The organism is Halegenticoccus soli (assembly GCF_002844195.1).
Taxonomy (GTDB): domain Archaea; phylum Halobacteriota; class Halobacteria; order Halobacteriales; family Haloferacaceae; genus Halegenticoccus; species Halegenticoccus soli.
On record NZ_PEND01000012.1, the window covers coordinates 1 to 57,671 of the forward strand.

At 67.8% G+C, this 57,671-nt stretch carries 48 protein-coding genes and 1 tRNA gene; 24 read left to right on the top strand and 25 right to left on the bottom strand.

Features of this window, described 5'->3' with window-relative positions; genetic code table 11:
- The coding region (locus CNO20_RS21795; RefSeq protein WP_101298321.1) for a pectate lyase family protein at positions 1-1,614 on the bottom strand (1,614 nt) is incomplete at its 3' end.
- A gap of 125 nt (positions 1,615-1,739) precedes the next feature.
- Between CNO20_RS21795 and CNO20_RS21800 the strand changes: the two genes are divergently transcribed.
- The 7 genes from CNO20_RS21800 to CNO20_RS21830 all read left to right on the top strand — a co-directional run bounded on the left by CNO20_RS21800 (position 1,740) and on the right by CNO20_RS21830 (position 10,890).
- Positions 1,740-2,438 carry a polysaccharide deacetylase family protein gene (locus tag CNO20_RS21800; protein WP_143423325.1) on the top strand — a complete coding sequence of 233 codons (699 nt, stop codon included), beginning with the start codon at positions 1,740-1,742 and terminating at the stop codon, positions 2,436-2,438.
- A gap of 29 nt (positions 2,439-2,467) precedes the next feature.
- The gene (locus tag CNO20_RS21805) at positions 2,468-4,306 is read left to right on the top strand and encodes a hypothetical protein (RefSeq protein ID WP_143423326.1); all 1,839 of its coding nucleotides are present in this window, start codon (positions 2,468-2,470) and stop codon (positions 4,304-4,306) included.
- A gap of 36 nt (positions 4,307-4,342) precedes the next feature.
- On the top strand, positions 4,343-5,932 hold the full coding sequence (locus CNO20_RS21810) for an alkaline phosphatase family protein (protein WP_101298324.1): 1,590 nt from the start codon (positions 4,343-4,345) through the stop codon (positions 5,930-5,932).
- A gap of 94 nt (positions 5,933-6,026) precedes the next feature.
- Positions 6,027-7,220 carry a DegT/DnrJ/EryC1/StrS family aminotransferase gene (locus CNO20_RS21815; RefSeq protein ID WP_101298325.1) on the top strand — a complete coding sequence of 398 codons (1,194 nt, stop codon included), beginning with the start codon at positions 6,027-6,029 and terminating at the stop codon, positions 7,218-7,220.
- A gap of 45 nt (positions 7,221-7,265) precedes the next feature.
- Positions 7,266-9,107 (top strand): asparagine synthase-related protein, encoded by a 1,842-nt coding sequence (locus tag CNO20_RS21820; RefSeq protein ID WP_101298326.1) that lies wholly within the window; start codon positions 7,266-7,268, stop codon positions 9,105-9,107.
- Positions 9,104-9,985 (top strand): formyltransferase family protein, encoded by an 882-nt coding sequence (locus CNO20_RS21825; protein ID WP_101298327.1) that lies wholly within the window; start codon positions 9,104-9,106, stop codon positions 9,983-9,985. The genes CNO20_RS21820 and CNO20_RS21825 overlap by 4 nt, the downstream gene beginning before the upstream one ends.
- Before the next feature lie 62 nt (positions 9,986-10,047).
- Positions 10,048-10,890, top strand: coding sequence for a DapH/DapD/GlmU-related protein (locus CNO20_RS21830; RefSeq protein WP_158237469.1), 843 nt, complete (start codon positions 10,048-10,050; stop codon positions 10,888-10,890).
- Positions 10,891-10,990: 100 nt separating this feature from the next.
- Here CNO20_RS21830 and CNO20_RS21835 read toward each other — a convergent pair whose 3' ends face one another.
- On the bottom strand, positions 10,991-12,793 hold the full coding sequence (locus CNO20_RS21835) for an asparagine synthase-related protein (protein WP_101298329.1): 1,803 nt from the start codon (positions 12,791-12,793) through the stop codon (positions 10,991-10,993).
- Positions 12,794-12,932: 139 nt separating this feature from the next.
- Here CNO20_RS21835 and CNO20_RS21840 point away from each other — a divergent pair.
- Positions 12,933-13,016: transfer RNA gene (locus CNO20_RS21840), tRNA-OTHER, on the top strand.
- Here CNO20_RS21840 and CNO20_RS21845 read toward each other — a convergent pair.
- Positions 12,982-13,953, bottom strand: a complete 972-nt coding sequence (locus CNO20_RS21845; RefSeq protein WP_101298330.1) for a glycosyltransferase — start codon at positions 13,951-13,953, stop codon at positions 12,982-12,984. The two genes, CNO20_RS21840 and CNO20_RS21845, sit on opposite strands and share 35 nt — an antisense overlap.
- Positions 13,954-14,153: 200 nt before the next feature.
- On the opposite strand from CNO20_RS21845, the gene CNO20_RS21850 reads away from it, so the two are divergent.
- Positions 14,154-15,251 carry a DUF354 domain-containing protein gene (locus CNO20_RS21850; RefSeq protein ID WP_101298331.1) on the top strand — a complete coding sequence of 366 codons (1,098 nt, stop codon included), beginning with the start codon at positions 14,154-14,156 and terminating at the stop codon, positions 15,249-15,251.
- Between the two features lies 1 nt (position 15,252).
- A complete protein-coding gene (locus tag CNO20_RS21855) occupies positions 15,253-16,254 on the top strand; it encodes a glycosyltransferase family 2 protein (protein WP_101298332.1) in 1,002 nt (333 codons plus the stop codon).
- Between the two features lie 283 nt (positions 16,255-16,537).
- On the opposite strand, the gene CNO20_RS21860 is transcribed toward CNO20_RS21855, so the two are convergent.
- The 8 genes from CNO20_RS21860 to CNO20_RS21895 form a co-directional block, all read right to left on the bottom strand.
- Entirely contained in the window at positions 16,538-18,085 is a 1,548-nt protein-coding gene (locus tag CNO20_RS21860; RefSeq protein ID WP_101298333.1) for a flippase, read from the bottom strand.
- The gene (locus CNO20_RS21865; protein WP_101298334.1) at positions 18,085-19,713 is read right to left on the bottom strand and encodes an alkaline phosphatase family protein; all 1,629 of its coding nucleotides are present in this window, start codon (positions 19,711-19,713) and stop codon (positions 18,085-18,087) included. The genes CNO20_RS21860 and CNO20_RS21865 overlap by 1 nt, the downstream gene beginning before the upstream one ends.
- The gene (locus CNO20_RS21870; RefSeq protein WP_101298335.1) at positions 19,713-20,726 is read right to left on the bottom strand and encodes a GNAT family N-acetyltransferase; all 1,014 of its coding nucleotides are present in this window, start codon (positions 20,724-20,726) and stop codon (positions 19,713-19,715) included. The genes CNO20_RS21865 and CNO20_RS21870 overlap by 1 nt, the downstream gene beginning before the upstream one ends.
- A 141-nt stretch (positions 20,727-20,867) precedes the next feature.
- The gene (locus CNO20_RS21875; protein WP_199174965.1) at positions 20,868-21,803 is read right to left on the bottom strand and encodes a polysaccharide deacetylase family protein; all 936 of its coding nucleotides are present in this window, start codon (positions 21,801-21,803) and stop codon (positions 20,868-20,870) included.
- Positions 21,790-23,163 (bottom strand): nucleotide sugar dehydrogenase, encoded by a 1,374-nt coding sequence (locus CNO20_RS21880; RefSeq protein ID WP_101298336.1) that lies wholly within the window; start codon positions 23,161-23,163, stop codon positions 21,790-21,792. The genes CNO20_RS21875 and CNO20_RS21880 overlap by 14 nt, the downstream gene beginning before the upstream one ends.
- Complete coding sequence (locus CNO20_RS21885; RefSeq protein WP_101298337.1) at positions 23,160-24,134, bottom strand: Gfo/Idh/MocA family protein; 975 nt, start codon at positions 24,132-24,134, stop codon at positions 23,160-23,162. Before CNO20_RS21885 ends, CNO20_RS21880 begins: the two co-directional genes overlap by 4 nt.
- Positions 24,131-25,222, bottom strand: a complete 1,092-nt coding sequence (locus CNO20_RS21890; protein ID WP_101298338.1) for a DegT/DnrJ/EryC1/StrS family aminotransferase — start codon at positions 25,220-25,222, stop codon at positions 24,131-24,133. Before CNO20_RS21890 ends, CNO20_RS21885 begins: the two co-directional genes overlap by 4 nt.
- Positions 25,219-25,803, bottom strand: a complete 585-nt coding sequence (locus CNO20_RS21895) for an acyltransferase (protein ID WP_101298339.1) — start codon at positions 25,801-25,803, stop codon at positions 25,219-25,221. Before CNO20_RS21895 ends, CNO20_RS21890 begins: the two co-directional genes overlap by 4 nt.
- 355 nt (positions 25,804-26,158) lie before the next feature.
- On the opposite strand from CNO20_RS21895, the gene CNO20_RS21900 reads away from it, so the two are divergent.
- On the top strand, positions 26,159-26,680 hold the full coding sequence (locus tag CNO20_RS21900; protein WP_101298340.1) for a DUF7344 domain-containing protein: 522 nt from the start codon (positions 26,159-26,161) through the stop codon (positions 26,678-26,680).
- Positions 26,681-27,084: 404 nt separating this feature from the next.
- Here the strand turns inward: CNO20_RS21900 and CNO20_RS21905 are convergent, their stop codons facing one another.
- From CNO20_RS21905 to CNO20_RS21915, 3 genes are all read right to left on the bottom strand, one after another.
- Entirely contained in the window at positions 27,085-28,080 is a 996-nt protein-coding gene (locus CNO20_RS21905) for a DUF1616 domain-containing protein (protein WP_101298341.1), read from the bottom strand.
- A 190-nt stretch (positions 28,081-28,270) separates the two neighbouring features.
- A complete protein-coding gene (locus CNO20_RS21910) occupies positions 28,271-28,549 on the bottom strand; it encodes a PadR family transcriptional regulator (RefSeq protein ID WP_101298342.1) in 279 nt (92 codons plus the stop codon).
- A 60-nt stretch (positions 28,550-28,609) separates the two neighbouring features.
- The gene (locus tag CNO20_RS21915; RefSeq protein WP_101298343.1) at positions 28,610-29,095 is read right to left on the bottom strand and encodes a winged helix-turn-helix domain-containing protein; all 486 of its coding nucleotides are present in this window, start codon (positions 29,093-29,095) and stop codon (positions 28,610-28,612) included.
- Between the two features lie 570 nt (positions 29,096-29,665).
- Between CNO20_RS21915 and CNO20_RS21920 the strand changes: the two genes are divergently transcribed.
- From CNO20_RS21920 to CNO20_RS21935, 4 genes are all read left to right on the top strand, one after another.
- Positions 29,666-29,917: a hypothetical protein gene (locus CNO20_RS21920; protein WP_101298344.1), complete on the top strand. Its 252-nt coding sequence runs from the start codon at positions 29,666-29,668 to the stop codon at positions 29,915-29,917.
- The gene (locus tag CNO20_RS21925) at positions 29,910-30,104 is read left to right on the top strand and encodes a DUF7563 family protein (protein WP_101298345.1); all 195 of its coding nucleotides are present in this window, start codon (positions 29,910-29,912) and stop codon (positions 30,102-30,104) included. Before CNO20_RS21920 ends, CNO20_RS21925 begins: the two co-directional genes overlap by 8 nt.
- A 155-nt stretch (positions 30,105-30,259) precedes the next feature.
- On the top strand, positions 30,260-30,727 hold the full coding sequence (locus CNO20_RS21930; RefSeq protein WP_101298346.1) for a hypothetical protein: 468 nt from the start codon (positions 30,260-30,262) through the stop codon (positions 30,725-30,727).
- Between the two features lie 221 nt (positions 30,728-30,948).
- Complete coding sequence (locus CNO20_RS21935; RefSeq protein ID WP_143423327.1) at positions 30,949-31,452, top strand: DUF7344 domain-containing protein; 504 nt, start codon at positions 30,949-30,951, stop codon at positions 31,450-31,452.
- Between the two features lie 16 nt (positions 31,453-31,468).
- Here CNO20_RS21935 and CNO20_RS21940 read toward each other — a convergent pair whose 3' ends face one another.
- The 3 genes from CNO20_RS21940 to CNO20_RS21950 form a co-directional block, all read right to left on the bottom strand.
- Positions 31,469-31,696 carry a hypothetical protein gene (locus CNO20_RS21940; protein ID WP_101298348.1) on the bottom strand — a complete coding sequence of 76 codons (228 nt, stop codon included), beginning with the start codon at positions 31,694-31,696 and terminating at the stop codon, positions 31,469-31,471.
- 84 nt (positions 31,697-31,780) lie between these two features.
- Positions 31,781-32,614: a helix-turn-helix transcriptional regulator gene (locus tag CNO20_RS23595; RefSeq protein WP_199174966.1), complete on the bottom strand. Its 834-nt coding sequence runs from the start codon at positions 32,612-32,614 to the stop codon at positions 31,781-31,783.
- Positions 32,615-33,189: 575 nt separating this feature from the next.
- The gene (locus CNO20_RS21950) at positions 33,190-34,101 is read right to left on the bottom strand and encodes an NAD-dependent epimerase/dehydratase family protein (protein ID WP_101298349.1); all 912 of its coding nucleotides are present in this window, start codon (positions 34,099-34,101) and stop codon (positions 33,190-33,192) included.
- A gap of 307 nt (positions 34,102-34,408) precedes the next feature.
- On the opposite strand from CNO20_RS21950, the gene rdfA reads away from it, so the two are divergent.
- The 3 genes from rdfA to CNO20_RS21965 all read left to right on the top strand — a co-directional run bounded on the left by rdfA (position 34,409) and on the right by CNO20_RS21965 (position 36,848).
- A complete protein-coding gene (gene rdfA, locus CNO20_RS21955; protein WP_101298350.1) occupies positions 34,409-35,050 on the top strand; it encodes a rod-determining factor RdfA in 642 nt (213 codons plus the stop codon).
- A 115-nt stretch (positions 35,051-35,165) separates the two neighbouring features.
- Positions 35,166-35,717 carry a DUF7344 domain-containing protein gene (locus CNO20_RS21960; RefSeq protein ID WP_101298351.1) on the top strand — a complete coding sequence of 184 codons (552 nt, stop codon included), beginning with the start codon at positions 35,166-35,168 and terminating at the stop codon, positions 35,715-35,717.
- Between the two features lie 276 nt (positions 35,718-35,993).
- Complete coding sequence (locus tag CNO20_RS21965) at positions 35,994-36,848, top strand: polyprenol monophosphomannose synthase (RefSeq protein ID WP_233204287.1); 855 nt, start codon at positions 35,994-35,996, stop codon at positions 36,846-36,848.
- A gap of 55 nt (positions 36,849-36,903) precedes the next feature.
- Here CNO20_RS21965 and CNO20_RS21970 read toward each other — a convergent pair whose 3' ends face one another.
- The 5 genes from CNO20_RS21970 to CNO20_RS21990 form a co-directional block, all read right to left on the bottom strand.
- Complete coding sequence (locus tag CNO20_RS21970; protein ID WP_101298353.1) at positions 36,904-38,259, bottom strand: sulfatase; 1,356 nt, start codon at positions 38,257-38,259, stop codon at positions 36,904-36,906.
- Positions 38,256-40,142, bottom strand: coding sequence for a DUF2079 domain-containing protein (locus CNO20_RS21975; protein WP_199174967.1), 1,887 nt, complete (start codon positions 40,140-40,142; stop codon positions 38,256-38,258). Before CNO20_RS21975 ends, CNO20_RS21970 begins: the two co-directional genes overlap by 4 nt.
- Positions 40,139-42,775 carry a GtrA family protein gene (locus tag CNO20_RS21980; RefSeq protein ID WP_101298354.1) on the bottom strand — a complete coding sequence of 879 codons (2,637 nt, stop codon included), beginning with the start codon at positions 42,773-42,775 and terminating at the stop codon, positions 40,139-40,141. Before CNO20_RS21980 ends, CNO20_RS21975 begins: the two co-directional genes overlap by 4 nt.
- Positions 42,772-43,791: a glycosyltransferase family 4 protein gene (locus tag CNO20_RS21985; protein WP_101298355.1), complete on the bottom strand. Its 1,020-nt coding sequence runs from the start codon at positions 43,789-43,791 to the stop codon at positions 42,772-42,774. Before CNO20_RS21985 ends, CNO20_RS21980 begins: the two co-directional genes overlap by 4 nt.
- Positions 43,792-43,959: 168 nt before the next feature.
- The gene (locus CNO20_RS21990) at positions 43,960-45,354 is read right to left on the bottom strand and encodes a tyrosine-type recombinase/integrase (protein WP_101298356.1); all 1,395 of its coding nucleotides are present in this window, start codon (positions 45,352-45,354) and stop codon (positions 43,960-43,962) included.
- Between the two features lie 542 nt (positions 45,355-45,896).
- Between CNO20_RS21990 and CNO20_RS21995 the strand changes: the two genes are divergently transcribed.
- Both CNO20_RS21995 and CNO20_RS22000 read left to right on the top strand, forming a co-directional pair.
- Positions 45,897-46,664, top strand: a complete 768-nt coding sequence (locus CNO20_RS21995) for a mechanosensitive ion channel family protein (RefSeq protein WP_101298357.1) — start codon at positions 45,897-45,899, stop codon at positions 46,662-46,664.
- A gap of 235 nt (positions 46,665-46,899) precedes the next feature.
- Positions 46,900-49,494 carry an alkaline phosphatase D family protein gene (locus tag CNO20_RS22000; RefSeq protein WP_101298358.1) on the top strand — a complete coding sequence of 865 codons (2,595 nt, stop codon included), beginning with the start codon at positions 46,900-46,902 and terminating at the stop codon, positions 49,492-49,494.
- Between the two features lie 46 nt (positions 49,495-49,540).
- Here CNO20_RS22000 and CNO20_RS22005 read toward each other — a convergent pair whose 3' ends face one another.
- Complete coding sequence (locus CNO20_RS22005) at positions 49,541-49,942, bottom strand: DUF5518 domain-containing protein (protein WP_101298359.1); 402 nt, start codon at positions 49,940-49,942, stop codon at positions 49,541-49,543.
- 236 nt (positions 49,943-50,178) lie between these two features.
- Between CNO20_RS22005 and CNO20_RS22010 the strand changes: the two genes are divergently transcribed.
- A complete protein-coding gene (locus tag CNO20_RS22010; protein WP_394337281.1) occupies positions 50,179-52,029 on the top strand; it encodes an SLC13 family permease in 1,851 nt (616 codons plus the stop codon).
- A 39-nt stretch (positions 52,030-52,068) separates the two neighbouring features.
- Here CNO20_RS22010 and CNO20_RS22015 read toward each other — a convergent pair whose 3' ends face one another.
- On the bottom strand, positions 52,069-52,500 hold the full coding sequence (locus CNO20_RS22015; RefSeq protein ID WP_101298360.1) for a type II toxin-antitoxin system VapC family toxin: 432 nt from the start codon (positions 52,498-52,500) through the stop codon (positions 52,069-52,071).
- A 31-nt stretch (positions 52,501-52,531) separates the two neighbouring features.
- The gene (locus CNO20_RS22020) at positions 52,532-52,780 is read right to left on the bottom strand and encodes an AbrB/MazE/SpoVT family DNA-binding domain-containing protein (RefSeq protein ID WP_101298361.1); all 249 of its coding nucleotides are present in this window, start codon (positions 52,778-52,780) and stop codon (positions 52,532-52,534) included.
- Positions 52,781-53,836: 1,056 nt separating this feature from the next.
- Between CNO20_RS22020 and CNO20_RS22025 the strand changes: the two genes are divergently transcribed.
- From CNO20_RS22025 to CNO20_RS22035, 3 genes are all read left to right on the top strand, one after another.
- Positions 53,837-54,628, top strand: coding sequence for a ParA family protein (locus CNO20_RS22025; RefSeq protein ID WP_101298362.1), 792 nt, complete (start codon positions 53,837-53,839; stop codon positions 54,626-54,628).
- A gap of 221 nt (positions 54,629-54,849) precedes the next feature.
- Entirely contained in the window at positions 54,850-55,200 is a 351-nt protein-coding gene (locus CNO20_RS24000; RefSeq protein ID WP_233204290.1) for a DUF8160 family protein, read from the top strand.
- A gap of 799 nt (positions 55,201-55,999) precedes the next feature.
- Positions 56,000-57,298 carry an orc1/cdc6 family replication initiation protein gene (locus tag CNO20_RS22035; RefSeq protein WP_101298364.1) on the top strand — a complete coding sequence of 433 codons (1,299 nt, stop codon included), beginning with the start codon at positions 56,000-56,002 and terminating at the stop codon, positions 57,296-57,298.
- Positions 57,299-57,671: the final 373 nt, after the last annotated feature.

The following is a 57,671-nucleotide window of genomic DNA, read 5'->3' on the forward strand; positions in this document are numbered from 1 at the left end:
CCCTTCCGACTGCGCCCGCTCCGCCTCGGTCCCGTCCAGGACGACCTCCCCCTGGAGCCCCGCTTCCGTCACGCCGGTGATCGCGATGGCGGCCGAACCGTTGAGGTCGCCGAGCAGGTTGCTGTCGAGGCAGAACGGCGGACTCGCGCCGGGCAGAAACGGTCGAAGCTCCTTCACGTCGTAGGTCGTCGACAGCGATTCGACCTTCCCGAGGTGGACAACGCACTCGTCCTGCTTCGACCGCACGCCGACGAGCAGCGGGTAGCGGCCTACCGACGCGGCCAGCCCCTTGATGGTCGTGCCGAGCGAATCGGCGACCGTGACACCGTCGCGTCCGGCTCCCGGCTGCCGGATCTCCACGTTCCGGAGGGTGCTCTCGGGCCGACCGATCAGCTCGATCGCCGCGGTGCCGGGCGCGCGCCCGACGATCCGCAGGTTCTCCGCCGAGACGGACCACTTCTCGGGCGGACGGGCGAGGCTGGGCGCGTAGAAGTTTCCCGCCTTCGGCCGGCGCAGCTTGATTCCGTACGTCGGGGCGTCGATCCTGAGGGTCGTGTCGCGGATCGCCGTGCGGCCGTGTTCGCGGCCGACGACGATCCCGCCCGAACTCGTCGTCCCGCCGAGGTCGGCGACGCGCACCTCGCAGTTCTCGATGAGAGTCTCGTCGCCCTCCTTCAGCCAGATGCCGCGCATGTTCGCCATCCCCGGTCGCGGGTCGTCGACGCGAACCAGGACGTCCTTGACGATCGCCCGCGTGCCGCCGTTGCCCCCGCCGACGCGGATCTGCGCGAGCCCGTTGTTCGCGTACTCGCCGCCGACGACGCGGATCGGACCCCCGTGAGCCGAGGCGTACAGCCCCTGCGTCCCCCAACCCGCGATCCGGCAGTCGCGGAACGTGAGCGACCCGGGGCGGTCGGTCGGGTGGACGAACACCGCCGTCCCGTCCGCCGCGCCGGCCGACATGTCGACGCTCTCCAGCGACAGGTGGGTGTCGGCCCCCGACACGCGCAGGACGAACGCGTGCGTCGTCGTCCCCGTCACGTCCTGTCGCCCCGCGACGACGACGTTCCGGACGACGTTTCGGCCGCCGTCGCAGAGGAGCTGCACCAGCCCGGCGGTTCGTCTCGCGGTGTTGTCGAGGACGAATCCCTCGAACTGAAACGAGCTGACGGCGTCGACGACGATCCAAGCGCCGGCGTACCCCGGGGGGACTTCGAGCACCGCGCCGTCGCCGACCATCCCCACGTTCCTGTAGCCCTGTATCGTCCAGGATCCGTCGATTCGGTACCTCCCTTCGGGGAAGTACAGGAGCGTGTCGTCGGCGACGAGCGAGTCGAGCGTCCCGTTGATCGCCGCCTCGCCCGTCCGGTCGGCTCCGGCGGCCGCGACGTCGACGACGGCGTCGTAGCGGTCCGCGTACGGGATCGCTCCGTCGACCGGCTCCATCGCCGGGCCCGGACGCCCGTCTTCCCTGCGAGCGGCCGGCAGGTCGGACGCGCCTACCCGCCCCGGATCGCCGCCGCAACCGGCCAGGACGGCGCTTCCGAGCGCCGATCCGAGCGCTTTCAGGTACGGCCGCCTCCCCAGCCCCCGGTCGAACCTCTCCTCGGACACGCGTTACTCTCCGTCCGTCCGCGGTTTTGTTATGCTACGATTACCGGCGTCAACGCCGCCGTGTCGCTCGGTGCGTACTGTTAGCACCCGCATTCCAAAGGCCGATGCCCGCCGACTCGTCCACAATGGAGTTCACATTCGAGCGGTACGGCGCGCTCCTCGACGAGCTCACCTCCGCCGGTTACGCCTTCACCGGTTACGAACGGTCCCTCGCCGACGGCGAAGCGATCCTCCGACACGACGTCGACTGGTCGCCGGAGAAGGCGTGTCGGATGGCGGAGATAGAGGCCGACCGCGGCGTGACCGCGACGTACTTCGTCCTCGTCACGAGCCCGTTTTACAACGTCCACTTCGGGGAGATCCGCGACTGCCTCCACAGGATCGAGTCGCTCGGTCACACCGTCGCGCTCCACTTCAGTACGCACCAGTACTGGGACGCGGAGCCGCCCGGCGAGGAGCTCAGACGGCGGGTCGACGAGGAGCAGTCGGTCCTCGGCACCGTCACCCGCGAGATGGGCGACGCCGTCGCCTTTCACATCCCGCCGAGCTGGACGCTCGACCGCTCGTTCGACGGGATCACGAGCGCGTACGAGCCGCGATTTTTCAGCGAGATCGCCTACCGCGCCGACTCCGGCCAGCGCTGGCGCGACGAGCACCCGTTCGACGGGGGCATCCCGGACCGGCTGCAGCTCCTGACGCACCCCGGCCTGTGGGGCGAGACCGACGCCTCGTTCGAAGCGCGTCTGCGGGAGCAGGAGGGCCAGCGCTTCGACGCGACGCGCGAATTCCTGGCCTCGGAGTTCCTCGGGGAAGGTAGCGCATAACAATACTGCGAGGGACTCTCCCGCCATTCATGCGCGTTTCCCGAGCGAGACGGCCCCCGTCGGACGCGACGGAGCTGGCGCTGGCAGGTGTATTGGCGGTCGGATTCTTCGCCCTCGCGGGCGCGACGCTGTTCGCCCACCGCGCGCCGGCCACCGGGTACGAACTATCGATCTACGCGGGAACGCCGACCGCGGTGTGGCTCGGCATCGGCGTCGCGATGGCGGTCGCGACGGTCGGGGCGTTCTTCTCGTCGCCCGGTCTGCTCCGCCGGTCCGCGCTCCTCCTCGGCGGCGGCGGCGTCACCGCGATCGTCGCCATGCCGCTGCTCCGCGGGTACGCCTTCGTCGGCGCGGGCGACTCGCTCAGCCACCTCGGGTGGGCGCGGTCCGTCGTCTCGAACGCCGTCAACCCGGCGAACCTGTTTTATCCCAGCGTCCACACGCTCGCCGCGGCGCTCAGCATCGTCACCGGGAGCGAGCTCTCCCGGATGCTGCTTTTCGTCATCGTGTGCGCGATCGTGGCGTTTCTCGTGTTCGTCCCGCTCTTGCTCCGCGCGGTGACCGACGACGACCGCGTCGTGGTGCTGGGCACCGTCTCGGCGTGGCTCCTGCTCCCGCTCAACCACGTCGCGGTTCACATGATGCCGCACCCGAGCACGCAGGCGATATTCGTCGCCGCGGTCCCCGTCTTCGCCCTCGTTCTGTACCTCAGGCGGGCCGACGACGGGTCCGGCGCCCTGTTCTCCTCGTACGGCGCGCTGTTGCTCCTTGCGAGCGCCGCCCTCGTCCTGTACCACCCGATGCAGGCGGTGAACCTGGTGCTGCTGTTCGGCGCCGTCTCGGCCGTCCAGTTTGCGGTCCGCCGCTGGGACGTCGACTCCGCCGTCGCGGAACACCGGTCGATGTTCGGACAGACGCTGGCCCTCGGCGCGATTCTCGCGGCCTGGCTCGTCCACCGCGAGCGCTTCCAGCGCGCCGTCGTCGGCGTCATCTTCGACCTGTTCGTGCCCGGCGGCGGGTCGTCGACGCAGGTCCAGCAGGTGACGCCCTCGCTGGCGGCGCTCGGCGGCAGCATCGAGACGCTCTTTTCGAAGCTGTTCCTCGTCGGCGCGCTGTACTTCGCGCTCGCCGCGGTGGCGCTCCTCCTGGCCTTCCTGGGCTCCGAGGACGAGTCCCCCGACGCCCGCGCGCTGACCGTCTACTTCGGCGCGGCGCTCGTCCCGCTTTTCGTCCTGTTCGGGCTCTACTTCCTGGGCTCGCCGACGCTCGCGTTCCGCCAGCTCGGGTTCCTCTTCGTCGTCGTGACGCCGCTCGGGGCCCTCGGTTTCCGGCGACTCCTCGACGCCGTCGGCGGCGTCGCCACGCCGGGCGTCGCCCGCGCCGCGGCGGTCGTCGTGCTCGTCTGTCTGCTCGCGCTGTCGCTCGTCGTCGTGTTCCCCTCGCCGTACATCCACAAGACCACCCAGCACGTCTCCGAACAGCAGCTCGCCGGCTATCAGACGGCCTTCGAGCACCGCATGGGGGACACGCCGTACGCGGGGGTCGACAGCGGCACCGACAGGTACGCCGACGCGGTGTACGGCTTCGACGGTCAGCGCACGCTGGCCGGCCCGCCGACGAACACGGAGGTCGTCACGCCGGGTAACTTCTCGAACGCAACGGTCGCGCGCCAGTTCGACTCGGATCGCTACCTCGTGGTCACCCAGTCCGGCGTCGAGCGGGAGGCCACGCTCTACAAGGAACAGCGGTACTCCGTCGCCGGCTTCCAGTCGCTCGAAACCCAGCGCCGGCTCGACAAGGTGCAGTCGAACGACGAGTTCACCCTCTACTTCGTCGACGCGCGGGCGGGCGCTGAAAGCGGCGCATAACAAAACCCTCGACAGTCGTCGGCTGCTGATAGCAGCATGCAGTCGACCTCTACCGCAGACCGCGCGTTCGTGCTGGGATTCGACGGCGTCCCGTGGGACATGCTCCGGGGGTGGGCCGAGGACGGGTACCTCCCGAACTTCAACCGCCTGCTCTCGGAGGGGGCCGCGGGGCCGCTCGGGAGCACGCGACCCGCGTCGACCCCCCTGGCGTGGCCCTCCATCGCAACCGGCGTGTGGCCCGACAAACACGGCGTCTACGGGTTCCAGCGGCTCACCGCCGAGCACCGGCGCGAGCTCTACACGAGCGAGGACGTGTCGCGTCCGCCGCTGTGGGAGATGCTCTCGCCCGCGGTCGTGGGGAACGTCCCGCTGACCTACCCCGCGAGCGAGATCGACGGGACGATGGTGACGGGGATGCTCACGCCGGAGTTCAACGAGCGGTTCACGTACCCCCCGTCGTTCCGCGAGACCGTCCGCGAGGAGATCCCCGGCTACGTCACCGGCCTGTACTACGAGGAGTACCACGACCGCAAGGACGAGTTCCTCGACGCCCTCGAATCCATGGTCGAAAAGCACCGGAAGCTGCTGTCGCTTCTCATGCGCGAGGACGACTGGCGGCTGTTCTTCTTCGTGTTCACGGCCCCGGATCGGCTACAGCACCTCATCTGGGACGAGTCACAGCTCCGGGCGCACTACCGCCTCCTCGACGCGATTCTCGGCGACGTGATGCGGTACGTCGAAGAGCGCGGGGCGACGCTGTACGTCGTCTCGGACCACGGGTTCGGCCCCATCGACAAGCACGCCTGCGCGAACACGCTGCTCGAGGAGCACGGCCTGCTCGTCCGAAAGTCGGCGGGCGGCGGCACCCGCGGCGTGCTCGACCGGGCCGGGTTGACGAAGGAGCGGTTCGTCCGCGCGTTCGACCAGTTCGATCTCGACCTCGGCGCCATCACGAAGCGGCTGCCCCGGGGCCTCGTCGACTCCGTCGCCGAGCAGGTGCCCGGGGACCACGCGCTCTACGACGTCGACTTCTCCCGGACCGCGGCGTTCGTCCACGGCGAGGGGCTCGTCTACGTCAACGACACCGAGCGCTTCGAGAACGGGGCGGTCGCGCCCGATCGGGTCCCGGGGCTCAGAAAGCGCATCGCGAGGGCGTTCGAGGAGTACGTCGACCCCGAGACCGGCGAGCCGGCGTTCGAGGTGTTCGACGGGCCGGAGACGTACCCGAACGATCCGGACGCGCCGGATCTGATCGTCGAGGGCAGACCGGGGTACGAGATCAAGGTCGGCCTGACCGACCGGGTGTGCGTCCCGTCGGACGTCCTGGAGGCGTCTCACCGCCCCGAGGGGATCTTCCTCGCGTGGGGTCCGGACGTCGCGCCCGGCGTCGAACTCGACGGCGCGACCGTCGTCGACGTCGCGCCGACGGTGCTGCACGCGGCGGGCGAGCCGATCCCCGAGGACGCCGACGGTCGCGTGCTGACGGAGCTTTTCGGCCCGGACACCGGGCCCGCACGGGCATCGATCCGGACGGAAGCCTACCGGCGGTCGGCGGGGGGCGAATCTACGGGCGATGACTTCGAGGGCGTCGAGGACCGGCTCCGCGGGCTCGGCTACATGGAATGAGCCGGACCGCGGACGACCCCGGGCGGCCGGAGCGCGGACGGAAGCGCCCCGGACGAACCGTCACACGGACGGTCGGCGAACGGGGAGGGGACTGATGTACGTCCACCACGCCCCGTACTTCCGGCCGACGTGGTTCAGCGCGCGGGAGGTCGGCATCCCCGAGTGGCTGACCGACGGGCGGTGGGTTCCGCCGGGAGAATTCGGTTTGTACACGCACGCGCGCACGGGACTCGCGGCGGCGCTCTCCGACCGCGGCGTCGGCGACGGCGTCGCCCTGGTCCCGTCGTACGCGCCGCCGTCGGTCGTCGGACTGCTCCACCGCGAGTTCGGCCTCCGCGTCGAGTACTTCCCCGTGCGCGGGGACCTGACGGTGCCGACGGACGCGGCCGTCGATCTGATCCGCCGTCGGGAGCCGGCGGTCGTCGTGCTCATCCACTACCTCGGGTTCGAGACGGGCGACGTCGACGACGTCGCCGCCGCGGCCGACGCGGTCGGTGCCGTCCTCGTCGAGGACTGCGCGCGCGGGCTGTTCAGCCGCCGCGCGGACGGCTCCCTGCTCGGATCGGTCGGCGACGTCGCCACGTTCAGCCTCCGGAAGACGCTTCCCGTGCCGAACGGCGGACTCGTCGTCGCGCCGGGAACGCGCCTGCCGTCGCCGGACGCGGAGGCGCGCGAGGCGTCCGCCCTCGTTCGATCGCTGTTCGTCGCGGCGCAGGAACGCCTCGACTCGCCCGCGCCGTCGATCCCCCTGCGGAAGCCGATCGCCGCGACGACGAAGCACGCGACCGCGCTCTGGCAGCTGACGAGCACTTCGCGGACGGGGGCGGGTCCGGGCCCGGCGAGCCGCGCCGATTCGACGGCGGACCACCGCGTCCCGGCGAGGCGACCGGGGCGCGTCTCGCGCCTCGGGCTGCTCCGCTGTCGCCCGGCGGAGATCGTCGCGGCCCGGCGGGCGCGCTACCGCGACCTCCGCGAGCGGCTCGAATCGCTCGACTGTCTCTCCGTCCTCACCCCGCCGCTCGCCGACGGCACCTGCCCGTACGGCGTCGGGGTCCGCCCCCTCGGAGCCGTCTCCGCCGACGCGCTCTGGACCGCGCTCAGGGAGCGCGGCCTGCCCGCCGAGATGCTCGGCTGGGCCCTCGGACCGGACGTTCCGCGCCCGGACTGCCTGGGCGCTGCCGCGCTCCGGCGATCCCTGCTGGTGTTGCCGACGCACCAGCAGCTTCCGCCCGCGTCGGCCCCGCGGACGGCCGAGGCGATCCGCCGAATCGTCGCCGAACGGCGCTGAGCGGCGCGGAAGGGACCGGGTACGGTCGGAAGGGGCTGAATAACAATGGCTCGACGGGACGAGTTCGACGGTAAGATGCCCGGAATCGCTGGGAGTTCATCGGACGACGGCGACGTTTCCGCCATGCTGGAGTCGCTGACGCACGAGCCGTGGTACGAGACGGAGCGAGTTTCGGTCGGAGACGCCGGACTCGGCCTGGCTCACCACGGCGAGCGGGACGCCGCGAGCGACCTGTGGTGGGAGGGCGATGGGATCGTCGGCGTCCTCCACGGCATCGTCTCCTCGGCCCCCCGATCGATATCGGACCCGGGGGAGTTCTTCGCCGCGGTGCTCGATCGCCCCGCCGACGCGCTCGCGGAGATCGACGGCCTCTTCAGCCTCGCCTGCGCGGACCGATCGGGGCGGATCGTTCTCGCGACCGACAAGCTCGGAACCCGGCCGTGTTACTACCGCGACGTGGACGGCCGATCCGGCGCGCCCTTCTCCTTCTCGTCCGAGCTGTCGGCGCTCGCTCCGCGCCTCGACGACCCCGAGCTCGATCCGCGGGCGCTGAGCGACATGGTCTTCCTCGGGTACCCCTGGGGCGAGACGACGCTGCTCGCGGGCGTGTCGGAGCTCCGACCGGCGCGAGTGCTGACGCACGAGAACGGCGAGACGACTGTCGAACGGTACTGGCGGCCGGCGTTCGGCGACGGAACCGGCGACGAGGACGAGTACCCGCGGCGGCTCCTGCGGGCGTACCGTAACTCGGTCCGCGAGGCGGCGGCCACGGTCGACGGTCGGACCGGCCTCTGGCTCTCCGGCGGCCTCGACAGCCGGATGATGGCGTCCGCCCTCCGCGACGAGTTCGACTCGTTCCTGACCATGACGTACGACATCCCCGGCGAGGACGAGTCCGGACCGGCGCGCCGCGTCGCGGAGACCCTCGGCGTCGAGAACGAGCGGATCGAACTCGGCCCGCCGTCCGCGTTCACGAACGTCCTGGACAGGGCGATCCGGCTGACCGACGGGATGCTCGCCTGGTCGTATCTGATCAACACCGCCTACATGCTCGACGGCCGCCTGCGCGGCGCGGCGGACGTCGTCTTCGAGGCCGCGCCGCAGGAGATCTACCTGGGCGAGGATCTCTGGTCGCACCGCCGGCGGACGATCCGCCGGGGGGACGTCGCCGGCGCGCTGGCCGGGAGACACGCGGCGGTCGACGCCGACGCGGCCGCCGCCGTGGTGAACGGCGCGGTCGATCCGATGGACTCGATCCGCGAGGAGGTCGCGATCAACGCGGGGCCGACCCGGGAGGCGACCTTCCGCGACGTCGTCTGGCAGCGGGCGGCCTACTCGCACTTCCGCAGCAGCCGGATTCCGCGCAGTCAGGTCGGAACCAGGGTGCCCTTCGCGGCCAGCGGGTTCCTCGATCTGGCCGCGGATCGGCCGCCGCGGTACCACAAGCAGACCGTGCCGTACACCGGCGGGCGGGTCTCCCTCGCGACGACGCGGCTGAAGCTCGAAATGACGCGGATGATGAGCGGCGGCCTCGATCGGATTCCGTACCAGCGGACGGGGTTCCCGCCGACCGCCCCGCAGTGGCTTCACACCGTCGGGATGGCGGGCAAACGCATCCGCAAGCGGCTGCGCGGACCGAAGCTGTACGCCGAGTGGTACCGGACGGACCCGACGCTGCGGGCGTACCTCGACGGTCTCCTCGACGACGCGGCCGACCGGTCGCACTTCGACGCGGGGGAGATCGAGCGGCTCCGGTCGGAGCACCTGGACGGCGCGCACAACCACATCAAGACCATCGCCGCGATCACGTCGGTCGAACGGTGGACCCAACAGCACCTCGGTCGGACGGCGGAGGTGGCGGCGCCCCCGTTGACCGGTTCGTCATGAGGTGGGTCGTCACGCTCCTGTCGCGGCTCGCGACGCTGACGAGCAGCACCGTCGAACGGGCGGTGCCGGATTGGGGGCCCGCTCCGGCGAACCCCGGCCCGGAGGAGCGGCCGGTACGGGACGTCTGCCTCCTCCTCGGGACGCGGTGGGTGCCGATGCACTTCCACCGGGCCCTCGTCGAGATGGTGACGGAGACGGAGGCCGAACTCGTCTCGATCGTGCTCGCCGGCGAGGAGAATCCGCCCGCGGACGACTCCGCCGGCGGCCTCCTCGGGCGGATCGCGTCCCTCCGGACGCCGGACACGGAGTACGTCGACGTCCTCGCGCAGCCGTACGCCCCGGAGACGGTCGTCAGGACCGAGACCGTCCCCGCGGGCGCCGGGGTGGACCTCCCGGAGGAGGTCATCGACCGGGTCGTCGCCGACGCCGACGTGGCCGTGCAGTACGGGATGGGGATCCTCGGGGGCCGGGTCCTCGACGCGCCGGCCCGCGGCGTCCTGAGTTTCCACCACGGCGACGTTCGGGAGTACCGCGGCGGGGGGTTCGGCTTCTGGGAGTTTCTCAACGGCGAACCCGAGGCGGGTGTCACGCTGCAGATCCTCTCCGACGGGCTGGACACCGGGAAGGTCGTCGCAATCCGCCGGATCGACCTCGACGGGGCCGGCACCCTCGCGGAGGTTCGCCGCCGACTGATGGCCGCGGAGCGGCCCCTCCTGGCGATCGGCGTCCGCCGCCTCAACGACCCGGCGTTCGTCCCCCGCGAGTTCGACGAGGACGACCTCGGGGAGCTGTATCTGTACTCCGACGTCACGACCGCGGTGAAAGTCCGATACGTCCTGACGGAGCTGATCAGGCGGTTCCGGCCGATTCGGGGGTGACGGCCGGGCGGTCCGTCGACAGTCTGCGCATAACAATGGCGATCGGACGCCACCTCGGAGGTATGACGGCCGAGCTTCGAGCCGCCCACGTGGCCTGGTTCCTCGGGAAACCGCTCGCCGGGCGGGGCGGAACCGACGTGTGGCTCACCGGCGTCGACTCCCTCGACGGGGCGACGAGAACGGACCTCGCCTTCTCCGTGTACGACGATCCGGAGCGCATCGAGGCGTCCGACGCCGGGCTGATCATCTGCCCCGAGACGACGCCGGACGTCCCCGGCCGTCCCCTCATCCGAACGGCGGACCCGAAACTCGCGTTCGTCCGCGTCGCCCGGGAGTTCTTCGCGCGATCGATCGACGAGACGGAGATCCACCCGACCGCCGTCGTCGAGGACGGCGCGGAGGTGGGCGAGCGGTGTCGGATCGGCGCGCACGTCTACGTCGGCGACGCCGTCACGATCGGGGACGACTGCCGGATCCACGCCGGGACCGTCGTCGGCGAGGCCGGGTTCGGATTCGCCCGCGATCGGACCGGTCGGCCGCTGCGACAGGTCCACGACGGCGAGGTCGTCATCGAGGACGGGGTCGAGATCGGGGCGAACTGCTCGATCGACCGGGCGGTGTTCGGCGAGACGGTCGTCGGCGAGGGGTCCGTTCTGAGCGGGGGGATCCACATCGCCCACCAGGTGAAAATCGGAGAGAACGTCTCGATAGCGTACGGCTCCGGCGTCTCCGGGAGCACGGAGATCGGCGACGGGGTCGTCGTCCACCCGCACGTCTCGGTCGCGGGGCACCTCACCGTCGGCGACGGCGCCGAACTCGGCATCGGCTCGACCGTGCTCGACGACGTGCCGCCGGACACGACGGTCGTCGGCACGCCGGCCCGTCCGATCTCCGAGCGGCGCTGATCCCGTTCGATTTCGGAGTCGAGCCCGTCCGATCGTCGGCCGATCCCGCATTCGATCGCCGTTCCGACCCGCCCTTTTCGCCCGGCGCACGCGGCCGGTCTCAGTAGACGAGTTCGCCGGTCGAGAGCGCGACGACGGTGTACAGGCGGGCGAGCTCCGCGTCGCTGTACGACGCCTCGCTATCGAGAACCGCCTCGACCCCGTCCGGGTCGAGCGACGTTTCCTCGGCGGAAAGGAGCGATCTCACCGACTCCGGATCCCGCAGCTCGTCGCGCCGCCCGCTCCGGCGGCGTCTGAGCTGCGACACCACCGTGCGCTTGACCGAGGGAAACCGGGACAGCCCGTCGTAGAGCCGGTGTTTGAGCCGGTACTCCACCGACGAGAGCGACGCGCCGAAGTTCGCGTACTCGATGTCCGCCACCGCCGGCGACAGCGCCCCGAGGAACTCGCGGTACAACCCCCGGCGCGCCTTCTGCTCCGGCGGGCAGTTCATCGCGTACTCGAACACCGGCCGGGCGTAGAACGGCGAGAGGCTGGGGAAGTAGTACCGGTTCCGGTCCTCCCCGTGCGTGAGCCAGTTCATCCCCCGCTCGCGGATCAGGAAGTGGACGTGTTTCGCGTCGAGGTCGTCCTCGGGGTACGAGCCGATCCGCTCGCGGACCGACTCCACGAGCCGTTTCTCGTCGATTCCGGCGACGCGGGCGGCGTCCTCCGGCGGGAAGATGCCGTTCGTCTCCACGATGTGCCGGACCAGCGTCCGCTCGGTCGAGAGCGGTCGGCCCGCGGTGAGGTCGGCGAGCACCTTGTCGCCGCCGTCGCCGGTGAGGTACGTGACGCATCCGTAGTCCGCTCGAACCCGCTCGAAGAAGTCGAGGATGAACGCCATCTCCAGGTAGTTCGTCCCCTGCTTCATGTCCAAGAGCAGCGCACGCGCCTCGGGCGAGTCGGACACCGCGTACCGCCGCCACGGGATGTCGAGCGCCCGGGCGACCGACGCGGCGATCGCCGCGTCGTCGTCCAGCCCGACCGCGGCCGACCCCCCGTCCGCGGCCGCTGTCGCCTCGTCGCCGGTCACCCGCTGGAAGGTGGCGGCGACCGCCGGAAGTTCGGCCCGAGCGAACCCCGCCGCGACCGCGCGCGAGTCGAGGCCGCCGCTGAGCGAGATGACGTTCGGCCCCGCGACCTCGGAGCGTCGTCGGCACGCGTCGACGAAGCGCGACGCGAGCGCCTCGGCGTTCTCCGCGGGCGTCCGATCGGCGTGTTCGTTCCCCTCGAAGCGGTGCCGGTGGAGCCAAGTCGCTTCCGCGCCGTCGCGGAGGTCGACCCGCGCGCCCGGCGGCACCTGCTCTACGCCCTCGAACGGCGTCCGCGTCCCGAGGGAGTAGCCGAACAGCAACTGCTGGCCTATCGCGACGCGGTCCAGTTCGAGCGGCGCTCCGAGGCGGTCTGCGAGGTGCCGGACGAACTTCAGCTCGCGGGAGACGATCGTCGTCCCGCCGACGGTCGCACAGTACGCCGGGAACCGCCCCAGCGCGTCGGAGAGGACGGTCACGTCGCCCGTGTCGCCGTCGACGACGGCCAGGAGGAACTCCCTGTCGCCCGTTCGGAGCCACTCGCGGACGGCCGCGTCGTCGCCTGCCCGGAGCGATCGGACGACCGATCGGATCTCCCCTTCGACGTCCGCGGCGTCGTGGAGATACCCCTCGAGAAACGCCGCCCACCCGTCTCCGTCGACGCGCCTGATCGGGTACGAATCGTACCCCGTGTGTGCGACCACCGTGCCCGACGCCCGGAGGTGGTCGTAGGCGCTGTATACGTCAGTGAACCGAACGGCGTCGAGCGATTCGGAAATTCCGCCCGCACCGACGGTATCGGCTCCCTGAACGATGCTGAGGCCAGGCATAACCGGGAGTTTGTTACGGACTACTAAAGTTAATCAGCGCGTTCAGATCGCTCCGGCGACTAGTCTGCGCCTTCCGCGGCGGCGCAGTCTGACCATAACAATGGCTCGACCGCTCCGACTGTCGGGTGCGGTCGCTGGAGGAAGGGTCGCTCAGTGGCAGAGCACCATCGGTTCTCCGGTGGGGGCCGTCAGGCCTCGCGTGGTTCGAATCCCGCCCCTTCCGCTTCGCTCCGTTCGCCCTTCGAGAGGACTCGTTCGTACACGGAATAGATCCCCTCGCCCATCCGTTCGAGGCTCAGTTCGCGCATCGCGGCGCGGCCGTCGGACCGCCCGCCGCGGCGGAGAACGTTCGCCAGGCCCTCGATCAGCTCGTCGTCGCTCCGGCAGACGGCGGTCCCCTCGACGCCGTCGAGGCGCTCCCGGACGTCGCCGACGTCCGTCGAGACGACCGGCACGTTGCAGGCCAGCGCCTCCTTGACCGCGTTCGGCGAGCCCTCCCGCTTCGAGGTGAGAAGGAGCGCCCCGGCGGCGTTCATGTACACCGGCATCCGCGAGTGGGGCAGTCCGCTCACCGTGTGGAGCTCGACGGGCGCGTCGAGCGTCGCGTCGACGGCGTCGACGACCCGCTTCGCCCGCGGGTAGTCCTTGACGCTCCGATCCGTGTCATAGGGGAACAGCACGTGGTACGCCGACTCGTCCCAGCCGAGCTCCGCCCTGGCTTCGTCCCGCGGCATCGGCCGGAACAGCTCCAGGTCGACGCCGTGCGGGATGACGGTGCAGTCGCGGCCGAGCTCGTCCCGCATCGGCTCCGACATGACGATCACCTCGTCGAAAAAGCGCGCGCAGGCCCTGCTCAGCGCGCCGTACCGCCCGTGCAGGTCCGAGCCCCAGAGGGTGAGCACGATCGGCCGCGTCGGCTGGGCGAGCGCCATCGGCGCGGTCAAGCCGTAGTTCGCGTGGACGATGTCGTACGAGCCGAGCGACCGCCCGAGCACCCGGGGGAAGAACCGGAGGTAGTCCGCCGCCGACCGGGTCGCGCCGTTCATCGCCGACCCCGGAACCGACAGCGTGGTGCAGGTGACGCCGCGCGATTCGAGGGCGCGGACCTGGAGTTTGAAGAATCGGGCCTCCGCGTTCGTGGTGAGGTTGAGAACGTGCATGCTGGTTCTGTCCACCCTCCGGGCGGATGCGGTGGTATCCACGGCTTGTCGGGCGTCTCTCTTTGTTATCCTCACCCTGAATCGCCCCCGCGTCGTGCGATCGGCGGGGCCGCCCCGTCCCTCGATTTCGTCCCGTCGAGGCGCGCTTTTCGGGTAGCGACGGCATAACAAAGACCGGATGACCGGTACACTCGGGTAGAATGCGGTACCTGATATTCACGAACACCCCGGCGCACGTCCACGTCTACAAAAACGTCGTGCGGAAATTACAGGAGCGCGGCCACACCGTCCACATTCTCGCCCGCAATTACACCTGCACGGTGCCGCTGCTCGAACACTACGACCTCCCGCACGGCATGTACGGCCGGCACGACGCGACGGCGTACTCGACGCTCGACTTCGGGCGCGAGCTCGCGTGGCACCTGATCAAGGTGCCCGTCGAGGCGCGCAGCTTCGACCCCGACGTCGTGTTCGGCTGCGGGGCGTACGCCGCGTACGCCGGCACCGCGACCGGCGCGCGGACGATCCTCCTCCGCGACTCCGCGCCCGGGACGTTCCTGCCGAAGCTGTCGAGCAAGTTCGCCGACCTCGTGCTGACGCCGGACGTCTACGGGCTGGACCTCGGGCCGAACCACTACACCTTCGCCGGGCTCAAAGAATGCGCGTACCTCCACCCCGACGTGTTCGAGCCCGACCCCGAGGTCAGAGAGCACCTCGGCGTCGGACCGGACGAGCGGTACGCCATCCTCCGGTTCAACGCGTTCGACGCGATGCACGACGCCGGCAAGGCGGGGTTCACCCCGGCGCAGCGGCGCGCGCTCGTAGAGCGGCTGAGCGAACACGTCCGGGTGTTCGTCTCCGACGAGGGCGGGCGGATGCGCTTCGACGACCTGCCCGCCGAACCGTACGACATCCCCCCGGCGCTCATCCACGACGCGCTCGCGGAGGCGTCGCTGCTCGTCGCGGACACCGGGACGATGGTCACGGAGGCGGCGCTCGTCGGGACGCCGGCGATCCGGTCGAGCGCGTTCATCGACCAGGAGTTCGGCGAGTTCTCCGAGCTCGAACGGTGGGGGCTCATCGAGAACATCACCGACTACGACGCCGTCGTCGAGCGGTCCGAGGAGCTGCTCGCTGACGGCGACGCGGGGGAGCGCTGGGCGGAAAAGCGGGCGGCGTACATGGAGGACCGGCTCAACCTCACCGACCTCCTGGTGGACGTCGCGACCGACCCGACGGCCGTCGACCGTCTCGACACCGTCTCGAAGCGCGCGCCGGCGAAAACGTCTCCGATCTGAAATGTACCGGGGCGCGACGGTCGGGGCGGTCGTCCCGGCGTACAACGAGGGGGGGTTCATCGGCGAGGTCATCGACACGCTCCCGGAGTTCGTCGACCGGGCGTACGTCGTCGACGACGGGTCGACCGACGGGACGTGGGGGGAGATCGTCCGCCACGCCGAGCGCGCGAACGAGCGGTGGCGCGCCGAGGCGCCGCGCACCGACGGCGGCGTCGGCTTCGACCGCCGAGTCGTCCCGGTCCGCCACGAGCGGAACCGGGGCGTCGGCGGCGCGATCAAGACCGGGTACGGGCGGGCGCTCGAGGACGGGGTCGACGTGACGACGGTGATAAGCGGCGACGGGCAGACGGAGCCCGACATCGTCGAGCGGATCATCCGCCCGGTGGCGGACGGCCGAGCGGACTACGCCAAGGGGAACCGCCTCCGCGGCCGGGACCGGGACTCGATGCCGCCGTTCAGGCAGTTCGGCAACTTCGTCCTCTCGCTCCTGACGAAGATCGCCAGCGGCTACTGGAAGGTCGCCGACCCGCAGAACGGCTCGACTGCGATCTCCCACGAGGCGCTGGTCGAGCTGGACCTCGACTCGCTGTACGAGGACTACGGCTTCGCGAACGATCTCCTCGTCCGGCTCAACGTCCACGGAATGCGCGTCGCGGACGTGTCCCGCCGGGCGGTGTACAAGGACGAGACGAGCCACATCCGCTACAAGACGTTCGTCCCGCGGCTCTCGAAGCTCCTCCTCCGGGACTTCCTCTGGCGGCTCCGCGCGAAGTACCTGACCGACGACTTCCACCCGCTCCCGTTCTTCTACTACTTCGGCGCCTTCGCCGCGTCGGTCGGGCTGCTGTCGCTGTTCCGCCGGATCGCCCGGCGCGACGGCGACGCGCTCGACGCGCTGACCCTGTTTCTCCTCGGGTGGCTGTTCATGCTCTTCGCCATGGTGTTCGATCTTCGGCAGAACGAGGACCTGCAGGTCCTCGTCTACGACCACCCCGACGACTGATAGGGAGTATCGGAGCCAACCGGCGGTTCCGAAGCCCGTCCGTGGACGGCGTCTCTCGGCTCTTCGCCGAGAATCTCTGAACTCCTCCGATACTCCCTCTGAGTCCCCGCTCCCGTCCCGTCTCTCCCCGGTACCGGCCGTTTCTCCCCGTTCGGCCCGTTCGATGCACTCCCGCCGTCGGACGCGGTCCCCGCTTCCGATCGTTCCCTCCGAACCGGCGTCGAACCGTTCCTTTCGAAACGAGTCGCGCCCGCCCGCTTCGCAGGGGCGGTTGCTCGGGCCGTCAGTCCCCGCCGGTCGACTGACTACCGGTCGGTGTCGGGAGGTACCGCCGGACCAGCGGGATCCGCACGCCGATCCGCTCTTCGACGACCTCGATCACGACGCGGTCTTCCGACTGGAGGCCGCCCCCCGCGGCGACGACGCCGATTGCGGCCAGCCCGACGGCGACGAGGAACGGGAGGAGCGTCAGGGCCGAAAGCGAGACGTACCGCGCGAACAGCGCCGCCGGCGGCAGCAGGCAGACGGGCAGCAGCGCGAACGTCCGGACGTTCGCGGGCGAGATCGGCGAGATGTCGAAGTACACCTTCAGAACGCCGTTGACGATGCCGTGGACGATGACGACGGACAGCGCGGACGTGATCGCCGCGCCGATGAAGCCGTACATCGGGATCAACACGAGGTTCAGGAGGAAGTTGAAGACGAACCCGGACAGGTTCGCGACGAGGATGAACTTGGTGTAGCCGACCGCCGAAAGCGCCTCGCGGTTCCGCCCGACCGCCGCGTTCAGGAAGAAGCCGACCGCGAGGATCGGCAGCGCGGCCGCGGCCGCCTCGTACCCCTCGCCGAAGGTGATCCGCATGACGTCCTCCGGAAAGAGGAGAAACGTCAGGAACGCCGGGAAGGTGACGATGTATACCCACTTGGTGGTCGTCCGGTAGATCCGGTTGAGCTCCTCGTGTTCGCCGTCCGCGTCGAGCCGCGAGGCGATGGGCAGGAACATGAACCCGAACGCCGAGAGGACGACGAGCATCCCGGCGGCGATGGAGTACGACGCGTCGTACAGCCCGGCCTGGGTGGACGACTTGAAGTAGCTCACCATGACGGTGTCCGTCTTCGTGAGCAGCAGCGACATCATAGTCGACACGATGAGCGGCGCGGAGAACACGAGCATCTCGCGGACGTGGGTCCGGTACGGCCCCCGGAGCGGCATCAGCCGCCGCAGGAGGTAGTGGCCGAACGCGAACGAGAGCGCCGCCGCGACGAGGTACGCGTACCCGGCGGCGAGGACGTCCATGCCGAGCAGCAGCAGCCCGACGATGAGGCCGATCCGGCCGATCGGGTAGAGCAGGTCCTGCACGTACATCCGGTACAGGGTGTTCTCGAAGCCCCGGATGGTGTTCACCACGACCTGCTGGCCGACGACGAACGGGACCGCGAGCGCGAACACCCTGACGAGCGCGACCGCCTCCGGCCTGTCGAACAGCGCGGCCGCGATGAGATCCGCCTTCAGGAAGATCGCCCCGGCGAGGACGAGGCTGATCGCGCCCGTGAAGACGAGCCCGCCGAGCCAGACGCCGCGCCTGTCCGCCGACTCGTCGTACCGCGACAGGTAGCGGGGGATGCCCTGGGAGAACCCGACGAGCGCGAACGTCGTCGCGAAGGTCAACACCGCTATCGCGACGGCCACCTCGCCGTACTTGCTCGGCGAGAGCAGCCGGCCGATGACGATGCGCTCGACCAGCGTCCCCCCCGAACTGATGAGCCCGCCGACGATGACGAGACTGGCACTCGACAGCAGCGTCTTGAGATCCTCTCCGGAGTCGGCCATCAGAGGTACCCGAGGTCCTCCAGTCGTTCGGTCACCTCCCCGTCGTCGGTTCCCTTTCGCTCCGCCGTGCCGAACTCGACGTCGGGGTACTCGCGGGTTCGAACCGGCACGGAGAGCAGGTCGGGCGGGACGCGTCCGGTCATGCGCGTCGGCACCGGCTTGCCGAGCAGGGACATGCAGATCGGCGCGACGTCGGTGAGCGACAGCGTCTCCGGCGCGGCGCCTCCGAAGTCCGGACCGGCGCCGACGAAGACGCCCTCGCGCTTGTGGTCGTGGGTGTCGACGGAGAGGAACCGCCTGCCGTACAGCGAGATCGCGATCTGGTTGTCCATCCCCCGCGGGAGGAACAGCACGTCGTCGGCGTCCTCGAGGTACGGGCCGTCGTACACCTCCTCGCGCCGCTTCACGAACTCGAACGCCGGTTTCCCGTCCGGCGTTTCGAGTCCCGACAGGAGCTCGATGATCTCGTCGCGGACCGCCTCATACTCGGACTGGGGAACGACGCCGTGCGGTTCGCGCCCCTCGAGGTTCACCCGGACGCCGAGCCGGGCGCTGCTTCGGCAGTAAGCCCTCGACTTGCGCCAGTCCACGCTCTCGCCGGTCGCGCCGCGGACGGCGGCCGGCGTCACGGCCAGGAGCGCGTCCTCGACGCCGAACCGGCGGGCGGTCGCGTACACGTCGGCCGGGGAGACGCCGATCCGATCGAGCGCCATCCCGGCGCGCGTCAGCGCCCGCGACAGCGCGCTGTCGCCGTCCCGTTTCCCGTCCGACGTCAGGTCGGACTTCACGGCGTCGAGCGTCGGGCGCGATCCCTCGCTCGTCGTCTCCACGTAGCCGCGGCGCTTCAGCACCTCGTTGACGTAGATCCGGTGTCCCCGCGTCGGGCCGATCCCGTGGTCGGAGCAGACGACGACGTTGGCGTCCTCTCCGACCGCGTCGCGGACGTCTCCGACGAGCTCGTCCGCGGCGGCGTACACCTTCCGGAACGCCTCGGCTTTGCCGAAGTTGTGAAACACCGCGTCCGTCTTCTGCACCTGGACGAACGCGAACTCCCAGTCGGCCGATTCGAGGAGCGCGAGCGCCGCGCGTCGACGCGCGTCGATGAGCTCGAGGTAGCCGGCGAGCTTTTCCTTCTTGTCGGCGGACGTTTCCGCCCGCGAGTAGATGCGGTACTCCTCGCCGATCGCTTCGGAGAGCTGCTCCCGGATCCCCTCGGGATAGCCGGGCGTGTCCTCGGTCGCGAGGTAGCCGGGCACCAGCGCGCCGTCGACCGGCTCCGCCGGGTGCGTCACCGGGACGTTCATCACCGCGACCCGCGATCCCTCGGCGTTCAAGTAGTTCCAGATCGCGGGGGCGTCGACGTCGTTCCGAGACACGACGCGCCCCTCGTCGGGGTAGTACTCGTAGTCGAAGAAGCTGTACACGCCGTGGTAGCTCGGATCGACCCCCGTGTACATCGAGGGCCAGGCGCTCCCGGTCCAGGGGGGAAACGTGGACCGGAGCGGCGCTTCGACGCCCGCTTCGCGGAGCGCCTGGAGGTTCGGCGTCGAGTCGGCGAACTGATCGAGGTAGCGGAAGTCGAGCGCGTCGAACCCGAGTACGACCGTCCGGTGGGTTTCGTCCGTCATCAGTGGTTGAGAAGGCTGTACGCTCTCTTCGCCACGTCCATGCCCCGACCGCCGGACTCGACGACGTAGTACGGGACGAGCTCGGCGCCGAACTTCGCCTTGTAGCGGCAGAGCCGCTCGGTGTTCGCGCCCATGAGGTCGTAGGCATGGACGGAGTCGATCGGCGGGTCGTCGACGATGTCTTCGATGATACGCCAGTGGACCAGACTGTTGACGCTCGTCCCGTCGTACGTCGCCCTGGTGCCGCCCTGCCAGAAGTAGGCCACGTCGTTCGAGTAGAGGACGGTGATGCCGCTCAGGTGCTCTCCGTCCGGCGTCCGGGCGAGGTAGACGCGGCAGCGGTCCTCCTCGGCGAGCGACGCGGTGAGGTCGCGGACGTACGGCCACTGGAGGCGGTACTGCTCGCCCTGTTCTTCGTACCGCGACTTCGCGTCGTCGTACACCACCCGCGCGCCCTCCTCGGGCGAGACGCGTTCGACGACGACGTCGGTCTCCCGCGCGTCCCTGATCTCCCGGCGCAGGCTCTTGCTGAAGGACGAGAGGAGGGCGTCGGGGGACGTCTCCGAGAGCGACAGCGCGTACGTGAAGAACGGATCGACGTCGAGATCCTGCCAGACGTAGGGACGGGGGTCGTCGTACGCCGTGCCGCACACCATCCGGAGGAGGCTGAGAGAGGAGTCGACCGCGAGCTCTTCGAGAACCAGCTCCGTGAACTCGCGGTTGACGCGCTCTCGCTTCCGCCGCTTGGGGCTCGGCGACATCAGAACGGGGCCGAGGCGCGGAACGCCCATCGCGGGCGGCGGCGACAGCACGGCGGTTCCGACGGACTGCCGTCGCAAAACCACGGGGAGGAGGGCAATCGGCTGCTCCCCCTTGAACCCGCCGTACAGTCGGAGCTGCCCGGACGTGTACTCGTCGAGTACGTCCAGCGCCGCGGGCGTGTGAAACACCTCGAAACCGGACGACGGCAAGGCGTCTCCCCACGCTGCCAGATCAAGCTGCTCGACTCTCATTAGCGCACGTCTCAACAGGCGGTCGCCACTTTGTTATCCACCCCTTACCCCCGAAATCCGCCCGACGAGGCCGTCTTCGGCTCGAATCGGCGAATCGGAAGCCGAGCGACGCGGAGACCGCACGGCGGTTCGGACGGGCGGTCACTCGGGGTGGTCGAGCGACTCGTACACCGCTTCGAGGGGGCCGACCCAGCCGCCCAGCTCCTGTGCGCGTTCGATCAGCCGCCGGTACAGGGCCCGGTACTCGGGCCGACGCTCCGGATCGAGGTACGTCGGGTGCCACAGGACCGTCATCACGGCGCCGTTGTCGCTCGCCTCCCGGAGGAGATTTTCGCACTCCAGCCACGCGCCCTCCGGGTCCGAGCGGACCTTCGGCAGCGTCCGCTCCATGAGCGTCAGCGGAAACACGACGAACTCGTCGTCGAACGGTCGGAGCGGGCAGTACCCGTGGTGGAACCCGTACGTCGAACTGGAGCCGAGCGTCGAATCGTACCGCAGGCCGACGTCGGCGTGGTACCGCCACGTGTCGGGCGCGTCGAGGTTCAGACAGTGCTGGCGCCCGCCGATCACCTCCCTGCCGAGCACGGATTCGAGGAGCGCCTTCTCCGTTCGCAGCCGCTCGGGATCGTCGTACGAACTGTACGAACCGTGCAAACCGATCTCCCACCTGCCTTCGTCGAGTCGCCGGATGAGCCGCGCGACGTCCGGGTCCGCGACGTCGTACCGCCCGAGGTGTTCGATCCAGTAGCGCGGTTCGAGCCACTCGCGCGGGGGGCGCTCCGTCATCGACTTCTCGCGCAGGAAGTAGAACGACGAGCGGACGCCGAGTTCCTCTTCGAGCGATACGATGTCGTCGAACAGCCAGTAGGGGTTCGACCACGGGGCGAGCCCGCGAAGCTGTTCCGGATCCCGGTCCCGGTACGCGTAGAACAGCGCGTGCGCGGCCCGCTTGTACGGCCGATCGACGTCGTGCGTCAGCGCGAGCGTGAACTCGTAGCCCGGCACTCCGCACGTCTCCTCCGCGCCGTTCGACCGCGTCCGCGCGCCGATCGCGCGGGGCAGGTCACTCAGTCCCATGGTTGCGCGTCCCGCTGCCTATCGTGTAGACGCGGTGGTCCGTGCCGCCGAGGTCGAGCGCCTGCCGCCCGTCGACCACGGCCATCGGCTCGAGTTCGCCCCAGTCGATCGCCTCGAACTCGTCGTGCGCGGTGACGAGCACCGCGGCGTCGAGGTCGCACTCGTCGAGGGATCCGACGTCGGCCGGCGTCGCCCCGAACTCGCGGACGTCGACCAGCGGATCCGCCGCCAGCACGTCCGCGCCGAGCCCGCGGAGCCCGTCTATGATCGGGCCCGCGGGCGTCGCCCGCGTCTCGGCGACGTTCGGCCGGTAGGTGACGCCGAGCACGAGCACCGTCGCGTCGGCGGCGTCGGTCCCGCCCGCCTCCAGGAGTTCGACGGTCTTCTCGACGGTGAACGCGGGCATCGAATCGTTGACCGACCGGGCGGTCCGAACCAGGGGCGTCCCGTCGTCGACCTGCTGCATGAGGAAGTACGGGTAGTAGGGGATGCAGTGGCCGCCGACGCCCGCGCCGGGCGTGTGGATGTTACAGAACGACTGCGTGTTCGCCGCCTCGATCGCCTCGTTGACGTCGAGGTCGAGGTCGTCCACCAACCGCGCCAGTTCGTTCGCCAGCGCGATGTTGACGTCGCGGTACAGCCCCTCGAACACCTTGACGGCCTCCGCGGTCGTCACGTCGGAAACCGGGATCACCCGGTTTTCGGTTAGCTCGCCGTAGATGAGCTCCGCGACCCGCGTGCTCTCGTCGTCGGCCCCGCCGACGATCTTCGGGTGCTCCCGTCGGATCTTCCGCAGCGCCTTCCCGCTCGTGGTCCGTTCGGGGCAGAACGCCAGCCCGAACTCGCCGAGTTCGAGCCCGGATTCGCGTTCGAGAATCGGCAGGAGGCGGTCGCGGCACGTCCCCGGCGGGACCGTGCACTCGACGACGACCGTGTCGCCGGGGTCGAGTTCCCGCGCGATGACCCGCGTGACCGATTCGAGGTTGTCGAGGTCGACCTCCTTCTCGTCGGTGACGAGCGTCGGCACGATGATCACGTGGACGCTCGCCTCGGCGGCGGCCGCGTCGGCGTCGGTCGTCGCACAGAGCGCGCCGCGCTCGACCTGCTCTTCGACCAGCTCCGCGAGCCCCGGCTCCCGATCGATGTGACAGCCGCCCCGGTTGATCGTCTCGACGACGGACTCGTCGATGTCGACCCCGGTGAGGTTGCCGGTGACTTCGGCGTACACCGCGGCGAGGGGCAGCCCCATCTTACCGAGGCCGTACACCGCGACCGGGACTGCGCCGCTGGTGAGGGCGATCCGCTGCGCCTGCGACGAGTGGTCAGAGCCGTACAGCCCGGCGCCGCGCGAGAGGCTCACCGCTGCACCACCTCCCGCCGCTCGGACCGCATCGCCTGCCGGTCGATCTCCCGGGTGACCTCGATCGCCCGCAGCGCGTCCGCCGCCGTCACCCGGGGGGTCTTGCCCTCGGTCGCCGCCTCGACGAACGACGAGATCTCGTCGAGGAGCGGCTCGGACCGCTCGATCATCGGCTCCTCGACGATGCTCTCGTGGCGGTAGCGGATCTCCCCGTCGTTCTTGATGTACTCCGGCAGCGAGTTCCGGTGGATGTGGACCGCCTGGGAGGTGTAATCGACGTCGATCCGGCAGTCGTCCGCCGTCACGCTGAGCGTCCGGATCTTCCGCTGCGTGAGGCGGCTCGCGGTGAGGTTGGCCACCGTGCCGTCGGAAAACCGGAGGTTCGCGGTGGCGTACTGCGTCCCGCGCGTGCCGCACGCGGACACGGATTCGAGGTCGGCGTCGACGAGCGACAGGATCACGTCCACGTCGTGGATCATCAGGTCCATCACGACGCTGTCGTCGAGTTCGCGATCGAGCGGCGGGCCGAGGCGGTGCGCCTCGAACGCGATCACGTCCAGGTCGCGGACGATCTCCGCGAGGGCGGTGATCGCGGGGTTGAACCGCTCGACGTGGCCGACCTGGATCGTCACCCCGTTCTCCTCGGCCCGGCGCGCGAGTTCGCGGCCGGCGTCGAGGTCGTCGACGAACGGTTTCTCCACCAGCGCGTCGACGCCGGCCTCGATGCAGTCGCGCACGATCGGCGCGTGGTAGCTCGTGGGGACGGCGACGGAGACCAGGTCGGCCGCGTCGAGCAGCTCGTCCTGCGCGTACGCGTCAGTGTCGTACTCGGCGGCGACCGACTCGGCGCGCGCGGAATCCGCGTCGCAGACGCCGACGAGGTCGACCCCCTGCATCTCGCCGTACACGCGGACGTGGTTCTGTCCCATGTGGCCCACGCCGATCACGCCCGCGGCCGGGACGTCCGTCACGCGACCACCTCCCCCGCGTACTCCGCGACGGCGCTCCCGACGCGATCGACGTCCTCCTCCGAGAGGTTCGGGTGCACCGGCAGCGAGAGCACCTCCGCCGCGGCGCGCTCCGCGTGCGGGGCGCGGTGGTCGACGTCGTCGTACGCCGGCTGTCGGTGGATGGGGATCGGGTAGTAGATCCCGGTGCCGATGCCGCGGTCGTCGAGCGCCGACCGGAGGCCGTCGCGGTCGTCGCACCGGATCGTGTACTGGTGGTACGCGTGGCGGTACCCCGACGGCTCGACGGGCGTCTCGACGGGCGCGTCGGCCAGCAGCTCGTCGAGCCGCGCGGCGTTCGACCGCCTGTCGCGGACGTAGCCGGGGAGCTTTTCGAGCTGCGCGCGCCCGATGGCCGCCGCGACGCTCGTCATCCGGAAGTTGTGGCCCACCGAAACGTGCTCGTACCCGGCGGCCGCGCGGCCGTGGTTGACGTAGCGGGCCGCTCGCTCGGCGACGTCGGCGCGGTCCGTGAGCACCATCCCGCCCTCGCCCGTCGTCATGTTCTTCGTCGGATAAAACGAGAAGCAGGCGGCGTCGCCGAACGAGCCGACCGGCGCGCCGTCGACGGCCGCGCCGTGCGCCTGCGCCGCGTCCTCGACGAGGAGGAGATCGTGCTCGTCCGCGATCTCGCGGAGCCGGGGCGCGTCCGCCGGCAGCCCGTACAGGTGGACGGCGAGCACCGCGTCGATCTCCGCCCCGTCGCGGAGGGCCGCCTCCAGCGCGCGTGGGTCGAGGTTGTACGTGCGCGGGTCGACGTCGAGGAAGACCGGCTCGGCGCCGCAGAGGCGGATCGCGTTGGCGCTCGCGATGAACGAAAACGGCGTCGTTGCGACGCGGTCGCCGGGGCCGAGCTCCAGCGCTTCGAGGGCGACGTGGAGGGCGGTCGTGCCGTTCGAGGTGGCGACGCCGTACTCCGCGCCGCAGAAGTTGGCGAACTCCTCCTCGAAGGCTCGGACCTCCGGTCCGTCGGCGAGCTGGCCGTTCTCCATGACGGTCGCGACCCGCCCGCGCTCCTCCGGACCGATGTCGGGGTCGGCGATCGGGATCATTCGAGGTCGTTCCCCCCCGCGAGCCGGTCCGGAAGCGGCCGGTGGACCGCCGGCGCGCCGACCGCGAGCGTGCGGGCGGGTACGTCCTCGGTCACGACCGCTCCCGCGGCGACGAACGCGCCCTCGCCCACCGTCACGCCCGGGAGGACCGTCGCGTTCGCCCCGATCGAGGCGTCGTCCTCCAGCGTCGGTCCGGCCAGGTCCGTCGAGGTTCTGATCGGGTAGGGGTCGTTCGTCAGCGTCGCGGCGGGGCCGACGAAGACGCGGTCGCCGATCTCCGTGTGCGACGGGACGTACGCGTTCGTCTGGAGGCTCACGTGCGAGCCCACGTCCGTCCGTCCGTCGATGACCGCGTTCGTCCCGACGAGCACGTCGTCGCCGATGGTCGTGTACTCGCGGACGAGCGCGTTGTGTCCGGTCTGCAGCCCCTCGCCCGCGACGACGTCGTTGTAGATGACGGTCCCGGCGCGAACCGTCGCGCCGTCGCCGAGGACGGTCGGGTCCCCGCCGTCCGCGTGCGGGTGATCGAGCACCGCCGTCTCGTGGACGCTGGCGTCGCGATCCGCTTCGGCGCTCGTCATCGGATCACCTCAGGGGACCGACCGGGCGGTCCGCGTTCTCCGTTGTCGGTGTTGGTTACTCCCATCATGAATGCAGATACCGCGGCCGAGCCGTCCGAACCCGGCCTGGGTTCATCCGAAACCTACACCTATCGAGGCTTTGTTATTCGGCGCCTGCGCGGCCGGTATGAGCACATTTACGGCGGCGCTCCGGCGGGTGCACGAAACGCCGCGAGAGCGGCGGACCGTCCGCCCCGTCGGGCGCGGACGGTAGCCTGCGGATAGTAAAGAGGGCGTCATTCGCATACAGTAGTATGCGCCGCCAGCGCTACCGGAGCGTAGACGAACGAACACCCACGGTCGCGACGAGCGGACGATGACCGACGAGGAGACGCTCACCAAGGGGACGCTGTTCGATCTGCTCTGCAACCGCCGTCGCCTCGAGATCATCCGCTATCTCCGCACGAACGGCCGGCGGGGGCGGCTACACCCCATCATCGACCACGTCGCGGCGGCCGAAAACGGAAAGGACCCGGACGAGCTCACGCGCGCGGAGCGACGGCGAGTGTACGTGTCCATCTACCAGACCCACCTCCCGATGCTGGAGGAACACGGCGTCGTCGAGTGGGACCAGTCGGACAACCAGGTCCGGCTGCGGGCGAACTCGGAGGTCGAGCGGTACCTCAGCAACCGGTGCGAAAGCGGGGTCCCGTGGCACTGGATCTACCTCGGAATCGCGGCGTTCAGCGCGGCGTTCGTGGGGGCGTTGAGCTTCGGAGCGGTGGCGTCCGTCGGCGCGTCCCCGGCGTGGGCGATCGCGTTCGTCAGCGCCGTCGTGCTCGGGCTGGTGCTGCTCAGGTACGCGTTCGAGCGGCGGGGCGGCTCCATCTCGTTTTGATCTGACTGTCGCCAGCAGGCGGCGCTCGCCGGGAGCGCGGCCGCGTTACGACGGCGACGACGCGATGTCCGTCGTCGGGCGCGACCGCAGCGGTCGCGACGCGTCGTCGCCAACCGGAGAAAGACGCGCCGTCGAGCGACTCGCGGGGATCGCGTCTCGGTGACTCGGCGTCGGGAGCGCCCCGTCGAGGCGCGATCGCCGCGCGGCTGCCGCAGCCCTCGGAACGGGGATTCGCCGACGCGGCGTGCCGAAGAATCCGCGGCGGCACCGCGCGTCCGTCCGCGGTGGACGGCGCGGGAGCCGCCCGTCGCGGTCGCTGAGGGACGCGAGGCGGTTCGCCGCACGTCACCGAAAAGGAGGCGGGCGTTCGGACGACGGGACCGCAGGGTTCGGACGGCGGGACCTCAGGCGGATCCCGGGACGGAGATCCAGATGTGGAGGTCCCGGTCGGCGTTCGCGGCGGACGGATCGGCCGGCGGCTCCCCCTCGTACAGCAGGTACTGGAGGCGGAGGTTCCGGCCTGTCATCGTCGGCGTGACGGTGTGACGGATCGTCGCCGTCTCGCCGGCGGCGACCTCCCGGGTCAGCCTGTTCAACTCGCGCTGTTCCGTGACCTCGCCGTTGCCGTCGACCCGCTGCAGTTCGATTACGACGGTGTAGTCGGTCGCGGAGTCGCCGTGGTTTTCGATGCTAGCGACGAGCGGGACCGATTCCCCCTGTGCGATTTCGTCGGGATAGCCCCCGGCGACGAGCTCCCCGGACCCCGATTGGGTCAGAAGCGAAAAGCCGGTGAAGTCGTTCCCGTCGGGCGGGACGGCGAACGCGTACGCGAAACTGCTCCCGGCCGCGACGACGCCGAGGAGCAGCAGCGCGGTCACGACCTTCTCGGCCGCGCCGGTCCGCGCCGCCCGCTGTCGGACCGCGTCGGACCAGGCGCCGAACGGGAGCCGGAACCGGTCGGCCTTCGGTACCCGCAGCCGCCTGATCGCGCCGACGAGACCCGCGAGGAAGATGAATCCGCCGACGACGCCGAGCGTGGTTTCGATCGTGATCGTCCCCGCGACGCCGAGCGCGAGCATCAGGATTGGGACGACGAGGAGGCTCGTGCCGAACGACAGCGCCAACCGCTCGTCGAGCGTGATGCCCTGGACGAGCACGTGCGTTCCGAACGAGTCCCGCTCGCGCGCGCTCCGTCGGGGGAACAGAGCCGTCAGCAGCGCGTACCCCGGAAGGAACAGGACGAACGGAACGCCGAGCAGAAAGCGGATCGGCTGCGCCACCGCCGACGCCGCGTCGAGGAAGATCACCCCCGCGGCCCAGGCGAAGACGAGCGCGATGTCGATCGGGACGGCCCAGGCCGCGCCCGCTCGCGACGTCGACTCGTGCGTCTGCGGCTTCATGGCTCCGGGGGCGAAACTCGCGGCACTAGGACGATGCGTTCGACTCCGAAGCCGACCTGCGACGGCCGTCGTCGTCGCGCGGTCGTCCGCGTCGTTTCTCGCGTCATGCTATGACTGGATCAATCCGTCTACGCCATTGTTATGTCCCAGTTACCGGATCGCCCGGAGCGTCGCGCAGGGCGCCGGTCGATCACTCGGGAGAGAAGTACTGATCTTCCCACCGCCGGCGTTGCTGCATCGCCTCGCGCCCCTCGTCCGTAATCGCGTAGTAGTTCGTCCGGCGGTCGAGCTGCCCCTTTTCGACCAGATCCTTGTTGACGAGCGTGTCCAGATTCGGGTACAGCCGCCCGTGGTTGATCTCCGTCTCGTAGTACTCTTCGAGCTCCTCTTTCACGTCCTGTCCCGACGGCTGATCGAACCCGCTGATGACGTACAGCAGGTCCCGCTGGAACCCACTCAGGTAGTACATATCTCCTCTCTGTCCGGGAGTTCGACGGAGGGTGTAATTGTTATCCGTTTCATACGCGCTCTATGGCTTCGAATACCGCTTCTCGTCGCTCCAGAGCGTGACGAACTGTTCGAAGAGGTCGTCGGTCAGCTCGATGCTGACGTTGAGCTCCTTCTCGCCGGCGTCGGCGTTGATGTGCTTGAAGGGCATCTCCGTCAGCAGCTGAAGGAGGTGGTACGGGCCGTCGCTGCACTGGTGCGGCGTCACCTCGAAGCCGTCGTCGGTGATCTCGACCTCGACGTGTTCGAACGTCGTCCGATACACCTTCTGTCGCGTCGAGTCCGCGTCGAACTCGAACGATTCGGCGAGCAGTCCGTCGTCGAGGAGCGTGTTGATCCGACGGTAGACCGTGGCCGGCGAGACGTCGCAGTGCTCCGTGAGCTCCTTCGCCGTCACGGCCCGCTTGGCCGCGACCGAGAGGATGACGCGCGAGCACTCGTCACCGAGGGCGTTCAACACGTCCGACGCCGCAGGTTCCTCGTCGTAGTCGTTCCGCAGTGCACCCATCGTCCCTTCTGATACTTTACCGGACATCGATCGATGTGAGCTGTCGTGTCATCGTCTGTCGTTCCGTGCGTTCGGTCGGTTGCTTGGCGATACCGGGCCGCTACGGAGGCGCTTTCGACGCACCCGCGTTCACGCGGCGGACACCGGGGATCCGAACCGGAGAAGACCGCCGGGCTCGCAGAGTGCGGTAGCCGCCGGCCCGCCGCGCCCTCCGCCTTCGTCGGGACCGTCCCCGTGCTCGCTCGGTGCGAGCTTCGGTTCCGCTGTCTGATCCCCTCTGTGATGCAGATACTCGTCAACGCCGTCATCCCATAAGTACTCGGGTCCTTTCGATAGTTCAGTTTGAGTAAGCATAGAATAGAACCTGCAAACCATAGATTTCGACTCGAACCAGGCAATTAACTAAAGACTAATCAACCGAGCGAAGAGTCCGTCTCGCAGCCGAAATCGCCGAAAGAACGGGGTAGGGCGCCGTTTGCTGGAGAAAGCCGATATTACACGCCTGAACCGTGCCGAGAATCGCGGAACGGTACTCGTCGTTTATACCGCTTCTCGCCCGAATGCCGTCGGATGACGACACGGACGCGGTCCACCGCGACCGGCGAAGAACGCGCTCGCAGTCCGGCGGCGGGGACGGAGGCGAACCGCCGCGGCGGACTCCCCGCGCGGTCGCCGGACGGCGCGGCGCGCGAGGTCGATCCCGCGCCCTTGCCGACCGGCGTACGCGGCGGGCACGGCGAGCGGACGGCCCCCGACGGGGGTCGAGACGCGGGCGGAACGCACGCGACAGAAGGCAGAGAGGGAGTCAACACCAATGGCTAACAACTGGCACGAAACGGAGGAAGCGTCGACGAACAGATTCTGCGAGAACTGCGGGCGACACGTGACGCGGACGTTCGCGCGCGTGTTCGGCGACAACCTGGACACGGTTCACGGCTGCATCCACTGCACGACGTCCCGAGAGCGGCAGACCGGCGATTACATCCCGCAGCAGCGGACCGTCGACTGACGGTGTTGTGGCCGCTCATTCTCCTGTTTTAATTTTATCTGCTTTAAGGACCTACCAAAACACCTATGTAGCGGTACCGGGATGATGTACAGTGACTGAGTATGAGCCGAAGTGGGCTGGGAAGACTACTCATCGGTGCCGTCCGCAGGAACGCATTGAACCTCAGACGCGCGCTGCGGACCGACCGGGCGGAGAGCGCGCCCCGCGGAAACGCCGACGAATCGGTCGCCGACGAGGGATTTCTCGGCGAGCAGCCGGCGACGAGCTCCGTCGCCGGCGAGAGCCTGTATCTGCTGGCCGAACGCGGAACGCTCGCGTTCGAGTCCGTCGAACGCACGGGCAGGGTAGTGGACGAAGCGCTCACGTCGGGCCGTCCGCTGCGAATGTACGTCGACACCTTCCCCGTCGCGGGGATCACCTGGAGCAGGTACTACCTCGGCCTCGCCAGCGCGGGTCTCGTCTTCGTTCTCAGCAAGTACGTCTGGGTGCCGATAGTGTCCGGGGTCGACAGGTCGGTTTCGATCCTGCTTCTGTTCTGTCTACTCGTCTGTAGCGCGCTCTATCAGCTGTACACCCGCGTAAACGTGGTGTTACCCGACGGTCTCAGCCGCGACGCGCAATGACGGCTCTTCGAACGCGAAACAACACTCCGTTCTGACGGTAATTGTTCGTTACCGGAGTATTCTGTCCGGGACGGCGGTCCGGGAGGCGGGCGGGCCGAGGGGCATTAAATCAGCATGACACCCCAAGCATAGTGCTAATAGAATACGGTCCGTTCGTAACGATTGACGATACGCAACAGAACGCTAACCCGGACATCCGAGAGGAAAGATGACAAATAATCATGTCGACTAAATTGAACACGAAGCGCCAACTCGACGAGGCGGAAGCGTTCCACATCCTCGGTAACGATCGTCGACGGGCGGCGATCAACCGCCTCGCACAGAGCCACGGGAGCATCACGGTGTCCGAGTTGGCCGAGCAGATCGCCGAGGAGGAGGCCGGCAGCGCCGCGGAGGCGGAGAACCTCTACAAGAGCGTCTACGTCTCGCTCCGCCAGACGCACCTCCCCAAGTTGGCCGCACAGGGGATCATCGAGTACGATTCCGACTCGCAGACGATCCGGCCCGGAAACCGGATGGACGACATCCGCGTGTACACGAGCAGTCCGAGCAGGTTCGAGGCGCTCCAGCGGTCGGCGTACCTCCTCGTGAGCGTCGTCGGGCTTCTCGCCGTCGTCGGCGCGCAGTTCGGGGTCCCGGTGCTCGGCGCGCTCCCCGTGGAAGTGTGGGCCGTGTTCTTCCTCCTTCTCATCGTCGCGCTCAGCCTGTACCAGAATTACGCCTGAGCGCGGTCGGCCGACGTTACAGCTCCCGGTCGTCGAACGCCGAAAGGCCGGGGAGTTCGGCGATGCCGCTGTGCGTTCCCCGGTACGTCGCGCGGTCGACGGTCCGTTCGAACGTGGGAACGTCGGGGTACTCCCGCACGGTGAGGACGCGACCCTCGGCGGACGTGAACACGACCTCGATCGTCCCGTCGTCGTGCTCGTACTGGTCGCCTTTCGCGGGGCTTCGGGGCGGGTGAGACTTCATATCGGCACTGTCACGCCCGACCGCCAAAGGCTTTTCTCGGGAACGAGCCCGTCGACCGATCCGCGAAAACGACCGACCGCCGCATCAGTTCCGCTCCTCCTCCCCTGAGAACGGCGAGCGAGAGGCGGGCGGTTCGTGGCCGCTGAGGCAGATCAGATTCTCGCGCCCCAGCCTGAGCTTCGTGATCTCCCCCTCCTCGTCGAGCTGCGAGAGGAGGCGACTCACCTTCGCCTTCGACCAGTCGACCCGGTCTACGATCTGCGACTGCTTCATTCGGCCGCCGTGTTCCTCGACCAGCTCTCTGATCCGGTCCTTGTCGGACGGGATCGACCGCGGTTCCGGGACCGACATCTCGGGCGGGCGGCTCACCGCTCGGGCGTCGAAAAAGCGCTGATACACCGCCAGTCCGACGCTGACGAGGATCGTCACCAGACTCAGAAGGAGCGCGACCGCGTCGACGCCGTCCGGTTCTCCCCCGGAAGAACCACCGGTGTCCGCCTGGAGGGGCTGAGACGGAATCGCCGACCCGTGGGAGACGTCCCGAGGGAGGCGATTCCCGCTCGTCGTCAGCTCCGTGTGCCCGAGCAGGATCGCCAACACGAGCTTGTGCGATCGCTTCGAGTTCGACGCGTCCGCGAGGAGCGATTCGACGAACGACACCGCGCCCGTCCCGAGGGCGCGAAGCAACCGCTCCGGCGACGCCGAGTCGCCTCCGCGCGCCGCGCGGTCGTCGCCGACCGGGGCGTCCTGCGCCTGCTCGACCCGTTCGAGCGCCCGCACTTCGTCCCCCTGCGGGACGGGCTGTCCACCCTGGCTCGGCCCCTCGCGCGTCGCGCCGTCGACGGCGCCGAAGGACACTACACAGGCCAGTACGAGGCCGACGTAGAGCCACCCTTTGAGCGACTGTTTTCCCCTCATCGTCTTATCCGATATCTCTCATTGGTCCATCTGACGTACACCTCGGTTGCTTTCCGCCGTTCCGATCGGTACGGCGACGGCTGTACGATATTCTCCTTCACAGACACGCGCGGACGTTATATTCTTTTTCCCATATCCCAATATGATAAATAATATTTTTCTGTCCATTCGCAAAAGATCGAATTTCGGCGGCGCAGACACGTCGATCCCAAGGTCGCGTTTCGGGCGCACGTCGTGTGTGAATCGACGGAACCGGGAACGCTCGGACGGGGAAGCGTCGGTCGGCGTTCGGACTGACCGGAACGGATGCAGGTGAGGCAGGGGAGGGGGGAGGGGCGGAGTCGGTGTGTCACTCCTCCGCCGTACGCTAGCACCGATCCCCGGCGGTTAGTTATTTACCGCCTACAGACTCGTGACGAATAATGTCGCCGCTCGGAAACTGTACGGACGGGAGATACGACGGGCGGGACGGCTGATAGGGAGTATCGGAGGAGTTCAGAGATTCTCGGCGAAGAAACGAGAGACGCCACCAAAGGACAGGCTTCGGAACCTCCGGCTGGCTCAGATACACCCTGTCAGCGAAGCAGGTCGGCGAGCCCGTCGGAGAGCGACACGCGGGGCTCGTAGCCCAGCCGCTCCCGGATCCGTCCGATGTCCGCCCGACTGCGATCGACGTCACCCGGCCTGGCGTCGACGTGGACGATCTCGGAGCCGGAGTCGGCGGTCGTCCGGACGAGGCGCGCGAGCTCCTCGATGGAGACGCTCGACCCGGTTCCGACGTTGTACGCGTCGCCGACGGCGTCCGTGGTCGCCGCGAGGAGGTTCGCCTGGACCACGTCGCTCACGTGGACGAAATCGCGCGTCTGCGCGCCGTCGCCTTCGACCGTGATCGGCTCGTCCGCCCGCGCCTGTCGAAGGAACGTGCTCACGACGCCGCTGTACGGATTCTCCGCCTGCCTCGGCCCGTAGACGTTGAAGTACCGCAGGGCGACCGTTTCGAGGCCGTACAGGTCGTTGTACAGGCGGGCGTAGGTGTCGGCCGTGAGCTTGTCGACGCCGTACGGCGACGTCGGCGATTTCGCGTCCGACTCGTGAATCGGCGTCGACTCCGGCGGACCGTACAGCGCGCAGCTCGAAGAGAGGACGACGCGGGCGTCCACCCGGCGGGCTCGCTCGAGGATCGACAGCGTCGCGCGCGCGTTGATGTCGTGGCTCCGCTCCGGGTGCTTCGTCGACTCGGGGACGCTGATGAGAGCGGCGGTGTGGAACACCAGGTCGACGCCCTCCATCGCCCGTTCGACCAGGCCGGCGTCGCGGACGTCGCCCTCGTACACCGTCACGTCCTCGGGGAGACGCTCGCGCCTGCCGGTGGAGAAGTCGTCCAGCACGCGCACGTCGTTCTCCGGGACGAGCGCGTCGACGAGGTGGCTTCCGATGAACCCGGCGCCCCCGGTGACGAGCACCGATGTTCCGCTGAGTTGCTGCATCAAACGACGTGTTGCGGCGAGACGGCCTTTGGTATGTGCCGGCTTCGTCCGGTAACGCACGGCATACCGGCGGGGCGGCCTTCGAAAGAATCGAATCCGACGACCGTGTTTTACACTGATACGTTTGTAAACCCTGATGCCCCTCGACGACGTGAGGGCGTACCGAGTCGACGATCCGCCCCCGACGGTAGCGGCGTCGCGCGAGGATTCGGCGGGTAGAGGCGATTGTTCGGCCGGGCGGAGAGTAAGTAGAAAGATACATACAGCCGGAACTAGAGGTTCAATTCGGCGGTACGGTGCTGCACTCATGACACGCCATCAGGACCAATCCGAAGCGGAAACGCCGCCCTGTTGCTGTAAAGTCGGTCGGCTCATCGATCGGTACGGGCTGGACGGGCTGAACGGCAGACTGAGACGCCGGTGGACGGGATCCGGGAGCGAGCGGTCCAGCCTCCGGGAGCTCGAACGGTACGTCAACGAGCGCGTCCTCGGGGCCGCCGTCTCCGAGAGCCGCGCGCCGATGAGGAGCGACGTCGAAACCGTCTACCGGCTGCTCACCGACGACGGCGTGAGCGCGGGCCGCCGGATCGAGACGGAACGGCGCCTGGCGCGGGAAGGGATCGACGTCGAGGCGCTCCGGAAGGATTTCGTCTCGCACCAGACGATTCACTCGCACCTCCGCGGCTGCCTCGGCGCGTCGTGCGCCGAGGCGCTGTCCGACGAGGAGCGCCTGGAGAAGGCGGAGAAGACGGTGTTTTCGATGCAGAACCGGACGAAGATCATCACCGCCGAGACGCTCCGACGGTTGGCCGACGCGGACGCGCTCTCCCTGCCGGATTTCGACGTGTTCGTCGAGATCCAGGTGGCGTGCGAGGCCTGCGGGCGCTACATGACGGCCGCGACGCTCCTCGACCGGGGCGGGTGCAGCTGTCAGCGCGAGACGGGGTGAACGCCGACCGCCGCGCCGGAAGCGGCCGTCGTCCGGTCGCGACGAGACTCCCGCGCCGTGATATTACTTTTGTGCCTGAAAAAGAGTAAATATAGTCAACCGGCATGTGTACGGTATGCCCCACGGCGAACTGAAGTCGACGCCGAGTGACGAGAGAGGGACGGAGGCGCGTCGCGCGCTGGCCAACGAGGGAGAGATTTTCAGCCTGCTGAAGAACGACAGGCGTCGGCAAGTCGTGGCGCTGCTGGCGGATCGGCGAGAGACGGTTCCGATCTCGGAGCTCGCCCGGGTGATCGCCGAACTGGAGAGCGACGAAGCGCCGTCGGAGAAGCTGTACAAGAGCGTCTACGTCTCGCTCCAGCAGACGCACCTGCCGCGGCTGGCTCAGAGCGACGTCGTCACCTACGATCGGAGCACGGGGACCGTCTCCCCGGGCCCGGATCTCGAGGACGTCCTCGTGTACACGCGGCGCGGCGCTCGGACGGGGTGGTGGTCGAAGGAGCTCGCCATCGGGCTCGTCGGGCTCGCCGTCGCGACGGGGGCGATGCTCGAACTGCCGCTCGTGAGCGGCATCGCGATGGAGGTATGGGCGGTGGTGTTTTTCAGCGCGATCATCTGTCTCAACCTCTATCAGATCGCGAGCCGGAAGACGAAACCGCTCGGTTGAGCCGCCACTCCGGGGCACCTGTCGGTTCGTCGTGCGGCCCCGTCGGGCTGACTCCTCCCGTCGCCTCGTCGGCGCGCGGCCTCGAAGCCACTGACGGGTCACGGACCCGTCGGACGACGAGGACGGAAGGTTGATCCTACAGGCGAGAGCCGGGTCGGGTCGCGCCCCGGCCGCGGCCGCGACATCGGGTGAAAAGCGGGGTTTACACCGACGCCGCGGAGAAACGCGGTGTTGGCGCTCGAAACGGTTCTTCCCGTATTTGCCGCGTTCGACCGTATGTCGCACCTGCGACAGATGTCAGGGCAAGGGATAGAAGAGGGGAGCACCTCGGTAGAGGTGACGACCGGAGAAGTCCTCGCGCTCTCCGCGAACGAGAGCGGAGTCGGTGCCACGCCGCGGTCCGTCAGAGAGTCTGCGATCTCGATCATCATTCCGACGTACAACGAATCGCAGAACGTCGTTCACGTCATCGAGCGCTGTCGGGCCGCGCTGGAGGGATACGAGTTCGAGATCATCGTCGTCGACGACGACTCGCCCGACGGGACGTGGAAGCTCGTGGAGGACCAGTACGCCGACGATCCGGAGATCCGCGTCGTGAGGCGGACCGACGGCCGAGGGCTCGCGGCGGCCGTCTCGCGCGGGTTCCGCGAGGCGTCCTGCGAGTACTGCGCGGTCATGGACGCGGACCTCCAGCACCCGCCCGAAAAGCTCCCCGAACTGATCGAAGCACTGCAACCCGGCGTCGACGTCGTCATCGGCAGCCGACACGTCGACGAGGGGGGAATCGAAGACTGGCCGTGGATCCGCCGCCTCGTCAGCCGCGGGGCGACGTTCATCGCGCGGCTCGCCGTCCCGGAGGTGCGGGGGATCTCGGACCCGATGAGCGGCTTTTTCGCCATCCGGCGCGAGGTCGTGAGCGGCATCGACCTCAGGCCGACCGGCTACAAGATCCTGCTCGAAATCCTCGCGAAGGGGGACTACGACCGCGTCGTCGAGGTCCCGTACGTGTTCAGAGAGCGCGAGCGGGGCTCGTCGAAGCTCACGATGCAGGAGTACGTCCGCTTTCTGGAGCACGTTCTCATGCTCCGGCGGGGCGGCCGTCGACCGAGACGGCCCGTCGTGCCGCCGTGACCGGCGGCGAGGGCCAGCGGGTCGGCGACCGCGCGAGCCGACCCGCCCGCGGCGGTCAATCGAGATAGCCCAGGTCCTGGAGCCGCCGCTCGACCGCGGCGTCGCGCTCCGCCGCGGCGGCCCCCGTCAGGTCGATCGCGCCGAGCCGGTCGTCAAGCGCCGACTCCAGCGGCCGCCACTCCGAACCCCTCGGATTCCGCGTCGGACGCTCTTCGTCCGGATCGTCGCCGAGGTCGAACCCGAGCAGGTCGCCGTCAGCGTTCCGGATCAGCTTCCGCTCGGGGGATCTGATCGCGACCTGAATCGCGTTCTCGTCGAGGCGACCCGGCGTTTTCGCCGTCGACGCGACCTCCGAGACGGCGAGCCGGTCGTCGAGCGTCTCGCCCTCGACGGCGGGGCGGAGCGATCGGCCCCTGAACGTCGACGGCGGGCTGACGCCGGCGTAGTCCAGGATCGTGGGCGCGACGTCGACGTGCTGGACCTGCCGGTCGACGACCGACGCGTCGATCGGCGCGTCGGCCGGCGGCCGGATCAAAAGCGGGACGCGGATCAGCTCGTCGTACAGCGCGGGCTCGTGGCCGACCTGGCCGTGCTCGAACAGCGCCTCGCCGTGGTCCGCGGTGACGACGACGAGCGTCTCGTCGTCGACGCGCGCCAGGAGCGGTTCGAGTTGCTCGTCGGCGTGTCTGACAGCGGCGGCGTAGAGGCGCTTCACGGCCTCGCGCTCGCGTTCGGAGAGCGCGTCGGGGTCGCGCTGCGCGCGGGTGACGAGCGCCGTGGGCGACGTCGAAAGCTCGGGGACGCCCATCTCCTCTCGGAGTCGCTTCGGCGGCGTGTACGGCGCGTGCGGCGTGAGGAGGTGGGTCCAAACGAACAGGTCGTCGGCGCGCGCGTCGAGCGCCTCGATCGCCGTCGACACCTCGTCGGGGCCGCCGCGGAACCGCTGCAGCGGCTCTTGTGCGTGCCGGTACAGCTTCTGTGCCGCGCGGTACGCCGGGTGATCGAGCCCGAACCGGTCGATCAGGAACTCGCGGGCGTCGTCGAGGAACGGGAGCCCGAACTCCCCGACGTCCTCGTAGAAGTCGTACCCGCGGCCGTAGCCGTACTTCTCGCCGAGCCAGGGGTTGCCGTGGACGCCCACGGCCCGCCAGCCGGCCTCCCGCAGTCGTTCGCTGACGAGGGTTCGGGCCGGATCGATCCGCTCGTACCCGCCGTAATCGAGCGGTAGCGTCGACGAGAACAGCGCCGGGAACGCGTAGGGCGTCGCCGGGCCGTGGCTCACGGCCTGGGTGAACACGGTCCCGCCCTCCGCGAAGGAGGCGAGCGCCGGGGTGTACTCCTCGGCCGCGTCGGGGGTGAACGATGCGTGGGAAGCGCGCCATGCGTCGATGGTGATGAGCAGTGTTTTCATTGGTAAACGCGGGAAGCGGTGAAGGTCACGGTGGTTGCGGCGCTCACGGCGCCGGCGGTGCTTTCGGCGGTTTCGGCGGTCGCGGTCGCTGTCGGGGCGTTCCCGATCGCGGTCGCGGTGGTCGGGAGTACCGTCGCGGTAGTCGCGACTGCCGCCGCGGCTGTCGCCGCCAGCGTCGGCTTCGCACGAGCCGAGACGCCCGCCGTCGCGGCGCCGTCGACGGTGGCGAAGCCGAGCCGCGGCGGATCCGCCTCGATCATCCCGCCGTCATCCCGCTCCGGGCGGGACTCATCCGGCGGGGGGAGCGACGGCGGGCGGACGCGCTCGTCCGTCGTGATCGCCCTCGTCGGGCCGTCGTAGCCGCGCTTGAAGATCCAGATCCCGTCCTCGTACCGGTACACCCCGTACTCCGTGCCGAGCCGGCCGTCGAAGGCCTCCCGGACCTGCCAGGACCAGTCGATCGGCCCGGTTTCGATCCGCGTGTCGACGAGGACGTACTCGGGCCGAATCGGCCCGTAGGCCCGCTGGTACTGCTCGAAGATGTCGGGGCGGACGACGTACGTCGCGCCGGGGCGCTCTGCGACGTGCGGGTAGACGTTGTTCTGCGTGAGGAGGGTTTCGTCCGCCGGGACCCGCTCTATGGCCTCCGAGAGCGTGTCCGTGTGCTCGTTCGTCCGCGGGACCACCTCCCGTTCTGCGCCGACGCTCGCGGCGCCGGCGACGTTCAACACGAGGACGACCACGAAGAGCCGAACCACCAGGGCGCGCGGAGCGCCGATCGGCCGAAATCGTCCGAGCACCCGGACCGCGCCGACGTAGACGAACGGGAGCAGGTAAAACGAGTAGTGCGCGCCGAACATGTAGTAGATCGGCCTCCCGGCGAACACCCAGGCGAACCCCAGAAACGGCGCGAGCGCGCCGATCGCCACCTCGTCGTTCGCCGAGAGGAAGAGCACGGGAACCAGGAGGAGGACGAAGAAGGCGAACTTCTGGAACACGTCGTAGGTGACGAGGTCGACGAGGAGCGCCGGGTTGCCGAGAACGACGCCGAAGAGGTCGCCGACGGTCGCGCGGGGGCCCTCGACGAACGGCTTGAGGGGGTCTGCGACCGACGAGTGGGGGATCCCGCCGAACCGGCTGAACCGGTCGATGACGAGCCCCGCGAGGAGGTAACTCGCCCCGGTGAGGCCCGCGCCGGCGGCGAACAGGGGGGCTTCATCCCGGAGTCGACCGGCGCGGTACGACGTGAGCGCGAGGCCCGCGAGCGCTCCGGCGACGATGAAGGCCATGAACTCGTTGGTGAGCAGGACGAGGGTCAGCAGGGCGAGAAACCGCCGGCGGGCCCCGTTGACGTAGGCGTGGTACGCGGCGAAGACGAGAACCGGTAAGAGGCACTGCTCCTGAAAGTCGAACAGCCACGCAGCCCACAGGAACGGGTTGAGCGCGTACGAGGCGGTGACGAGCGCGGCGAGGCGCTCGTCGCCCACTTCCCCGCGCGCGACGAACCAGAGCGCCGGCACGCTGGCGGCGACGACGAACGACTTGGCGACGAGCAGCGTGATCGGCGACGGAAAGAGCGCGTACAGGGGCAGGAACGCGAGCAGCGTCAGCGAAAAGTGCGCGCCCCAGTAGGAGCCGGACGGGTGGCTGAGCCGGTATTTGCCGTGCTGGAGGAACCCGTCCCCGCCGACCGTCGTCGCGAAGATGTGAACGTACGAACCGAAGTCGGCGCCGGTCAGCCAGAAGCTCCGGTAGAGCAGCGTCAGGTACACCGTGAACGCGACGAACAGGACACCGGACAGCGCGAAAACGTACCACGTCGAACGGTCCACGTCGGTCAACACGGGGTGATCATACACGAGCGCGGAGATTCGCGTCGTCATCGGTCAGCGTTACGCCCTCCGTTGCCGTCTCGGTTTGGACTGTTTGGACGGTTCGTACGGTTCGGTCCGTCACGATCCGGAGGGGGACCCTCGCGCACCAGCGTCGCGTCGTCGAGGACGACCGTCGCGTTCCTGTCGGTGCGGAATCCCCTGAACTCCACCTTGTCGATCGGCCTGTCGAGCGTGAACGTGAGGGTGACCTCCTGCCAGTCGTCGTCCGAGGGAACCGTCTGCCTCGCGACGACCCGGTGGCCGCTCCCGACGGCGACGTCGACGGCCGCGGCGGGGCGGTCGTCGTCCCCGTCATCCCCGGCGGCGTACACGTCGAACGTCACGTTGTACGTCCCCGATCCGAGGGTCTCGTACGGGCCGTACCAGATCACCTTCCCGCGCGGACCCCGCTCGGAGACGATCTCGCGGTCGGCCGCGTCGTAGCGGCCGGCGCCGATCTTGAACTCCCTCGCCTCGTACTCCTCCGAGTCGCCGTCGAACCACGTCCTGTCGGACGTGATCGCCGTCGGGGTACCGTCGTACCCGCGTTTGAAGATCCAGATCCCGTCCTCGTACCGGTACAGCCCGTACTCCGTGCCGAGGCGGTCGCCGAACACTTCGAGCACGACCGACGCCCAGTGGCCGTTGTAGTTCGTGTCGTAGAGCACGTACTCCTGTCTGATCGGGCCGTGCGCTTTCTCGTACTGCTCGGTGTCGTACGGGCTCACGACGAAGGTGGCGTTCGGCCGCGTGGCGACGTGCGGGTAGATGTTGTTCTGCGTCACGATCGACGCGTCCTCCGGGATCGTGTCGACCGCCGCCCGGAGCGTTTCGACGTGCTCCGTCTCCGGCGGGACGGGTTTCATGTTTCCGCCGGCGATCACCAGGCCGACGCCCGCGTTCAGGATCAGAACGACCGCCAGCGCGCGGACGAAGAGCCGCCGCGACGGTCGGAGGCCCGGGACGCTCGCGAACCACGCGAACCGCCCGGATCGCCCGGATCTCCCCGACCGCCCGGACCGCCCGGATCGCTCCGACCCTCCGGACCGCCCCGACTGACCCGGGGTCGCGGACGACCCCGTCGGGAACGAGACGTCCATGCGATCGAGGGCCCGCACCGCGCCGATGTAGACGAACGGCATGACGTAGAACGGGTAGTGCGCCGCGAACGTGTAGTACGCGTCCTTGCTCGCCAGGAGCCACGCGAACCCCAGGAACGGCGCGAGCGCCCCCAGGGTGAGCTCGTCGGTCGCCGCGAGGAACAGCACCGGCAGGAAGAAGGCGAACAGGAAGAGGACCTTTCTGTCGATGCCGACGGCGACCGCCTGGACGACCACGTCCGGGTTGGCGAGCGCGAGCGGCAACAGCGTGCTGATCGAGACTCGCGGGGCGAACTCGGCGACGAGCCCCTGGAGCGGGATCGCGAGCACGCGGACCGGGATGCCGGAGGCCGTGCTGTACTGCGAGATGACGTACCCCGAGAGGAGCTGTGCGAACAGCGTGAGCGCGAAGGCGGCGAGGAGGACCGGCCCCTCCTCGCGGAGGCGGCCGGCGCGGGCGACCGCGACCGTCAGGCCGACGAGGGAGCCGGCGACGACGAGGATCATGAACTCGTTCGTGAGCAGCGCGAGGAGGAGGAGGACGAGAAAGCCGAGGTAGCGCTCACGGCTGTACAGGTAGTACGCGCCGAAAACGAGAATCGGCAGGAGGCACTGCTCCTGGAAGTCGAACGACCACGCGGACCACAGGAACGGGTTGAACGCGTACGAGACGGTGACGAGCGCGGCGAGTCGATCGTCGTCGAGCGTCCGCCTGGCGAGGAACCACAGGAGCGGCACGCTGGCGGCGACGACGAACGACTTGGCGACGAGCAGCGTGATCGGCGACGGAAAGAGCGCGAAGATCGGCACGAAGGCGAGCAGCGTGAGCGTGAAGTGGCCGCCCCAGTACACGCCGCTGGGGTGCGTCGCCACGTACTTCCCCTGCTGGAGGAACCCCTCGCCGTTGACGGTCGTCCACATCATGTGGACGTAGGAGCCGAAGTCGGCGCCGGTGAGTTGAAAGCGGAGGTAGAGGAACGACGTGTAGACGGAGAAGACGACGAACAGCGTGGCCGCGAGCGCGAGCACGAGCCACGTGCTCCTGTCCAGACCGGGAACGCGAGCGTAGAGGGAGGCGCGGAACGTCCCCACGCCCGTCGCGGCGTCCTCCGGCCGCCAGACCCACCGCTCGCTCGCGCCGAACCCCCAGAAGATGCCGACGGCGATCGCGAGGAGGTTCGCGACGAGGTAGTGCATCCCGAACACCTCGACGAAGAGGATCAGCGCCGCGAGGCCCATCCCGATGCCGACGACGCGCGTCAGGACGTACTTCACGCCGCGGACAACCCACTCGCGGCGGCCGGGAGCGCCGCGTCCGTCCCAGGTCCACGAGTCGTTCATCGCGTAGTTGGCGAGGATGCTCAGCACGCGGCTGAGCGTTCCGCCGATGACGTACGAGAGGCCCGCGACGCCGGTCGCGAGGAACAGGACGCCCTGGTTGATCCCGACGCCGACGAGGCCGACGATGACGTACTGGACGAACCGCTTCGTCTGCCCCTCGGTGAGATCGAGGCGCTCGATGAACCGCGGGACGTTGCTCACGCGCCGGCCCTCCCGGCGGAGAGCAACAGCCGCTTCAGCTTCGGATAGATCACGTCGACGCCGTGCTCTTCGCCGTGGCGTCGGGCCGCCCGACAGCGCCGGTCGTACCCGTCTCCCCGCGCCCACTCCCGATGAACCGCTTCGATGGTGTCCACCATCTCCGACACGGTGTTACAGCGCAGGACGGCTTGTCCGTTTCCGACGTGAGTCGGGAGCGCCGTCGTGACGACCGGGGTCCCCGACGCGCACGCCTCGTTTATCACCATGCTGTCCGTGTCGACCCGGGCCGGGTGCAACACGAGGTGGGCGCGCGAGTACGCCGACGCGAGTTCGTCCTCGGTCAGGAATCCGAGGTCCTCGATCGCCGGTTCGTCGCTCGTCCCCGTCGCCTCGACCCGGATCTCCGCCGGGAGCCGACGGGCGATAGACCGGACGGTGTCCCAACCCTTCTCGCGGATGTGAGCGGCGGTGACGAGGACCGTAAAGTCCGCCGCGAGGGGCGCTCGATCGGGGTGGAACTGTTCGGTGTCGACGAAGTTCGGGATGTACACCGTGTTCGGGTGCGGGGACTCGAACGCCGGCGTGACGGTGTGGACCGCGTCGTACCGTCCGAGGTCCCACGGGCCGATGAGCCGGTAGAGCGCCTTCACCGCGGTCGGGACGGCTCCGTAGTGCGACTCGTACAGCCGCTTCGAGACGAACACCCACGAGTGAATTCCGGCGATAGACGCCGTCTCGCCGGTGAAAAACAGATTCGCGAGCGGCGCGTAGAACACGTACGCCGCGTCGAATCCGGAGAGGTCGTGCCGCCACGACTCCCGGTAGGGGACGCGCCGATCCAGCACGTCCCGGACGCCGACCCGGCGTTCGCCGTCGGGGGTGTACGGGAGCGATCGGATGGAGATGTCGACGCCGTCGGCGGCGAGCCGATTCGCGAGCGTGACGGCCCACTTCTCTCCGCCCCGGTAGTGCTCGACCGAGATGTGCGGACAGAGCGCTACGCGCACAGAAACCACTCCCCGCCGACGGACACACCCATTGAGAGAACAGGTCGGTCAGCGGACCCATTAGTATGGGCCCGTTAGCAACCGCTCGGCGGGAGAAACGGGATATTGACTCGAGGCGGCCGCGCTCAGCTCACTACTGCTTCCGTCCGAAGACGTTACCGCTCCCGTCGGAGGGCGCTACCGCTCCCGTCCGTCGGAAGGCGTCCGATCGAGGACGCGTTCCACCCGCCGTCTGGTCTCGACGGTCCGCTCGTCGCGGTACGCCCTGTGGGTTGTCTCGACGGACTTGTGCCGGAGGACGTCCTGTGCGAGTTCGGCGCTCCCCTCGGCGTAGAGCTGGTTCCCGAGCCCCCGGCGGGCGCCGTGCGGCTTGAGGTAGTCGCCGTCGATGTCGACCTCGGCCGCCTCGCAGAGCCGCCGCATGATCGCCCGGGCGCCGTTCGTCGAGACGCTGTTCGGGACGAGCCCGTGTTCCCTGATGAGTTCCCCGGGGTCGGCCGCGTCGAGCGCCGCCTCTATCCGACGGTCGCTCCAACCCGCCTCGGCGAGCCCCTCTCGGACGCAGGCGTACAGGCTCGGGGCGTGCGCCGTCGGGAACACGGGCCAGTCCCCGCGCGGCGGATCGAGCGCCCGCCGGTACCGACGGAGCCGGTCGGCGGCGTCGCGCGGGAGCTGGGCCCACTCGAACTCCCGGGACTTGCCGAACACGCGGAGCAGGCCGCGGTCGAAGTCGACGTCGTCCCACCGGAGTCCGCGGCGGCGGTCGTCGCCGGGGTCGCGGAACACCTCGGCCCCGCGAACGCCGGTCAGCGCGAGGGTGTACACGAGCGCCCGGTCGCGGAACGCCAGGAGCCGGTCGGATCGATCGCCGTCGAGGCTCGCGGCCGCCCGCTCGTCGACGTGCGCGAGGATGGCCTCCCGATCCTCGACGCTCCAGAACTGCCGCGCCCTGGTCCCGTGCGTCTCCGGGAGCGCGTCCGTAACTCGCCGGGGCTTCGCCGGGTTGGCGTCGAGCCGCTCGTCCTGAACGCACCACTCGAAGAACGCGCGCACGACGGTGAAGTACGGCCCGTCCGCCGCGGCGGAGCTCGCCGACAGGGGATCGTCGTCGTCGTTCGCCCGCCGGCGGAGCCACTGCGCGTACCGCCGGCAGTCGAGGACCTCGACGTCGGCGAGCCGGTCGACGCCGCGCTCGCGTCGGAGCCAATCCCGAAACAGCGTGAGGACGTGTTCGGTGCTCCGGCGGTAGTTCCCGGAGTCGATGCTCTCGACCCGGGCCCGGATCGCCTCGTCAAGGTCGGAAGATGAGACGGCATCGCCGCCGTCGAGGTCAGAGGACGAGGCGGCACTGCCGTCGAGATCGGTGGGCGAGACGGCATTCTCGCCGTCGAGATCGGTGGACGGAACGTCGGCGTCGCCGTCCCGATTCGAACCGGAGGTCTCGGTCGGCGTAGCCGACGAGTTCCCTCGAACGTCGTCGAACCGCTCCGAGTTCCGGTCGGACCGAGAACCGCGGCGCGTCTGTCGGCGACCGCGGTCGGGTTCCTCCGAATCCTGCGTCGAATCGACCATTCGTGATCGACCGACGGCGGAACGTCACGTAAATCTACTGCATCTTTGTGACCTAATCGACAGTGGATCGGGCGCGGGGAGAACCCTCAAAACCGCGTGACTGGCCTCCGGTGCGCCTTGATAAAGTACATGACGATATACAGATACCGATGCGGGCGAAGACGAGCACGCGCTCGCTTCTGTATCGCCGTGAGACAGCGCCGTTCGCCGCGCGACGGGCGCGACGCCAGCGAGTTCCGCGAATCCGGTAGGCGTCCGACGCTGCCGTGCGGCGAAGCGCGGTGAGCGCGTTTCCCCTCAAGCTGGCGTTAGACGTGCAGTCGCCGTTGAATGACCCGCGACGGAAACTCTCACGATGACGGAACCGATCGAGGAGAGGGCCCGAACGCCCGTCGGCCGGCGTCTACCCGCGGAAAAACGGGATTACTCCGGACATCTACCTTGCTCTTTTACATTTTATATTACCCATTTGAGAAGGTATTAAACCGGGCTCGTGTACGCGCCGCTTAAATAAACGTCCGCGTCCGCTCGCTCCGATCGCAATGCCGGCACAGCAAGCATCCGGGCTCGCGTTGCAGACGGGCCTTCAGGCGGTGCCGCAGTACCTACAGAACACGGTTTCGAACGTCGTCGCGTTCCTGCCGCGGCTGCTCGGCGCGCTCGTCATCCTCCTCATCGGGTGGATCATCGGGCGCGTCCTCGGCGGGGTCGTCCGAAGCCTGGTCGACCGATCCGAGATCGACAGGCGGTTGCAGAGCACGCCGATCGGTCGCGTCCTCGGGGGGACCGAACAGGCGGTCTCGGGCGCGTTCGGCAAGCTGACGGCGTACTACATCTACCTGCTGGCGATCCTCGCGGCCACGAACGCGCTCGCGATCCCGGTGCTCTCGCAGTGGGTCCAGCGGGCGGTCGCGTACGCCCCGGCGTTCATCGCCGGCGTGGTCGTCATCCTCCTCGGCTTCGTCCTGGCCGACTTCGTCGCCGACGTGGTCAGGCGAACCGACGCGGTCACGGGCTCGCGGATGACCGACATCTTCGCCGACGGGATCCGGTTCTTCCTGTACTTCACGGTGCTCGTGATCGGCCTCGACACCATGGGCGTCGACGTCCAGATCCTGTACCTGTTCGCGCGCGCGCTGGCGTTCGGGCTGGCGATCGGCCTCGCGCTCGCGGTCGGCATCGCCTTCGGGCTCGGCGGCCGCGACTACGTCTCGCAGAACGTGGACCGCTGGGCGGGCCGCGCCCAATCCGCCGCGAGTCAAGGTCAGACCGGCGGCGGGGCGCGAACGGACGGCGGCGACGACGCCTGATCGACCGAGGCGGCTCGCGCGTTTCTTTTCACCGTCACAATCGGCCGTCCGTGACATCGGGATGCGGATGGGGAGTACCCGCGTCGCCCGCCGGCGGTGAAGACGACCCCCTGCGCCCGAGTGAATCGATGACGCCGAGGTAGGGGTACCAGGTCCGCAGTCGGAGAATCTTGGGCTCGACGGCCGAAAGAAAGGAAACGCGTCCACCCGAACTGCGCCCATCCGAGGTCGTAAAATGGACGAGGAGCCAACGGATTCGCCCTCCGAACCGAGACGGAGAGGACGGCACGGTCGACGAGCGTTCCTGAAAAAAGCAGTCGCGACGAGCGCCGGCGCGTCGACGACCGCCGGGTGCGCCGCGGTTCCCGACGAACTGCTCCCGCGAAAGCGGGACCGGGAGTCGCGCCTGACGCCGGTCGCGAAGCTGCCGGACGACGTGACCCGTCCCTGGATCGGGCCGCAGTTCTGGAGCAACCGCCTCCAGGACTGGCGACTGCACGCGGGGAGGATCGAGTGTCTCCGCGGCGGAGCGAGCTACGAGGTCCGGACGGTGAGCGTGCTGACCCGGGAAATCGTTCCCGGGCGGCTCCGAGGGCACCTCCGCGTCACGACCGGCCTCGCGGGTCACCCCGAGCGAGACGGATTCTGCGGCTTCCTCATCGGCGTCGGGGATCGGGATCTGGATTACCGCGCCGCGGCGCTGGCGCAGCGCGGATCCGGAGAGGGAGGTGGATTTCTGTGCGCGTTCGAACGCGACGGCCGACTCCGGTTCCGCGAACACACGAACGAGGTCGAGCCCCTCGAATTCGGAGACCTTCCGGCGGAGGCGCGCTACCCCGACGGCGAACCGACCCGACCGGCCGCGGATGATCGCGTCCGTCTCGATCTCGAGGTCCTCCCGCGGGGGGACGACCGGTTCGACGTCCGACTGACGGCCCGAGACGCGGCGAACGGGGAGCACCTCGGGACGGCGATCCGACGCGACGTCGCGGAGGCGGCGGTGACGGGCGGGATCGCTCTCGTCTCCTCGCCGCCGGCTGAGCGGCCGGGGGCGCGGTGGTGGTTCCGGAATTTCCGGACCGGCGGCGGGAAGGTCGCCGAATACCCGAAGCGAACCTTCGGGCCCATCGCCGGCGCGCTGTACACGGTGAACGAGAACGTACTCAGGCTCTCGGCGCAGCTCGCGCCGATCGCCGACGACGAGGTACGGCGCCTCCGCCTCGACTATCGTCCGGCCGGAACCGCCGACTCGTGGAGGAGGGGTCCGACGGACGAGGTTCGGCCGGGCTACGCCGCGTTGTTCCGCCTCGACGACTGGGATCCGACCCGAGCCTGGGAGTATCGCGTCGTCTATCGGTCCAGAACCGGGGCGTCCGATACGTACCGCGGCCGGATACGCGAGGATCCCGGAGCTGGGGGTGGGAAGAGCCCGGGGAGCGGGGGCGTGGCGGATTCGGGGAGCGGAGGCGTGGCGGATTCGGGGATCGGGGACGATTCGAGGAACGAGGGTGAGAGCAATTCGAGGAACGGGGGCGAGAACGATCCGAGAAACGGAGTCGAGGACTTCAAAATCGGGCTGTTTAGCTGCACCGCGCCGACGGCTCGGGGGCTCGAAGCCGGCGGCGTCGACCCGAAAACCTCGGAGGACGCGCGGTTGGGGCGGTACACGCGGGACAACCTCTACTTCCCCTATCCGGATCTCGTGCGGAACGCCCGGCGGCAAGATCCGGATTTCCTCGTCTTCGCCGGCGATCAACTGTACCAGAACAACCCGACGCGGGTCGAGGGCCGCGAGAACCCGACCCTCGATTACCTGTACAAGTGGTATCTCTGGGTGTGGGCGTTCCGATCGCTGACCCGAACTCGGCCGACCGCGATCCTCGTCGACGACCACGACGTCTACCAGCAGAACCTGTGGGGCGAAAAAGGAAAGAGCGCGGCGCGAAACGTCTCCCGCGAGGGCGGCTACGTCGGAACCACCGACTTCGTCAACCTGGTTCAACGGACGCAGTGCAGCCACAATCCCGACCCGTACGATCCGACGCCGGTCAAACGCGGAATCGACGTCTACTACGCGTCGTTTCGCTACGGAGGCGTCGATTTCGCCCTCCTCGAGGATCGGAAGTTCAAATCGGATCCCCCGAGCGGCGACGGAGAGCGCGACGCGGACGAGTCGGAGCGATTGCTCGGCAGCAGACAGAAGCGGTTCCTCCGCGAGTGGATCGAGGACCTCGACGAAGACGCCGTGCCGATCTGCCTCAGCCAGAGCCTCTACGCGTGCGTCGAAACCGCGCCGGACGGGTCGCCCGCGACGGACCTCGACTCCAACGGGTACCCGCCCGAGGGCCGCGACGACGCGGTCCGACTCTTCCGGGAAGCCGGCGCTCTCGTGCTCTCGGGCGATCGCCACCTGGCGACGCTGGTTCGACACGGAATCGACGGACACGCCGACGGCGCCTTCGAGTTCAGCGGTCCCGCGAGCGCCTCACTGTACCAGCGCTGGTTCAACCCCCGGCCGCAGTCGGACGATCCGAGCGATCCGACCCTCGGCGAGTTCGTCGACACGTTCGGGAACAGAGTGCGGGTACACGCGGCGGCGAATCCGAGGCTCACGTTCGAAGCGTACCGACGGCGAAGGGAACGCGGACAGGCGATCGGCAACCGGGAGCTGAAACGGGAGGGGTACGGGCTCGTCCGGATCGATCGCGAAAACGAGCAGTGTCTGATCGAGTGTTGGCCCTGGAACGGAGATCCGACCGACGCTGCCGAGCAGTTTCCCGGATGGCCCTTCGAACTCCCGTTCGAGGAGTTCGGGAGCGGATCGGGGTGAGTCGGCTCTCGCGGACAAGGCGGTTACGGCTGTTCACCCACCCGGTTCACGCGCTGGGCTGTCCAGTTCGGGCGCGCGCGCTGCGGCCCTTGAGAGCGCTCCCGACGGCACCGCCGACGGCGCCCGGGATGGCGTACACGACGATGAACAGGAGTCCGAGTCCCAGGAGTCCGAGGCCGAGCAGCCCAGCGACGAGCGTCCCGATGACGACCAGCACCGCGAGGGCCAGGACGCTCCCGATCGTGGTCGCGAGCGCCCCGTGCAGCGCGCCGCGCCCGAGGGAACCTCCGGCGATGTACCCGGCGATGAGGCCGCCGAGCAGGCCGGTCAATCCCCACCCGATCGTCGGCAGCGTCGCGTCGGTGTACGGGACCGCAGCCCCGCTTAGCAGTCCGATGACGACAGTTCCGATGAGGCCGTAGATAACGGCTCGCCAGCTGATATTCATTCGAATTTACACCTCGAAAACTAAGTCGCGTTCCGAGGAGATATACGTATCCCAGCGGAGATAGAACTTCTCTCGAGCGGCCGGTGCAGGAGCGCTGACGGGGCGTTTTCTGGCGTCCCCACAGTGACACACGGATTACACGTCGGGGTTGGCACTCCGTATCGCAGTCGCGACCGGAGACTCGCGGCGTGAAACGCGCGAAAACCTCTTTTTTCCTGCGTCTCCCAGAACTCTCCGTGGACGTCCCCGCTCCATTCGTTCTCTGGCAGGCGACGTCGGAGCTCCCCCCGATCACGCCGGAGATCGTCGTCGTCTTCGCCGTCGCGGCTGTCGCCCTGCTTCTGTTTGTCACCGAATGGTTTCCGCCGGACGTCACCGCGATAATCGTCATGTTCGTCCTCATCGTCCTCGGCCCGTGGACGCAGATATCGACCGAGGAGGGAATCTCGGGTTTTTCGAACGACGCGACGATCACGGTTCTGGCGATGCTGATCCTCAGCTCGGGGATTACACGAACCGGGGCCGTGCAACGGCTCGGCGAGCGGCTGTCCGCGTTCGCCGGCGCGGACGAGCGCAGACAGCTCCTCGCGACGCTGGCGGTCGCGGGCGTCCCCTCCGGGTTCATCAACAACACCCCGATCGTGACGATGCTCATGCCGGTCATCTCGGACCTGGCAGAGCAGGGTAACACGTCCCCTTCGAAGCTCCTCATCCCGCTGTCGTACGCTTCGATGGTCGGCGGGATGCTCACGCTCGTCGGAACGTCCACGAATCTCGTCGCGAGCCAGGTGTCGGCGCGGCTGCTCGGGCATCCGTTTTCGATGTTCGAGTTCACGCAGCTCGGCGTCCTCGTCTTCGTCACCGGAACCCTCTACCTCGTCGCCGTCGGGACGCGGCTGATTCCGGAGCGCGTCAAGCCGAACGAGGACTTCGTCGAGGAGTACGAACTGGAGGGGTATCTGACCGAAGTCGTCGTCGATGCCGACTCGCCCATGATCGGACGGACGATCGAGGAGGCGATCGGGGAGTCGCCGTTCGACTTCGACGTCCTGCGGTTGATCCGAGACGGCGACACGGTCGTCGAGCCCGGATCGAAGCTGGAGATCCGGGCCGGCGATCTACTCGTCGTTCGCGTCGGACTCGACACCCTCCGACGGCTCATCGTCACCGAAGGGCTGTCGGTCGCCCCCGCGGCGACGGTGACCGAGGAGGAGCTGAGCCGGGACGGAGAGGAGCGGACCATCGCGGAACTCGTCGTTCCGTCGTGGTCCGCACTCGTCGATCAAACGCTGTCGACCGCCGCGTTCCACGATCGCTACGACGCGACCGTCCTCGCGCTGCGTCGCGGCGGGGACATCCTCCGCGAGCGGATGGAGCGGACGCCGCTCGAGAGCGGGGACACGCTCTTAGTCCAGGCGACGTCGGACACGCTCAACCGCCTCGCGACGAACCGTGATTTCATCGTCGTCCAGGAGGTGTCCGATCCGGACTACCGGACCTCCAAAGCGCCGCTCGCGGTCGCGATCGTCCTCGCGGTCGTCGCGGTCGCGGCGATCGGCGCGACGGACATCCTCGTCGCGGCGCTCGGCGGCGTCGTGGCGATGATCCTCGTCGGGATCACGAAACCGCACGAGATCTACGACGCCGTCGAGTGGAACGTCATCTTTCTGATCGCGGGGCTGATCCCGCTCGGAATCGCGTTCGAGCAAACCGGGGCCGCGGCGCTCCTCGGCGCAGTCGTCGCAATGAGCGCCGATTTCCTCCCCGCGATCGGCGTGCTGTGGGTGTTCTACGTCATGACGACGCTCGTGACGGCGCTCGTCAGCAACAGCGCGAGCGTCATCCTCATGCTCCCGATCGCGATCGAGACGGCCAACCGCGTCGGATCCGAGCCGTTCTCGTTCGTGCTCGCCGTCACCTTCGCCGCGAGCGCCGACTTCATGACCCCGATCGGCTACCAGACGAATCTACTCGTCTACGGCCCCGGCGGGTACAAGTTCACGGACTACTTCCGCATCGGCGCGCCGCTTCAGGTGATCCTCTCCGTCGTGACGGTGCTCGGAATCGCGTTCTTCTGGGGCGTTTGAGGGTATCTCGTAGCGTTTGACAAATCCGAGAACACGCACCTACGCGCGATACGGATCCGTCGCGGTGTCGAGCCGGTAGAGATCGTCAACCGCGTCGAAATCGTCGTCGAAGGCGTATAGGTACGCGATTCCTTCGTCCTGCGCGTGTGCGACCAGAGCCGCGTCGACGAACGAGAGCCCCGGGTACGCGCGGAACACGGACTTCGCGCGCGCGAACGACTCCGCGGTGAGGCGACCGGGGTGGAACCGGGAGTTCTCCTCGATCCGACGGAGGAAGTCGACCGCCGAGTCGTGAGACGCCTTTCGCACGAGCCCGTTGAGGGTCTCCGCGAGGACGTAGTCGAGGACGATCGCTTCGGGGAGATCGCCGCCGTCGACGCCTTTCAGAATCGGAAGAGCGGATTCGTGGTGCGCGTCTCGCGGGTACACGGCGGCAAAGAGGACGGTCGTGTCGACGAGCGCCCGTCGCATCGCTACTTCAAACCCCGGGTGCGTCGCATCGTTACTCCAGTCCCCAGGTGTCGTGGTCGGCCGCGACGTCGGTCGGTTCGCCGTCGACGTCGTATCCGGAAAAATCAGCGAACGTTCCGGTCCGGCGGTGGATCACCTCGACGCGCAGGGTCCCGTTGTCTTCGAGAACCCACCGGAGCTGATCGCCGTCCTCGATGTCGAGTGCGCGCCGGATGTGGGCCGGGATGTTCGCCTGGTTTCCCGACACCTTGCTTTCGGCGTCGACCGGATTGCTGCTCATCACCTCCGCGTTGGGGAGTCGGACGTATAAATGTAGTGTGCGACCACACTAATTCGGCTAGCGGATCGAACGGCGTACGGGCTGTGACCACGTTTCCCGGCACGACCGTCCAGCGAATTACGATTCGTACGGCCTTGTTGAAACCCTTCGTCGCAGACATTCGCGAGAGGCTCTCTCTTGCCCGCTCACAACCACAGCTGCAGAACCTGTCGTTATACGAAACCGCAGGACGTGAAGAGGGTTTCAACAGAGCCATTCGTACGGATTTATGCGCCCGGTAGGCCGGTTTCGCGCGGCATTCCGGCGATCTCCGTCGTGTGGCGATTTCAGAATTCAGACTGGTCGATCGGGCGAAATCTCATTTCGGATAGCCCGGTTCGTTTGGAGAGTTATGATGGATTTGAGAGCACGGATAGGTTTGATAGTTCGTTCGTTTTTGACATCCAGGTGGAAGTTCGTGGGGGGTTTTGTGGAGGTTCGTGGAACGGGGCGAACCATGCTTATGACCGCGCTTGGCAACGTAAGAGATGCTGAACGAAAGTGGGGTCCGGTAGTTTTCGAACTCGGGCGTCCTGACGGATAACGTAGATTGGAGGGACCGGATTTAGGGAGATCGGATAGTTTGTACGTGCGAAGTGGGTTTGAGAGATTGGCCGGGAAAGCTGGTAAAAGAGTCCGAAAGTAGGATGAGCGGGCGTTTTTGAGCGACAGACGAACAACCTCGTTCGGACGGACAACAGAACCTTCGATGAACGATAGGACGGGGTTTTGATATACAAATCGTCAGAGACGGTGTGGGTATGCGAACCATTTCAGAGAGTATTGATATACAAACCAGTTGAGAGAGTTTTGATAGACGAACTGACCGAGACGATTCTGATAGACGAAGAGAATGAGGAACCTGACCGTCGAATTCGCCTCCGAAACTCCGAGACCGCTCGATCCGTCCCGGCGCATTCGCCGAAGGCGACGAAACCAGCGGTAGGGCCGCGAACGCGCGCTTTTAAAAGCGTCTGACGCAGTATTAAGGTCAATCGAGTGTACAAAGCAGTTTGTATGAACGAACCGGCCAAACTGTGCGTGTCGAATCAGAAGGGAGGGGTTGGGAAGACGACGGTCGCGATAAACGTCGCCGGGGCGCTGAACGAGCTGGGACACGACGTGCTGTTCGTCGATCTCGACCCGCAGGGAAACGCGACGGAGGGACTCGGACTCGTAGAGGAGTACGAAGCGTCGCCGCCGAGCCTCTTCGACGTGCTCACGGACGCGGACGAACGGACGGCGATCTCCTCGCTTGTCGTCGAACACGCCGAGATGGACGTCGTTCCGAGCAACATCGACATGACCGCGGTCGAGCCCGAGCTCGTGCTGGCGCGGCGCGGCGGCGAGCGGTTGGCCCTCGCGCTGGAAGAGATCGAAGGGTCGTACGACTACGTCATCGTCGATTGCCCCCCGCACCTCGGCTACCTCGCGGACAACGCTCTCTACGCGACGCGAAACGTCCTCATCCCGGCGTTGGCCGAGAGCACGAGCAAGCGGGCGCTGGAACTCCTCTTCGACCACGTAGAGAGCCTCGAGAGAGACTACGAGATCACGATTCGAGAGCGCGGGGTCGTCGCGAACCGAGTCGAGGAGACGAACGAGGCCCGAGAGATGATGGGCTGGTTCGAACAGGCGTTCCCCGATATCCCGGTGTGGGAGATTCGAAAACGGGTGGCGCTCCAGCGCGCGTTCACAGCCGGGACCTCGGTCTTCGAGTTCGACCCGGACCTCGACATGGCGTCGGCGTTCCTCGAAATCGGAACGGAGCTCGACGAACAGTTCGGCCGGACGGAGGTTCGCGTATGAGCGACGACGAAAGTCGGGCCGAAAGGCTCCGGCGGCGGCGAGCAGTACAGCGCGCGCGATCCCAGCAGATCGAACTGGACGAGAAAGATGCGAGGCTCGAACGAGACGAGCGAGATGGGCGAAATGGACGAGATGGACGAGGTGGACGAGACAACCAGACCGAGGAAAGCGCCTCGGTCGGCTCGGCGGGGGCTGAAACAGGAGAAAAACGGAAGACGCAGGTGGCAAAAGAGGCAGAAGAGACGGAAGAGACAGAAGAGACGGGAAGGGCCGGACAGGTATCGGGAGAAACAGCGGAGTCGACACGAGAAACCGACGAAGGGCGGTCGGACCGCTCGACGTCGAGCGTCAAGGACGAGCAGGTGGGAACCTACATGTATCTCCCGAAACGCCAGAAGAAGGAGATCGAACGGGCGTACACAGTCCTGAAGGCCGAGTACGAGTACGAGTACGACGCCGATTTCGAGAAGAATCGGCACTTCTTCCCGTTGCTCGTCCAGCGCGGGTTAGACGGATTAGATGGTTTGGACGTCTCGGAGGTCCGGGATCAACTCTCCGAATTCGATCGATAGCATCTAACACCACTTCGTCCGCTGTTAAATCGGCCTCGCGCCAATATGTGAGCGTTAGTCGCAATGTGTGAGCGTTAATCGTAATGTGTGAGCGGTAGTCGTTGCGTGGACACCACCATGTCCGCTGTTAGGTCGGACTGCGTCGTCCGGCGGCGTTCCAAGGATCCTCGAAGCACACTCACACCACTGTGTCCGCAGTTCTGCCGTCGAAGCCGATGTCGGTCCGAAGGGAGAATCACGGGAACTCCTCTCACCCTCGGATCCGTCTTCAACTTTGTCGGATCCAGCTTCAACTTCGAATCTGCTTCAACTCCAAATTCGCTTCAACTTCAAATCCACTTCAACCCCGGATCAGTTTCCGGTCTAGTCGGTGATCCGTTTCCGTTCCGCGCCGTGTTACGACTCGACGTACTATCGGTCTTCCCTCCTACCGTATGTTTATCGTCCGTCATTTTCCCCGCCCTCGCGTTTTCTTCTACACCCTCACACCACTATGTCCGCTGTTCTGGCTCCGAAGTGACACCGTCGGTCAGAGAAATACGCCTACTTCGACCGCTATATTTTCCTCTGATTTTTGTATTTTTTGCCGTAACTGCAATACGGACTAACTCTCCCCTAAAACGCTTAAATCTTTTCTTATCTATCTAGGGCTCTGACCGCCCTCCTCTCTCATGTTCGTTTCTCCGGACATGGTGGAGGGGGTGTGTCCCCACAAGTATTTATATAGGATAAGAACAGCGGACACTCCGGACACTGCGGACGCGGTGGTTTTATTAGGCTCATCTCCGACGTGAGGAGTATGGCGCTGTTCGAGCGGGATCAGCACATCTACCGGGATCGAGACGCCCTCCGCGAGGACTACCAACCGGAAGAACTCGTCGGACGCGACGAGGAACTGCAGACGTTCCAGGCCGCACTCCAGCCCGTAATCAACGGCGAACAGCCGAACAACATCTTCATCTACGGTAAGACAGGCGTGGGAAAGACGGCGGCGACGCGATATCTTCTAAGTCATCTGAAGCAGGACGCGGCCCAGTACGATGATCTGGATCTCAGCGTCGTGTTCCTGAACTGCGACGGTCTGACGAGTTCCTACCAGATCGCCACGCATCTCGTGAACGAACTCCGCTCGGAGACGAACCAGATTAGCACGACCGGCTATCCGCTGGCGTCGGTCTACGAGATGCTCTGGAACGAACTCGACGACCGCACCGGCACTGTCCTGATAGTGCTCGACGAGATCGACCACGTTCAGGACGACAGCATCCTCTATCAGCTCCCGCGCGCCCGAGCGAACGGGAACCTCGAACGGGCGAAGGTCGGGCTCATCGGCATTTCGAACGACTTCTCCTTCCGGGACGACCTCTCTCCGAAAGTCAAAAGTTCGCTGTGCGAGCAGGAGATCCACTTTCCGGCGTACAACGCGACGAACCTCCGGGCGATTCTACAACAGCGCTCGCAAGTCGCGTTCCACGAGGGCGTCCTGTCCTCCGAGGTCATCCCGCTCTGTGCGGCGTACGGCGCGAAAGACGCCGGCGACGCGCGCCAGTCGATCGACCTGCTGATGAAGGCCGGCGACCTCGCCCGCGAAGAGGGCGCCGACCTCGTCGTCGAAGACCACGTGAAGAACGGCCGTCGATCGCTCGAACGGGGACGGATCAAAGAGGGGATCATGGGACTCACGGAACACGGGCACCTCGTCCTCTACGCGCTCCTGACCCTCGACCTCGAAGGCGAGACGCCGATCCGGTCGCGCGACGTCCGTCCTCGGTACACTCGATTCGCCGAAATGGCGAACCGCGATCCGCTCGTCCCGCGGCGCATGCGCGATCACCTGAGCGAACTCGCGATGCTCGGCATCATCTCGGTGACCGAGCGAAACGAGGGCCGCCGCGGCGGAACGTACCGCGAGTACGCGCTGGACATGGACGTGAACCTGATCCTCTCGGCGATGGACGAGACGGTCGAACTCGTCGGCGTCCACGAGTCCCTCTCCGAGTACATCGATCCGAGTGACTCGGCCGAAAGCGCTCCCTCCGACTCGTTTTCGTTTTCCGATTCGATCTCGTCCTCGGACTCGCTTTCCCCGGACGCTTAGTCGTCCGCGACGACGTATCCCGCGACGCCGTATCCTATCAGAAAAAAGATAAAAATCATGGAAAAACCGACGAGGGGGGCGCTACTATCAGCCGGTCTCAGCTCTCGCCGGTGTCATCTCTCATTCGCGCAGCTTTGGCGACGTTCGAGCGGTCGTCCAACACCACCGTGTCCGAAGTAATCGGGACTTACTGGCTTTGTACGCGCGCATATCGCGGTAATCGAACGAGAAATATGAGGCGGTCGCCGCAGCGGGAGAACAGCGGACAGAGTGGTGTTCCGCTCGGCGGTAAGGGATCACTACAGCCGGTGAACGGCCTCTCCCACCCCGAAAACCATAATCCAGATGATTGTTTTCTGCTCCATCGATTCGG

Coding starts and splice junctions, on each gene's coding strand:
- CNO20_RS22035 (WP_101298364.1), top strand. CDS start 56,000: ATGGCGCTGTTCGAGCGGGATCAGCACATCTACCGGGATCGAGACGCC.
- CNO20_RS21975 (WP_199174967.1), bottom strand. CDS start 40,142: ATGACGACGCGAATCTCCGCGCTCGTGTATGATCACCCCGTGTTGACC.
- CNO20_RS21805 (WP_143423326.1), top strand. CDS start 2,468: ATGCGCGTTTCCCGAGCGAGACGGCCCCCGTCGGACGCGACGGAGCTG.
- CNO20_RS21850 (WP_101298331.1), top strand. CDS start 14,154: ATGCGGTACCTGATATTCACGAACACCCCGGCGCACGTCCACGTCTAC.
- CNO20_RS21815 (WP_101298325.1), top strand. CDS start 6,027: ATGTACGTCCACCACGCCCCGTACTTCCGGCCGACGTGGTTCAGCGCG.
- CNO20_RS21825 (WP_101298327.1), top strand. CDS start 9,104: ATGAGGTGGGTCGTCACGCTCCTGTCGCGGCTCGCGACGCTGACGAGC.
- CNO20_RS21960 (WP_101298351.1), top strand. CDS start 35,166: ATGCCCCACGGCGAACTGAAGTCGACGCCGAGTGACGAGAGAGGGACG.
- CNO20_RS22000 (WP_101298358.1), top strand. CDS start 46,900: ATGGACGAGGAGCCAACGGATTCGCCCTCCGAACCGAGACGGAGAGGA.
- CNO20_RS21920 (WP_101298344.1), top strand. CDS start 29,666: ATGACGACACGGACGCGGTCCACCGCGACCGGCGAAGAACGCGCTCGC.
- CNO20_RS21855 (WP_101298332.1), top strand. CDS start 15,253: ATGTACCGGGGCGCGACGGTCGGGGCGGTCGTCCCGGCGTACAACGAG.
- CNO20_RS21810 (WP_101298324.1), top strand. CDS start 4,343: ATGCAGTCGACCTCTACCGCAGACCGCGCGTTCGTGCTGGGATTCGAC.
- CNO20_RS22025 (WP_101298362.1), top strand. CDS start 53,837: ATGAACGAACCGGCCAAACTGTGCGTGTCGAATCAGAAGGGAGGGGTT.
- CNO20_RS21910 (WP_101298342.1), bottom strand. CDS start 28,549: ATGTACTACCTGAGTGGGTTCCAGCGGGACCTGCTGTACGTCATCAGC.
- CNO20_RS21995 (WP_101298357.1), top strand. CDS start 45,897: ATGCCGGCACAGCAAGCATCCGGGCTCGCGTTGCAGACGGGCCTTCAG.
- CNO20_RS23595 (WP_199174966.1), bottom strand. CDS start 32,614: ATGAGGGGAAAACAGTCGCTCAAAGGGTGGCTCTACGTCGGCCTCGTA.
- CNO20_RS21950 (WP_101298349.1), bottom strand. CDS start 34,101: ATGCAGCAACTCAGCGGAACATCGGTGCTCGTCACCGGGGGCGCCGGG.
- CNO20_RS21900 (WP_101298340.1), top strand. CDS start 26,159: ATGACCGACGAGGAGACGCTCACCAAGGGGACGCTGTTCGATCTGCTC.
- CNO20_RS21925 (WP_101298345.1), top strand. CDS start 29,910: ATGGCTAACAACTGGCACGAAACGGAGGAAGCGTCGACGAACAGATTC.
- CNO20_RS21865 (WP_101298334.1), bottom strand. CDS start 19,713: ATGACGGACGAAACCCACCGGACGGTCGTACTCGGGTTCGACGCGCTC.
- CNO20_RS21835 (WP_101298329.1), bottom strand. CDS start 12,793: ATGCCTGGCCTCAGCATCGTTCAGGGAGCCGATACCGTCGGTGCGGGC.
- CNO20_RS21870 (WP_101298335.1), bottom strand. CDS start 20,726: ATGAGAGTCGAGCAGCTTGATCTGGCAGCGTGGGGAGACGCCTTGCCG.
- CNO20_RS22015 (WP_101298360.1), bottom strand. CDS start 52,500: ATGCGACGGGCGCTCGTCGACACGACCGTCCTCTTTGCCGCCGTGTAC.
- CNO20_RS21935 (WP_143423327.1), top strand. CDS start 30,949: ATGTCGACTAAATTGAACACGAAGCGCCAACTCGACGAGGCGGAAGCG.
- CNO20_RS22005 (WP_101298359.1), bottom strand. CDS start 49,942: ATGAATATCAGCTGGCGAGCCGTTATCTACGGCCTCATCGGAACTGTC.
- CNO20_RS21875 (WP_199174965.1), bottom strand. CDS start 21,803: ATGGGACTGAGTGACCTGCCCCGCGCGATCGGCGCGCGGACGCGGTCG.
- CNO20_RS21990 (WP_101298356.1), bottom strand. CDS start 45,354: ATGGTCGATTCGACGCAGGATTCGGAGGAACCCGACCGCGGTCGCCGA.
- CNO20_RS21965 (WP_233204287.1), top strand. CDS start 35,994: ATGTCGCACCTGCGACAGATGTCAGGGCAAGGGATAGAAGAGGGGAGC.
- CNO20_RS22020 (WP_101298361.1), bottom strand. CDS start 52,780: ATGAGCAGCAATCCGGTCGACGCCGAAAGCAAGGTGTCGGGAAACCAG.
- CNO20_RS21830 (WP_158237469.1), top strand. CDS start 10,048: ATGACGGCCGAGCTTCGAGCCGCCCACGTGGCCTGGTTCCTCGGGAAA.
- CNO20_RS21905 (WP_101298341.1), bottom strand. CDS start 28,080: ATGAAGCCGCAGACGCACGAGTCGACGTCGCGAGCGGGCGCGGCCTGG.
- CNO20_RS21845 (WP_101298330.1), bottom strand. CDS start 13,953: ATGCACGTTCTCAACCTCACCACGAACGCGGAGGCCCGATTCTTCAAA.
- CNO20_RS21800 (WP_143423325.1), top strand. CDS start 1,740: ATGGAGTTCACATTCGAGCGGTACGGCGCGCTCCTCGACGAGCTCACC.
- CNO20_RS21940 (WP_101298348.1), bottom strand. CDS start 31,696: ATGAAGTCTCACCCGCCCCGAAGCCCCGCGAAAGGCGACCAGTACGAG.
- CNO20_RS21890 (WP_101298338.1), bottom strand. CDS start 25,222: ATGATCCCGATCGCCGACCCCGACATCGGTCCGGAGGAGCGCGGGCGG.
- CNO20_RS21895 (WP_101298339.1), bottom strand. CDS start 25,803: ATGACGAGCGCCGAAGCGGATCGCGACGCCAGCGTCCACGAGACGGCG.
- CNO20_RS21820 (WP_101298326.1), top strand. CDS start 7,266: ATGGCTCGACGGGACGAGTTCGACGGTAAGATGCCCGGAATCGCTGGG.
- CNO20_RS21915 (WP_101298343.1), bottom strand. CDS start 29,095: ATGGGTGCACTGCGGAACGACTACGACGAGGAACCTGCGGCGTCGGAC.
- CNO20_RS21860 (WP_101298333.1), bottom strand. CDS start 18,085: ATGGCCGACTCCGGAGAGGATCTCAAGACGCTGCTGTCGAGTGCCAGT.
- rdfA (WP_101298350.1), top strand. CDS start 34,409: ATGACACGCCATCAGGACCAATCCGAAGCGGAAACGCCGCCCTGTTGC.
- CNO20_RS21970 (WP_101298353.1), bottom strand. CDS start 38,259: ATGAAAACACTGCTCATCACCATCGACGCATGGCGCGCTTCCCACGCA.